Here is a 56,099-nt window from a genome sequence, read left to right on the forward strand (position 1 = left end):
CTCGTGCAGGGCACGGACCAGGTCGCCCTCGGGGTCGTCGCCGAGCATGTCGAGGTGGTGCACGCGCAGGCCCAGCGCGGCGAGCCCGAGCGCCACGAAGTCGCCGGTCTGCCCGGCGCGGGTGCGGATGCCCCGCTCGATCATGTAACTGTCCGCGTACGGCAGCGGCAGCTCCGGCACGTACACGATGGTGTCCACACCGGCCCCACCCAGCACGAGCACGTCGTTCTCGCGACTCACGTTCCGGCCTCCCCATGGTCGTAGACGGTGACGGCGACACCCCGCTCCACCAGCCGCCGCAGGATCAGCGGCTCGACACGGGACCACGTGCCACCTGCCAGACCGCACCCTATCCGGGGCATGTGGACGGAGGCTCCCAGCTCCAGGGCCTTCTCCGCCAGTCCGCCGAGGGCCAGGTCGATCGCCTCGTAGCGGACGGGGACCCCCTTGCTGCCCGTTCTGATCCCGCGCTGGCCGATCATGTTGGCCACCCACACATACGGCTCGACCTGGACGCACTGGATCGCGCCCAGCCCGAAGTCGTTCGCCGCACGGTCCCGGTGCCAGGCGCGGTACGCCGCCTCCGGTTCCGGCCAGCGACGCGACACCGCCACCACGAAGCCCTTGCCCCATCCCTCGAGGTCGTTGCAGACGTGGGCGATCACCTTGACGCCCTTCACCGACGGCGCGGTGGCATCACCCCGGATGTAGACGATCTCCGACATGACGCCACCGTAGGCGATGCCACTGACAGCGACCCTGGCCTGCTACTTCGGCTGGTTCTCCGGGGCTCGGTCCGCGTTGCGGGCGGCCCTGCGGCGGGCGCCGAACCAGCCAGCGGTGAGCATTGCGGCGATCACCGGGATGAGGAGGAGGGTCTTGCGGCCGATCTCGGGGTCGTTCCACATCAGGCAGAGGACGGCGAGGAGGAAGGCGATCGTGGTCAGCTCCGTGACGGGGCTGCCGGGGAGGCGGAAGGAGGGTCGGCTGAGCCGGCCGGCCTTCGCGCGGCGGACGAAGACCAGGTGGCAGATCATGATGATCACCCAGGTCGACACGACGCCCAGCGACGCGACGTTCAGCACGATCTCGAAGGCCTGCGCGGGCATGAGGTAGTTGAGGCCGACGCCGAGCACGCAGACCGCGCAGGTGAGCAGGATGCCGCCGTAGGGGACCTGGCTGCGGTTCATGCGGGCGGTGAACCTCGGCGCCGAGCCCGCCGCCGCCATGGAGCGCAGGATGCGGCCCGTGGAGTACAGGCCCGAGTTCAGGGAGGACATGGCGGCGGTGAGGACGACCAGGTTCATCACGTCGCCCGCGCCCGAGACGCCGATCTTCGACAGGACCGTGACGAAGGGGCTCTCGTCGGCCGAGTACGCCGTGCCGGGCAGGAGCAGCGCGAGAAGGACGACCGAGCCGACGTAGAAGAGGGCGACGCGCCACATGATGGAGTTCACCGCGCGCGGGACCACCTTCTCCGGTTCGGCCGTCTCGCCGGCGGCGACGCCGACCAGTTCGAGGGCGGCGTACGCGAAGATCACGCCCTGCATGACGAGGACGACCGGCATGACGCCGTGCGGGAAGACGCCGCCGTGGTCGCCGATCACGCTCGGGCCCGGCGTGTGCCCGCCCACCTCGTGCTGCGTGGCCAGCAGGAAGATGCCGATGAGCATGAAGCCGACGAGCGTGGCGACCTTGACGATCGCGAACCAGAACTCCATCTCGCCGAAGATCTTCACCGAGATGAGGTTCACGGCCAGCACGACGGCCAGGGCGATCAGCGCGAGCACCCACTGCGGGATGCTCGTGAACATGCTCCAGTAGTGCGTGTAGAGCGCGATCGCGGTGATATCGGCGATGCCGGTCGTCGACCAGTTCAGGAAGTACATCCAGCCGGCGACGTACGCGCCCTTCTCGCCGAGGAACTCGCGCGCGTACGACACGAAGGAACCGGAGGAGGGGCGGTAGAGGACCAGCTCGCCCAGGGCACGGACGACGAAGAACGCGAAGACGCCGCAGACCAGGTAGGCCAGCGCGAGCGCCGGGCCCGCGTCGTGGAGGCGTCCGCCGGCGCCGAGGAAGAGGCCGGTGCCGATCGCGCCGCCGATGGCGATCATGTTGACGTGGCGGTGCTTGAGGTCCTTGCTGTAGCCGGCGTCGCCCGCGTCCGCGGGCGTCGGGGCCGCGTCGGTGCGGGGTGCGGCCGTTGCCGTGGTCACGGCGTCCTTGCTCACGGATCGATCCACTCTCTGGTCGCCCGAGCGGGTCGCGCTCGGCTCTTGCGGACGTACGCGGTCGGCACGCTCGGTCGAGACGCCGGCCAACGCCGCGCCTTCCCCGGCCGCCGGGGCGCATGCGATGGCGTGGATCACACGGCGGCGCTTTCCGGCCGACCCGGACGCCGGGCTGCCGAGGTTTCGCAGTACTGGTGTGACAGCGATACTGCTGCACATGACGACCGACACCGACAGCGCCACCGGGGAGCCGACGCTCACGATCGACGAGCTGGCCGCGCGGGCCGGCATCACGGTCCGCACCGTCCGGTTCTACGGCACGAAAGGGCTCATCCCGCCGCCGGTGATCGGTCCGCGCCGGGTCGGCCACTACGGGCCCGGGCACCTGGCCCGGCTGAACCTGATCGAGGAGCTGCAGCACCAGGGCATGACGCTGGCGGCGATCGAGCGCTACATGGAGCAGCTGCCGGCGGACCTGAGCCACCACGACCTGGCGATCCACCGGGCCGTCGTGGCGTCCTGGGCGCCGGACACCGTGGAGACGGTGACTCCGCAGGAGCTGCGGCGCCGGGCGGGGCGGGCGCTGAGCGAGGAGGACGTCGAGCGGCTCACCGCGATGGGCATCGTGCGGCCCGAGGGGGACGCCTTCCGGGTGGACTCGGGGCTGCTGCGGCTCGCCGTGCGGCTCCTCGACGTACCGCTGTCCCAGGAGGCGATCCTCGCGGCGCGCGAGGTGATGATCGAGCACTCCCGGGCGGCGGCCCGCGAGTTGTCGCGGCTGTTTCGCAGCGAGGTGTCCGAGCGGGCCGAGGAGGACGTGAAGTCCCTGTCCGCGCACATGCAGCCCATCGTGGTGCAGGCGCTGCTGACCACGTTCCAGCGGTCGCTGCGGGAAGAGGTGCACCAGTGGCTGACCGGCCCGGAGGAGGGCCGCCCCGCCTGACACCCCGGGCGTCAGCAGCGCGGGACGGGTTTGCTGTACGTGGTGGCGCTGGGGGTCGCGACGTAGTGGTCGGAGACGTAGTGGCCGTTGTCGAGGCGGTCCCAGATCTTCGTCGTGCCGACCGTCGTCCCGGTCCGCTGGCAGGTGACCCAGGCGAGCGCGCCGTTGGGTGAGGTGCCGACGGCGGTGTAGCCGGAGCCGGGGCCGCTCCGTTCGGTGAGGCCGTTGGCGGCGGTCACCTGGTAGGGGTAGGTGCAGCGGGGCAGCGGGGAGCTGTAGCCGGTGTCGGACGGAGTGCCGACGTAGTGGTCGGAGACGTAGGCGCCGTTGGGGAGTTTGTCCCACACGGACGTGGTGGCGACCTTGGAGCCGGGGGCCTGGCAGACGACGTCCAGGGTGGTGCCGGGGGCGTAGGTCGCGGCGACGGGGTAGCTCGTGGAGGGGCCGGTGCGGGCGTTGAGGGCGGTCGTGCTGGTCACCTTGTAGGGGTGGGCGACCGTGGCGACGGGAGCGTCGAGGCGGTCGGTGTCGATGTTGAGGGTGACGCCGCCGTAGGTCTCGTCGTGGCCGCCGCGGAACTGCTTGGCGCGCTGGTGGACCGCCCACTTGGAGTCGGTGACGCCGCTCCAGCCCTTGAGGGAGTCGACCCCGTCGTAGCGCGCGATCCACAGGGCGTCGGGGCGCGCGTAGCCGGTCGAGGTGTACGCGGCGGCGAGCTGTGCCGCGCCCAGGTTGAGGTTCATGTAGACGCCGGAGACCCAGCCGACGCGGTGCAGTTCCTTCGTCCAGGCGGAGAGGTAGGACAGCACGGCCGTGCGGCACGTGGTGTCCGTCTGGCTGTAGTTCTCGATGTCGTTGTAGAGGGCGCTGCCCGGCCGCATGCCGAGTGCCTTCGCGGCCGTGACCGCCTCCGTGGCGGCCGCGGTGCCCTGCGAACGGGCGGTGGCCGGCGTCGTGCTGATCTTGGAGTCGGTCGGGCGGGCTCCGCAGGGCGGCTGCAGGCCCTTGTGGATGGGCAGCAGACGCCATTTCAACTGGGACACCGACGCCACCCAGGAGGCGGTCAACTGCGGCTGGGCGCAGGTGCGGTTGACGCCGGAGAGGTAGACGCCGAGGGCGCGGTAGGGCGAGGAGCTCCAGGCCTGCACGGACGCGAGCGGCGGTGCCGTACAGGTGTCGAAGGCGAGTCCCGAGTAGCGGGTCGCGCTCGCACCGGACGGGTAGGCGACGGAGGTGGCCGGTTCGGCGGTGGCGGCGGGGGCGAGGGCCAGGGCGGCCGCCGCGGTCAGGACGCAGGCGGACGACAGGACGAGCAGTCTTCGTGGGGTGGTGCGCTGATGCGGCATGACGGCCTCCCGGGCGGCTGTCAGTTGAGGTGCCGTCAGCGTGGGCGCGGGCCCGGTGCGCTGCCATGGGCCGACCGGCCCCCGCCGGGGCCGGCTCGGCCCCCGTTCACGACCGCAGCGGTACGTCGATCAGCAGCGGCCCGGTCAGTTTCCCGGCCCCGGCGGCCAGTTCACGCAGCTGGTCGGCGCTCTCGGCCCGTACCGCGTCCACCCCGAAGAAGCGTGCCGCCTGCGTGAAGTCCAGTTCCCCCAGCTCCGTGCCGGGGCAGACGCCCTGGCCGCCCATCGCCTGGTAGGTCTCCTGCACGGTCCGGTAGGCGCCGTTGCTCATGACGACGAACAGGACGGGGGTGTTCTGCCGGGCGGCGCTCCACAGGCCCTGGAGGCCGAACAGGGTGGAGCCGTCGCCGAGTACGGCGACCACCGGGCGGCCAGGTTCGGCGAGGGCGCGGCCGACGGCGGCGCCGATGCCCCAGCCGAGGCCGCCGCCGACGGTGTGGGTGTAGCTGCCGGGACGGTCGAGGCGGACGAGGCGGCGGAGCAACAGGCCGACGGTGATGGCCTCTTCGACGACCACGGCGTCCGGGGGCAGGCCGCGGGCGACGGCGTGGGCGGCGGCCCAGGGGGCGAGCGGGGCCGGGGAGTAGGCGGCGCGGGCGGCGGACTCGACGCGGTCGCGCTCGGCGGCGTGGCGCTCACCGGCGCGCAGCGTGCGGGACTTGGCGGTGTGGGCGGGCACGTGGTCCCGCAGGAGTTCCGAGAGCCGGTCCAGGGAGGGGGCGAGCGCGCCCACCAGGCCGGTCGCCGCGGGGAAGTTGCGGCCGATCTCGTGCGGGTCGGAGTCGAGCTGGACGACCTGGAGACCGGGCGGCAGCGGGGGGCCGGGCGTGTAGGCGTGGGGGGTGAAGGCGTGCGCTCCGACGATCAGGACGGTGTCGTACCCGGCCAGGGCGGCGCGGACGGCGTCGTGACGGGGCGGCAGCATCCCGGCGTACAGGGGATGCGTGGTGGGGAAGTTCAGGCAGTCCGCCATGGGCTGGTGGTGGACGACCGCCCCGCAGGCCTCCGCCGTGCGCACCAGTGCGGCCAGGGCGTCCTCGCGGCCCACGCCGTCCCCGGCGACGATCGCCGGGCGGTTGGCTGCGCCGAGCAGGGAGGCGGCGTGTTCGAGGCCGGCGGCGGGTGCCGCGGGCGGCACGGGGGTGCGGGCAGGGACCTCGACCTCGGTGTCCTCGGTGAGCAGGTCCGTGGGGACGGACAGGAACACCGGCCCGGCGGGCGGGCGTAGGGCCAGCGCGAAGGCGCGACGCAGGGCGAGCGGCAGGTCGTGGGCGTGCTGGACGTCGTACGCCGCCTTCACCGCGGGGGTGGCGATGCCGATGAGGTCGCCGGAGAGCATGGGGTCCTGCTGGAGATGTCGGCGGTCCTGCTGACCGGCCGTCACCACGAGCGGGGTGCGGGAGCGGCGGGCGTTGAGCAGGCCGATGAGGCCGTTGGCGAGTCCGGCGGCGATGTGCAGGCTGACGAAGGCCGGGCGGCCGGTGCCGCGGGCGTAGCCGTCGGCCATGGCGACGACGGAGCCCTCGTGGACGCCGAACACGTACTCGGGGGCGCCGGAGGTGTCCGCCAGGGCGGCCAGGAAGGGGAGTTCGGTGGTGCCGGGGTTGCCGAAGACGCGGTCCACACCCTCACCGCGCAGGATGTCCAGGACGGCGAGGGCGGGACGGTATCCCATGGGGGCTCCTCCGGGGACGGGGACCGTGCTGACGGCTCGCGGGTCAGCGTCGGTGTCCCGGCGCCGGAGGGCAAGCGGGTCCGGTCCCCGACCGAAAGAATCCGGGCAGCGGCGCCGGGAGGAACCGGCGCCGCCGCCCTTGTCCGCTACGCGTCCGCGAACCGCTCCCCCTGCTCGGCCTTGCGCACCAGCAGCGCGGGCGGCTCGAACCGCTCGCCGTAGCGCTCGGCCAGCTCACGCGCGCGTGCCACGAATCCGGGCAGCCCGCCGTCGTAGCCGTTGATGTACTGGAGCACCCCGCCCGTCCAGCCGGGGAAGCCGATGCCGAAGATCGACCCGATGTTGGCGTCGGCGACCGAGGTCAGGACGCCCTCCTCCAGCAGGCGGACCGTGTCGAGGGCCTCGGAGAAGAGCATGCGTTCCTGCATGTCCCTGAACGGGATCTCGTGGCCCGGCTTGGTGAAGTGCTCGCGCAGTCCCGGCCACAGACCGGCCCGCTTGCCGGCCTCGTCGTAGTCGTAGAAGCCCGCTCCCCCGCTACGGCCCGGGCGGTCGAACTCGTCGACCATGCGGTCGATGACGGCCTCCGCGGGGTGCGTCGCCCAGGTGCCGCCCGCCTCCTCGACGGCCCGCCGGGACTCGTTGCGGATCTTGCGCGGCAGGGTGAGGGTCAGCTCGTCCATCAGGGAGAGCACCTTGGCCGGATAACCCGCCTGGGCGGCGGCCTGTTCGACGGACGCCGGCTCGACGCCCTCGCCGACCATGGCGACGCCCTCGTTGATGAAGTGGCCGATCACCCGGGAGGTGAAGAAGCCGCGGGAGTCGTTGACGACGATCGGGGTCTTGTTGATCTGCCGGACCAGGTCGAAGGCGCGCGCGAGGGCCTCGTCGCCGGTCCGCTCGCCCTTGATGATCTCGACGAGCGGCATCTTGTCGACCGGCGAGAAGAAGTGCAGGCCGATGAAGTCGGCCTGCCGCTCGACACCCTCGGCGAGCAGAGTGATCGGCAGGGTCGAGGTGTTGGAGCACAGCAGCGCGTCCGGCTCCACGACGTGCTGGATCTCCTGGAAGACCTTGTGCTTGAGCTCGGGGTTCTCGAACACGGCCTCGATCACCGCGTCGCAGCCCGCCACGTCCTGCGGGTCGGCGGCCGGAGTGATGCGGGCGAGCAGCGCGTCCGCCTTCTCCTGGGTGGTACGGCCCCGGGAGACGGCCTTGGCGCACAGCTTCTCGGAGTAGCCCTTGCCCTTGACGGCCGCTTCCAGGGACACGTCCTTCAGGACGACGTCGATGCCGGCGCGGGCGCAGGAGTAGGCGATGCCCGCGCCCATCATCCCGGCGCCGAGGACGGCGACCTTGCGGACCTTGCGGGGCTCGATGCCCTTGGGGCGGTTGGCGCCGGAGTTGACGGCCTGGAGGTCGAAGAAGAAGGCCTGGATCATGTTCTTGGAGGTCTGGCCGGCGGCCAGTTCCACGAAGTACCGGGCCTCGATGACCTGGGCGGTCTCGAAGTCGACCTGGGAGCCCTCGACCGCCGCGGCGAGGATGTTGCGCGGGGCCGGGTAGGGGGCGCCGCCCGTCTGCTTGCGCAGGTTGGCGGGGAAGGCGGGCAGGTTGGCCGCGAACCTGGGGTTGGCGGGGGTGCCGCCCGGGATGCGGTAGCCGGGCCGGTCCCAGGGCTGCTGCGACTCGGGGTGGGCGTCGATGAACGCGCGCGCCTTGGCGAGCAGTTCGTCCTGGGTGGCGGCCACGTCGTCGACCAGGCCGTTGGCCAGGGCGCGTTGCGGGTTGTACTGGGTGCCCTGGAGCAGGACCTTCAGCAGGGCGTCGGCGATGCCCAGCAGGCGGACGGTGCGGACCACACCGCCGCCTCCGGGGAGCAGGCCCAGGGTGACCTCGGGGCAGCCGATCTTGGAGCCGGGGGCGTCGAGGGCGACGCGGTGGTGGCAGGCGAGCGCGATCTCGTAACCGCCGCCGAGGGCGGCGCCGTTGATCGCGGCGACCACCGGCTTGCCGAGGGTCTCGATGCGGCGCAGGTTGCGCTTGATCGCCATGCCGCCGTCGAAGAGGTCCTGCGCGGTCTCGGGGGTGACCCGGATGAGGTCGCGCAGGTCGCCGCCGGCGAAGAAGGTCTTCTTGGCGGAGGTGACGATGACGCCGCGGATGGAGTCCTTCTCGGCCTCCAGGCGGTCGGTGATCACGGCCAGGGAGTCGCGGAACGCCTGGTTCATGGTGTTCGCGGACTGGTTCGGGTCGTCGAGTACGAGGGTGACGACGCCGGTGCGGTCCTGTTCCCAGCGGATGGTGGTGCTCTCGGTCATGAGGGGGTCTCCGTTGAAGTCTCGTGTGGCCGCTGGGGTGTTCAGACGCGCTCGACGACGGTGGCGATGCCCATGCCGCCGCCGACGCAGAGGGTCGCGAGGCCGTACCGCTTGTCCTGGCGCTCCAGTTCGTCGACGAGGGTGCCCAGGATCATCGCGCCGGTCGCGCCGAGCGGGTGGCCGAGGGCGATGGCCCCGCCGTTGACGTTGACCTTGTCCAGGGAGAGCCCCATGTCCTTCACGAAGCGCAGGACGACCGCCGCGAAGGCCTCGTTGATCTCGACGAGGTCGATGTCGTCGATGGTCAGGCCGGCCTTGGCGAGCGCCTTGCGGGTGGCGGGGGCGGGGCCGGTGAGCATGATGGTGGGCTCGGAGCCCGAGACGGCGGCGGAGACGATCCGCGCGCGGGGCGTGAGGCCGTAGCGCTCACCGATCTCCTTCGAGCCGATCGCGACCAGCGCGGAGCCGTCGACGATGCCGGAGGAGTTGCCGGCGTGGTGGACGTGGTCGATCTTCTCGACCCAGTGGTACTTCTGCAGGGCGACGGCGTCGAAGCCGCCCAGGTCGCCGATGTCGGCGAACGACGGCTTGAGCTTGGCCAGGGAGTCGGCCGTGGTGCCCGGGCGCAGGTGCTCGTCGTGGTCGAGGACCGTCAGGCCGCTGCGGTCCTTCACCGGCACGACGGACCGGTCGAAGCGGCCCTCCTTCCAGGCGGTGGCCGCGCGCTCCTGCGACAGGGCGGCGTACTCGTCGACGTCCCGGCGGGAGAAGCCCTCGATGGTGGCGATCAGGTCGGCGCCGATGCCCTGCGGGACGAAGTTGGTGGCGAGGTTGGTCATCGGGTCGTTGAACCAGGCGCCGCCGTCGGAGGCCATCGGCACCCGGGACATGGACTCGACGCCGCCCGCGAGGACGAGGTCCTCGAAGCCGGAACGGACCTTGGCGGCGGCCATGTTGACCGCTTCCAGGCCCGAAGCACAGAAGCGGTTCTCCTGCACGCCGGCGACCGTGTCCGGCAGACCGGCGGCGATCGCGGCGATGCGGGCGATGTCGGAGCCCTGGTCGCCCACGGGTCCGACGACGCCGAGCACGATGTCGTCGATCGCGGCCGGGTCGAGGTCCGGGAAGCGGCCGCGGAGCTCGTGGATGAGGCCCACGACCAGGTCGACGGGCTTGGTGCCGTGCAGGGCGCCGTTCGCCTTGCCGCGGCCGCGCGGGGTGCGGATCGCGTCGTACACGTACGCTTCGGTGCTCACTGGGAAGCCTTTCGAGGGTGAGGGTCGGGCCGGGCGGGAGAGCTTCAGCCGAGCAGGGAACGGCCGATGATCTCCTTCATGATCTCGGTCGTACCGCCGTAGATGGTCTGGATGCGGCCGTCGACGAAGGCCCTGGCCACGGGATATTCGCTCATGTAGCCGTATCCCCCGTGCAGTTGGAGGCAGCGGTCGGTCACCCGCTTCTGCAGCTCGGTCGCCCACCACTTGGCCATCGAGGCGTGCACCGCGTCGAGCGCGCCGTTCGAGTGCTCCTCGACGCAGCGGTCCAGGAAGGTCCGGGTGACCGCGCACTCGGTCGCCATCTCGGCCACCTCGAACCGGATGTGCTGCTTGGTGGCGAGCGGCCGGCCGAAGGCCTCGCGCTCCCTGACGTACTCGGTGGTGATCTCCAGCAGGTGCTCCGCCGCGGCGATCGCGGAGACGGCGATGCTCAGGCGCTCCTGCGCGAGGTTGGTCATCAGGTGGACGAAGGCGCCGTTGAGCTCGCCGAGGAGGTTCTCCTTGGGCACGCGCACGTCGTGGAAGAACAGCTCGGCCGTGTCCTGCGCCTTCTGCCCGATCTTGTCGAGGTTGCGGCCGCGTTCGAAGCCCTCCGTGCCCCGCTCGACGACGAGCAGCGACAGCCCGTGCGCACCGCCCTCGGGTGTCGTCCGCGCGACCACGATGACCAGGTCGGCGAGGATGCCGTTGGAGATGAACGTCTTGGAGCCGTTGAGCACCCAGTGGTCGCCGCGGTCCTCGGCGTGGGTCCTGATGCCCTGCAGGTCGGAGCCCGCGCCGGGTTCGGTCATGGCGATGGCGGTGACGATCGAGCCGTCGCAGAAGCCGGGCAGCCAGCGCCGCTTCTGCTCCTCGGTGGCCAGCGAGGTGAGGTAGGGGCCGATGATGTCGTTGTGCAGGCCGAGGGCGAGGCCGGGCGCTCCGGCGCGGGTGAACTCCTCCGCCAGTACGGCGCTGTAGCGGAAGTCGTCGGTGCCCCCGCCGCCGTACTCCTCGGGCACGGCGAGTCCGAGCAGGCCCTGCTTGCCGGCCGCGCGCCAGGCGTCGCGGGAGACGATCCCGTCCTTCTCCCACTGCTCGTAGTACGGCAGCACCTCCCTCGCCAGGAAGGCGCGCACGGTCTCCCGGAACGCGTCGTGCTCGGGGGCGAAGATCTGCCGCTTCATTCGAGGCCCTTCAGGAGGTCGGGTACGTCCCAGTCGCGTGCCACGCCGGCGGTGTCGGCGCCCGGCCGGGCGGGGCCGGTGCGCACGGTGGTGGGGGTCGCGGAGAAACGGGGTGCGGGGGCGGGCTGGGTGATGCCGCCGTGGTCGGTGAAGGTGCCGCGGGCGGCGAGGTGCGGGTGGCGGGGGGCCTCGGCCAGGGAGAGGACGGGGGCCACGCACGCGTCGGAGCCCTCGAAGACGGCCGTCCACTCGTCCCGGGTACGGGACGCGAAGCGGGCCGCGACCGCCTCGCGCAACTCGCCCCAGCGGGTCCAGTCCTTGCGGGCGTCGGCGTGCTCCGGCAGGCCCAGGAGGCCGACGAACTCGTCGTAGAACTGCGGCTCCAGGGGGCCGACCGCCATGTACCGGCCGTCGGCGGTGGCGTAGGTGCCGTAGTACGGGCAGCCGCCGTCCAGGAGGTTGGCGCCGCGCCGGTCCTGCCAGCCGCCGGCGGCGAGCATGCCGTGGATCATCGCGGAGAGGTGGGTGGTGCCGTCGACGATGGCGGCGTCGACGACCTGGCCGGTGCCGGTCGCGCGCGCGTGGTGGAGGGCGGCGAGGACGCCGACGACGAGGTAGAGGGAGCCGCCCGCGTAGTCGCCGAGGAGGTTGGCGGGGACGGCCGGCGGCCGGTCCGGTTCGCCGATCATGCCGAGCGTGCCGGTGAGCGCGATGTACGCGATGTCGTGGCCGGCGCGCTGGGCGAGCGGGCCGTCCTGCCCCCAGCCGGTCATGCGGCCGTAGACGAGCGCGGGGTTGCGGGCGTGGCAGTCCTCGGGGCCGACGCCGAGGCGCTCGGCGACGCCGGGGCGGTAGCCCTCGACGAGGACGTCGGCGCGGGCGGCCAGGTCCAGAACGCGCGCGGGGCCGTCGGCGGCCTTGAGGTCGACGACCACCGAGCGCTTGTTGCGGTTGGTGACGTCGTAGGCGGGGTCGATGGCGAGGCCGGCGCCACCGGGGCGGTCCACGCGGACGACGTCGGCGCCCAGGTCGGCCAGGAGCATGGCGGCGAACGGGCCGGGCCCGATGCCGGCCAGCTCGATCACGCGCACGCCGGCGAGCGGCCCCTGCGCTGGCGTCGTCGCCATCCGGCCCCCAGACTGATCACACGGGTATGACACAACTGATGTAACACCAGTGATGCTATGAACGCGTCCTGAAGAGCACAAGACCCGGACGAGCAAGCGCTTAGCCAATTATGGTGAGCGCGCGCCACCCGGCGCCGGGGCTCGGCACTCCTCAAGCTAGCCTCGGCGACCGACAACGGCGCGCGCAGCGGACCGAGAGGTGTCATGAGCAGGCTGAACAGGACGGACCGTCCGTACGACATCGTGCTCTTCGGAGCCACGGGCTTCGTCGGGACGCTCACCGCGCGGTATCTCGCCGCGCACGCACCCGACGGGCTGCGCTGGGCGATCGCGGGCCGAAGCGAGCGCAGGCTCCAGGAACTGCGCGAGCAGTTGCCGGGCGGCGAGAAGGCCGGGGTGCTGAGGGCCGACGTGACCGACCCGGCCTCGCTGCGCCAACTCGCCGAGCAGGCGCGGGTGGTGGCCACGACCGTGGGGCCCTACGTGACCTACGGCGAGGACCTCGTCGCCGCCTGCGCCGACACGGGGGCCGACTATCTCGACCTCACCGGCGAGCCCGAGTTCGTGGACCTGACCTATGTGCGGCACGACGCACGCGCGCGTGAGACGGGTGCGCGGCTGGTGCACGCGTGCGGGTTCGACTCCGTCCCGCACGATCTGGGCGCGTACTTCACGGTGCGGCAGCTGCCGGAGGGCGTGCCGCTGACGGTGGACGGGTTCGTCACCGCCGACGCCACCTTCTCGGGCGGTACGTTCGCCTCGGCGCTGAACCAGTTCTCCCGGCTGCGGCCGATGCTGGCCGCCGAGCGGGACCGGCGCCGCCACGAGCCGCGTCTGGTGGGCAGGCGCGCCGCCGCGCCGACCGGTGCGCCGCGGTTCGCCAAGGAGGTCGGCGCCTGGGCACTGCCGCTGCCGACCATCGACCCGCAGATCGTGCACCGGTCCGCGAAGGCCCTGGAGCGCTACGGCCCTGACTTCCGCTACCGGCACTACGCGGCGGTGCGGCACCTGCCCGTCGCGGTGGGCGGGGCGGCGGCCATGGGCGCGCTGGTCGCGGCCGCCCAACTGCCGCCCGCCCGGCGCTGGTTGTCGGACCGGCTCAAGCCCGGCGACGGGCCGGGCCCCGAGAAGCGCGCCAAGAGCTGGTTCACGGTCCGCTTCGTCGGCGAGGGCGGCGGCCGCCGGGTCTTCACGGAGGTGGCGGGCGGCGATCCCGGCTACGACGAGACGGCCAAGATGTTCGCCGAGTCGGCCCTGTCCCTGGCCTTCGACGACCTCCCGCCGACGTCCGGGCAGGTCACCACGGCCGTCGCGATGGGCGACGCCCTGACCGAGCGCCTGCGCCGGGCGGGCATCACCTTCCGGGTGGCCGCGAGCCGATGACCAGCGGCCCGTCCGGGCCCTACAGCGACCAGCCCGCCACGGTGTAGATCATTCCGCCGATCCAGCCGATCCCCGCCAGCACGGCGAGGACCAGCGCGGCCGTCACGGCACGCTCGACGGGACGGTTCGGGTCGGCGAGGGGCTTGGGAGCACGGGCGCGATGCGTCGTCATGCACCCCAGCCTGCCGACCGGGCGGGGCGGGCCACATCCGTACGGGTACTCAGTCCTGGTACTCAGACGGCCCGTGGTGACCACCGGCCACGCACCCTCAGGCACCGGCCGGCGGCGGCTCCCCGAGGGCGTCCGCGATCCGGTCCCGCACGGCCGGGTCCCGGGTGACCGTGGCGAGGCGCCAGGCGAGCGGGGCGATCTGCCAGCCCGCGTGATGGTCGAAGTAGGGCGGCGGTCCGGCCGTGTTGTGGGCGACCTTGCCGACCAGTTCGGCGAGGCGCAGCACGATGCGATGTTCCTCGGTGAGCTGTGCCTCGTCGGCCGCCCCGCTCCCGCGGACCAGAGCGAAAAGCTCGCGTCCTCGGCTCCACCGCTCGAAGTCGCGCGCGAGCTCGAGGGCGGCGGTGACCTCCGGCGTCCGGTCCGGGCCGCCCGTCGCGGCCTCCAGTACCCGCCCCGCCCAGGTCACCGGGGCGGCCTGCCGCTCGAACAGGGACCGACCCCAGGAGCGGGTGGGGTCCGTCGCCGCGAGGTCGGAGACCGGCTTCCGCGGCGAGACCGCCTCCCGCAGCGCCCCGCGGCACAGGGCGTCTGCCCTGCGGGTCGTCTCCGGGAGGCGGTAGGAGGGGGTCAGGGCGAGGACGTGGGCGCAGGCGTTGTCGAGGTCGGTGCGGTGGCCGACCGAGACGAAGACCGGCTTGACGGATTCGCGGGTGCGCAGGGCGCGGCCGACCTCCTCGGTGTCCGCCAGGAGCGGGGAGGTGCTGCCGCGCGGGGCGGCCGGGTCGTCGTGGTGGAACGTGAAGGGGTTCTTCGCGACGCCGATCGTCGGAAGGTCCGTCAGGACGCCCAGGTGACTGGCGAGGCCGAAGCGCCGGGGGTGGGCGAGGCCGTAGCCGTCGCAGACGACCAGGCCCGGCGGGCACGGCAGGGCGTCGAGGGCGGCGAGGACGGTGGGGATCTCCCGGAAGGCGAGCAGTCCGGGGACGTACGGGAACGAGATGCGGCCGATCGCGGTGGCCTCCGCCACGACCCGCAGGGTCGCGGCGTCCAGGACGACCGCCGCGGCCGCGACGACGTCCCGCTCGTCGTCGTAGGCCACGTCGACGCCCGTCACGTGCCCGCTGCCGGGCGGCGGGCCGGGCTCGTCCAGCACCACCCGGGCCCGCAGTTCGTCCTGCACGGCCCGGGCCTCTTCCTCGGTCGCGGGCCAGCCCGCGGGGATGCGTACGGTCGTCATGATGGGGACGAGCGTACGGGTCCCGGCGGGGCGGCCCGGACCGGGCGGGTCAGCTCTTCTTCGAGTTCAGCGCGCGCTGCAGCTGGTCCTTGTTCATGTTCGAACGGCCTTCGATGCCACGCTGCTTGGCCTCGTTGTACAACTGGTCGCGGGTCGGGCCCTGGGAGCCGGTCCGGTTGCCCGACCGCCGGCCGCCGCGCTTGCTCGACGACATGTCCTGCGTCGAGCTGCGGCTCGCCGTCTTCGACTCGCCGGACCGCGCGCGTTCCTTGTTGACCGTCCGCGCCGCGATCTCCTTGGCGCGTCCGGCGCTCTCTCCCCGGTCCTGCGCGCTCTCCTTGATGTGCTCGTACTGGCGCTCCCGCTTCGAGCTGGAACCTGCGGGCATGGTCGCTCACTCCTTTCGCGGTCGACGGCCGGCGCCGTCGGCGACCGGGTACCCGCATTCCGGCCCCATGCGTCACCGTTCCAGGCGAGCCACCCGTCCCTTCTCCCCCGCGGCCCAGCAGCCCAGGTCCGCGGCGCAGTCCACGGTGTCGTACGAGCCCGTGTCGACCGTCCGCCAGGTGCTGCCGCCGTCCGTGGTGAGGTCGGTGCCGGTGGGGCCCACCGCGAGGGCGGCGGTGCGGCTGTGGGGCAGCCAGGCCGCGCCGGAGCGGTAGGCGGGCGGAGGCGCCGCGGCCGGCCGCCAGGTGCGGCCGCCGTCGCCGGTGACCGCGGCGGCCCGCGGGGAGGCCTGGTCGGCGCGGTAGTCGCCGCCGACGGCGAGGCCGTGGACGCGGTCGCGGAAGGCGAGGGCGAAGACGCCCTTGGCCGGGTCGCCCGCCGGGATCGGGGTGTCGGCGGCCGTCCAGGTCAGGCCGCGATCCGCGGAGTGCAGCACGCGCGCGCGTGCGCCGCCTCCGGTGGCCAGCCAGACGTCCGACGGACCCGAGGCGACCAGGCACTGGCCGCTCGCCGCGAAGCCCGCCTCGCCGTCCAGGGCGGCCGGCATGCCCGCACTCGGCAGCACCTTCCAGGAGCGCCCGCCGTCGCCCGTCGACAGGATGCGGAACCTGCCGTCCACCGGGTCGCTCATCGCGAGGCCGTGGCGGCGGTCGAAGAAGGTCATGCAGTCGTAGAAGGCCTTCGCGTCGGTGTTGCGGAAGGACTCCGTCCAGGTCGCTCCGCCGTCGTCGGTGCGGTACACGCGGGACGCCTCGCCCTCGCCGATGGCCAGGACCACGGCCCGGCGCGCGTCGAAGGCCTCGACGTCACGGAACTGCAGCTCAGACGCGCCGGGCGGCGAGACGTTCCGCCAGCTCGCCCCGCCGTCCGTGGTCCGCAGCACGGTGCCCTGGGTGCCCGCCACCCACGCGGTGTCCCGGCCGACGGCCGACAGACCGCGGAAGCGCACCTGGGGCGTCCCGGCGTCCTTCGACTCCCAGTGCGGTGCCGGTCGCTCCCCCGCCTGGGCCGGTACCGCGGTCAGGGCGGCCAGCGCCGCCGAGCACACCGCCCCCGCGGCCACCGTGCGAAACGTGCGTCTCATCCGTCGCGTGATCACCGATCGCCTCATGGCGGGCGAAGCTAGCCCACCGCACCGGCTCCGTCCAGATGCCCACCGCGTCCCAACTGCCCACCGGCGCAACCGAGGTGGATCACGTCACTTCTGTGAATGAACGCGGTGACGGAGGTCACTCGAATCTCGTGTGCACGGATTCACCGATTCCGGCGTCTCTAGCAGTGCCCGGCCCAAGAAGCCCCGCAAGCCCGTCCAGCTCGTCCCGCCGTCACAAGGGAGCAGGCGTTGTCCACCGTCATCGAGCAGCCCGTCGAGGCCCGCCTCGTCGCCGCCGCACCGCGTATGCCGAGCATCCCGGCGACACTTCACTACGACCGTACCGATCCGTTCGCGGTGCGCATGACCTTCCCCGCGCCCGCCACGCTGGAGGGCGTGGAGGTCTGCTGGACCTTCTCGCGGGAACTGCTCACGGCCGGCCTGGAGGGGCCGGAAGGGCACGGGGACGTGCGGGTGCGGCCGTACGGGTACGAGCGGACCGTACTGGAGTTCCACGCGCCCGAGGGGACGGCCGTGGTGCACGTGCGGTCGGAGGAGGTGCGGTCGTTCCTCGACGCGACGGGCGATCTCGTGCCCGTCGGACTGGAGCACCTGCACCTCGATCTGGACCATGACCTGGACGAGTTGATGCGGGACGCCTGCTGAAGGAGTGAAGCCGGGCGGTCGTGTGCGGCTGCGTCGTGGCCTGTCGCGCGGTTCCCCGCGCCCCCGAGGCAGCTCAGGGCGTCGCCAGTTCGTTCAGTGCCGTGTAGGCGAGGCCGCCTGCCAAAGAGTCGTACGTTCCCTTGTCCAGCAGTTCCCTCGCCGCCCCTCGAGCCACGGCGTACGCCGCCTGCGCCACCTCCGAGCCGACGCTCACGCGCGCGACGCCCAGGGACGCCAGTTCGGTGACCGGCAGGGCTCCGGGGCCCGCCAGGACGTTCAGCGGGGCGTCGATCCCCGCGGCCAGGAGTCCGATCGTGTCCGGGTCGACGGCCCCGGGTACGAAGATTCCGTCGGCGCCCGCGGCGAGGAAGGCGGCGGCCCGCTCCAGGGTGCGGTCCACTTCTCCGCCGCCCCGCAGGAAGGTGTCGATCCGGGCGTTGACGAAGAGCGGCACTCCTTCCGCGTCGGCGGCCTCCCGGGCGGCCGCGATGCGCTCGGCCTGCTCGGCGACCGGCCGCAGGGCGCCCGCTGCGGGCTCGTACAGCGCGTCCTCGATGTTGACGCCGACCGCGCCGGCCTCGATCACCGCGCGGACCGTGTCGGCGACTCCCGCCGGGTCCTTCGCGTAGCCGCTCTCGATGTCGGCGCTGACGGGCACGCCGACCGAGGCGGCCATGCGCGCGACGGCGGCGAGGGCCGTGTCCCGGTCCAGCCGGTCGCCGTCGGCCGCGCCGAGCGCCCAGGCGAGGCCCGCGCTGGTGGTGGCGACGGCCGCGGCGCCCGCGTCGGCGACGACGCGCGCGCTCACGGCGTCCCAGGCGTTGGGCAGGACGAGCGGGTCGCCGGGGACGTGCAGGGCGCGGAAGGCGAGGGCGCGGTCGCGCAGGGGGTGCGGGTTCGTCGTCATGTGCCTCACCCAACCAGCCGGTGCGGGGCGGGGGCTGGCAGGAATCCGACCTCTACGTCGGGGCCGCGCGGCAGGTCCGCGCCCTCTACGTGAGGGCTCGGCCCGGCGTCGACAGGGCGGCGCACAGTTCGCTCAGCACCACCCGCGCCCCACTGAGCGCGATCAGTTCCTCGACGCGCTCCTCATGGCGTCCGCGGCCGCCGTCCGGGAACAGCGCGGGCGGGTTCGCGGCGGCAGCAAGGGCGGCGAACGCGGCCTGCCGGCCGGAGACCTCGGGCAGCCGCTCCCGCAGGATCCGCCGGGCCTCCTCCCGCAGGGCCTCCACGAGAGCCGTGTCGTCCAGTACGTGCTCCACGCTCGGGAAGACGCCGAGGACCCGTTTCTTCTCCGCCCGCAGACACCCCTCGGCGGTCAGCTGTTCGCGTGCCGCGTCGAACGTCACGCGCGCGTGCAGAGTCACCCAGGTCCGCCAGCGGTGCGGCCGGGACTCGCGGACCAGTTCCAGGAGGCCGTCGAGCACGGCGTCCCCGGCGAGGGAGTCCATGTCCACGGGCGTGGCGATGCCGTCGTCGTCGGTGAGCAGACCGCGCAGGACCAGCTCGGTGAGGGCGCCGGCCCGCACCACGTGCGCGGCGGCCATGGCCTCGCCGCCGGGAGTGTCCCAGGTCAGCAGGCAGAGCCTGGCCGGGAGGGGGAGCGAACCGTGGGGCACGAGGTCTCCTTGGTGCGGCGAGGTCGGGGCTCACGTTAATCCGTTGACAGCCCCGAACCCCGCTCGTACGGTGTATGGCGGTTCTGTTGTCGTCGATCGGAGTAGGACGTTGCTCCTCTGAGGTCCTGAGACACCGCGTCACACCCGAGAGGTGTGTACGCAGCGTGCGACCTCGGTGTTCGAGCCGTCCCGACGGAGCAGGGCCTTCTTCGTGCCCTCCTCTTCTCCTCGGGTCCCGCCGCAGGGTCGCCGGTGTCTCGATACGCGTTTGCCCCTGACCGCACCACGCAATCGCGGAGGCCCCGTATGTCTACTTCCATCACCTGCACTTCCCTGTCCTTCTCCTGGCCGGACGGCACGTCCGTCTTCGAGGGACTCGACGTCGCCTTCGGCCCGGGCAGGACCGGGCTCGTCGGCGTCAACGGGTCCGGCAAGTCGACCCTGTTGAAGCTCATCGCCGGCGAACTCACCCCGGCCGACGGCGTCGTACGCGTCGCGGGCGAGATCGGGCACCTCCCGCAGAACGTCACGCTCGACACGCGCCTGCGCGTCGACGAGGCGCTCGGCATCGCCGACCGGCGGGCCGCGCTGCACGCCATCGAGGCGGGCGACGTGGCCGAGGAGCACTTCGAGACCGTCGGCGACGACTGGGACGTGGAGGAGCGCGCCCTCGCCACCCTCGGTGAGCTCGGGCTCGGCCACATCGGGCTGGACCGCACCATCGGCGAGGTCTCCGGCGGCGAGTCGGTGCTGCTGCGTCTGGCCGCGCTGCTGCTGCGCCGCCCGGACGTGCTCCTCCTGGACGAGCCGACGAACAACCTCGACCTGTACGCGCGCCGGCGGCTGTACGCGGCCGTCGAGTCCTGGCCGGGTGTCATGGTCGTGGTCAGCCACGACCGTGAACTCCTGGAACTCGTCGACCAGATCGCGGACCTGCGCTCCGGCGAGGTCACCTGGTTCGGCGGCAACTTCACCGCCTACGAGGAGGCGCTCGCCGTCGAACAGGAGGCGGCCGAGCGGATGGTGCGCGTCGCCGAGGCCGATCTGCGCAAGCAGAAACGCGAACTGGTCGACGCCCAGGTCAAGTTGGCCCGCCGAAAGCGGTACGGCCAGAAGATGTGGGACCAGAAGCGCGAGCCGAAGATCGTCATGGGGGCGCGCAAGCGCGCGGCCCAGGTGTCCGCGGGCAAGCACCGGCTCCTGCACGAGGAGCGGCTCACCGAGGCGAGGGATCGGCTCGACGACGCGGTGGAGGCCGTGCGGGACGACGACGAGATCCGCGTCGACCTGCCGTACACCGCCGTACCGCCGGGCCGCGGTGTGCTCACCCTGCGGGAGCTGGAGCTCGCGTACGGCGCGCGGGTGGCCGGCGGGCTCGATCTGCACGGTCCCGAGCGGGTCGCGCTCATCGGGCGCAACGGCGCGGGCAAGACGACGCTGCTGCGGACGATCGCCGGGGAGCTGGCGCCGGTGTCGGGCGAGGCACAGGCGCACGTGCCGCTGCGTTTCCTGCCGCAGCGCCTCGACGTGCTCGACGACGAGCTCTCCGTCGCCGAGAACGTGGCCCGGTTCGCGCCGGGCGCCACCAACAACGGGATCCGGGCGCGGCTGGCCCGCTTCCTGTTCCGGGGCGCCCGCGCCGACCAGAAGGCGGCGACCCTGTCCGGCGGCGAGCGCTTCCGGGCCGCGCTGGCCGCGCTGATGCTGGCCGAGCCGGCGCCCCAGCTGCTCATGCTCGACGAGCCGACGAACAATCTCGACATGGCGAGCGTGCGACAGCTGACGAGCGCCCTGGAGTCGTACGAGGGGGCGCTGATCGTGGCCAGCCACGACCTGCCGTTCCTGGAGTCGATCGGCATCACGAGATGGCTGCTGCTCGACGGCGAGCTGCGGGAGACGGCGCCGGAAGAGATCGGGTAGCGCATCTCAGGAGGGGCACAGCCCGGCAACGAGGGTTTTGCCCTCGCCGGTCCGCGCTGCATGATGGCGGACCGGGCCCCCGCACACCCACGGGTGCCCGGTCCCCCGCCCCTCCGATGCGAAAGGCCCCTCGTGCCCAGCAAGAAGGCCCTCGTCCGCCGCCCCAGCCCGCGCCTCGCCGAAGGTCTGGTGACGCACATCGAGCGGGAGAAGGTCGACGCCGATCTCGCGGGCGAGCAGTGGGAGGCCTACGTCGAGGCCCTGAGGGAGCACGGCTGGGAGACGATCGAGGTCGACCCGGCCGACGACTGTCCGGACTCGGTGTTCGTCGAGGACACCGTCGTCATGTACAAGAACGTCGCGCTGATTGCGCGCTCCGGCGCCGAGGAGCGCCGGGAGGAGACGGCCGGCGTCGAGGAGGCCGTGGCCCGGCTGGGCTGCTCGGTGAACTGGATCTGGGAGCCGGGCACGCTGGACGGCGGGGACGTGCTGAAGGTCGACGACACGATCTACGTCGGCCGGGGCGGGCGCACCAACGCGGCCGGCGTGCAGCAGCTGCGGGCCGCCTTCGAGCCGCTGGGGGCGCGGGTCGTGGCGGTGCCGGTCAGCCGTGTGCTGCACCTGAAGTCGGCGGTCACCGCGCTGCCCGACGGGACCGTCGTCGGGCACATCCCGAAGGTCGACCGGCCCGCGCTCTTCCCGCGCTTCCTGTCGGTGCCGGAGGAGGCCGGCGCGCACGTGGTGCTGCTCGGCGGGGACAAGCTGCTGATGGCGGCGAGCGCGCCGAAGACGGCGGACCTGCTCGCCGATCTCGGTTTCGAGCCCGTCGTCGTCGACATCAGCGAGTTCGAGAAGCTCGAAGGATGTGTGACTTGCCTCTCGGTCCGCATGCGCGACCTGTACGCCTGACGGGTGAGTCGGTCACCCTTTCGGCCCCGGGACCTGCGGGTCCTGGGGCTTTCTTGACATGCCCCCCGACGCTTGCGGCAAGGCACCTGATCAGGGATCTTTACAGCGCCCTTAACCTACGGCATCGTAACCTACGGATTCGTAGCCTACGATTCCGTAGGTTCCCGGCACCGCTCGCCGGTCGGTTCCGCTTCTGTCGTGCGTCCCCCTGGAGTTCCCGTGACGATCACTTCCCCTTCCCTCGGCAGCCCCGCCGTCTGGACCGACGCCCGGCTGCTGTACGCGCTGGAGGAAGTGGTCGAGACGGAACTCGACCGGCATCTGAAGGTCGCCAAGGACTGGATGCCGCACGAGTACGTGCCGTGGTCGGACGCCCGTAACTTCCCCGGTCTTTTCGAGGACGGCGAGGCCTGGGACAAGGAGCAGTCGAACGTCACCGAGATCGGCCGCATCGCGCTCGTGGTGAACCTCCTCACCGAGGACAACCTGCCCAGCTACCACCACGAGATCGCCTCGCTGTTCGGCCGCGACGGCGCCTGGGGCACCTGGGTGCACCGCTGGACCGCCGAGGAGGGCCGGCACGGCATCGTGATGCGCGACTACCTGCTCGCCTCGCGCGCGGTGGACCCGGACAAGCTGGAGCAGTTCCGGATGGCGCACATGAGCGAGGGCTTCGAGTCGGACAACCGCCACTCGATGCTGCACTCGGTGGCCTACGTCGCCTTCCAGGAGCTCGCGACCCGCATCTCGCACCGCAACACCGGCCACCAGTCCGGCGACCCGGTCTGCGACCGCATGCTGGCCCGCATCGCGACCGACGAGAACCTGCACATGGTCTTCTACCGCAACCTGCTGAAGGCCGCCTTCGAGCTCGCCCCCGACCTGACGATGCAGGCCGTGCGGGACGTCGTCGTCAACTTCCGCATGCCCGGCCACGGCATGCCCGGCTTCGAGCGGGCCGCGGCGCAGATGGCGATCGGCGAGGTCTACAACCTGCGCATCCACCATGACGACGTGCTCCAGCCGGTGCTGCGCTTCCTGAAGGTCCTGGAGATCGACGGCCTCGGCCCCGAGGGCCTCCGGGCGCAGGAGGAGCTCGGCCTGTACATGGGCGGGCTGGACGCGGAGGCGTCGAAGTTCGACGAGAAGCTCGCGGCCCGCAAGGCGCGGATGGCGGCGCGGGCGGCCGGCTGAGGCCACCCCCCGCGACCCCCGGGTCCACTCGAACGCCGTCGCTTTCTCCAAGGCCGCGGCGCGCACGGCGAGCGGCTGTACGAGCGACCGGCGGGCGGACGGCCGACACAAGGCCGTCCGCCCGCCGGTCGCTCACTCGTACGCCGTCGTCTCCTCCAGCGCCGCGTCGCGTACGTCGGCGCAGGGGTGGCGGCGCAGCGCCCGCAGCCGCTCGCGCCAGGGAGCCGGCCAGTCCGTGCGGCTGCCGAGCGCCTGGACGACGGCCAGGGCGAGCAGCCCCTCGGTGTGACCGCCGTGCCCGGTCAGCCGTACCGCCTCCGCGAGCAGCGCCTCGGCGTCGACCTGCTTCTCCTGGTGCTGCAGGCGAAGCCGCAGCATGTGGGCGATCCGCCCGGCGAGCACGGGCCGCCCGGTGCCCACGACGGCCGACAGCCGGTCCAGGCCGGGCGGTACGGCGGCCAGGTCCAGGTGAGCGACGGCGAGCGCGGCGGCCTGCGGGACATGGGCGTCGTACTCCCCCAGCACCTCGCTCGCGGCGCGCGCGGCGGGGCGCAGGGCCGCCGGAGCGGTCGGGGCGCTGTCGCCGAGCCACGAGGCGAGAAACGCGATGCGCCGGCGGGCGGGCCGGTCGCGCCCCTCCTCGGCGTCGGGTTCGGCGTCGGCCGGGCTCTCGGCCAGGGTCCGCAGCGCCTCGCGCAGCGCGAGGGCACCCTCGGGGCTCGCCGACGCGGCCGTGACCAGCCCCCGGGCGGCGGCGTGCCAGTTCGCGCGCTCCGACAGGTCCGTCACGGCCCGGGCCAGCACCGCGGGCGCCTGGGGGGACCACGCGGTCCAGCGGGCCAGGGCCGCGAAGGCGAGGTCCGCGGTCTCCGGGTCGTCCGTGCCGCTGACCTCGCGCACCAGGGCGGCGTACCGCTCCCGCTGGGGTTCGGGCAGGTCGAACGGGGTGACCCGCAGCACGGCGGCACGCAGGACCGGTTCGGCGCCCGCGGCGTCGCGCAGCAGTGCCCAGATCTCCTCGTGGGCCAGCAGTCCTCCGGTGAAGGCGACACAGGCCGCGCGCACGTCGAGGTGGGTGCCGGGGCGCGCGTAGGTCTCGGCGACCAGGCGCGCGGCCGACGGCACCGGCAGTCTGGCGGCGGCGAGCCGGACGGCCTCCTTGCGGCTGGTCACCTTGGCGTCCGGGGCGGTGAGCACGTCCGTCAGCTGCGCGGCCAGGCGTGACGGCGGCGCGTGACGGCTCGCGCGCGTGGCCGCGTAGACCGCGACCCGGGCCCGGTCCGTGCCGGCGTGGGCCAGCAGCTCGGGCAGCGCGTCGGCGGGGCGGTCGGTGCGGGACAGCGCGGCGAGTGCCGCCTCCGCCAGGACGACGTCGGACGACCCGGTCCAGCGGCGGACGAGACCCGCGCCGCCGTCCGGAACGTACGCCGCCCGGGCCACGGCCTGCGCCCGCTGGTGCACGGGCAGCCCGGCGTCCCCGGCCAGCGCGCCCAACTGCCGCAGCAGGGCGGCCTGTTGACGCGGCACCCAGCGTCGTACCTCCACGGTCGCCGGTACGGTCCAGGGGGTGCCCTTGGTCAGGAAGCGCCCGTGCGGCGGGGTCTGGGCGAGCAGTCCGTCCAGCAGGTCGGTGCGGCGCCGGACGACGGTGCGCCACACGGCGGGCAGCGCCGCCGCCGACGGTTCGTGGGTGAGGACGCGCGCCACCCGTTCGTCGCGCGCGGCGGGCGGCTCCAGCCACAGCCCGACGGCCGTGCGCACGGTGGAGTCGTCGCCGTACCGGACGGCCTGCCACAGCAGTTCCTGCAGCTCGGTCATGCCGGCCGCGCGGCGGCCCACGGCCCGGGCGAGGGCGAAGGCGAGGCCGTAGTCGGCCTTCTCGGCGCCCGCCTCGATCCACGGCCGCAGCGCGTCGAACACCTGGTGCTCCTGGCCGCGCCGCAGCGTGCGGTCGAGGAGCCCGAGGTCGGCGCCGCCGGTGTGACCGGAGATCCGCACCAGGGTGCGCAGCGCCCAGTTCACCAGTTCCCTGGAGCCGCCCGCCGCGTGCTCGCGCAGCACGGCCACGGCGAGCGCGCTCAGCCGCCGCCGGGTCTCGGGCGAGGAGTCACGGGCCTCGACGGCGTCACCGGCGATGCGGTCCAGGTGGGGCGCCGCGTCCTCGGTGAACAGGGCCGCCCGGGTGTCGGCGAGGGCGCGCAGCGCGGCCGAGCGGACCGGGTCCTGTTCGTTGCGCAGCCGCTCCATGTCCCGCAGTACGGCGGTGACGTCGGCCGGATCGCCCCAGCGCGCGGCGTTGCGGATCAGCAGCGGCCAGGCCTCGGCCCGGTCCTCGGCGGCCGGACGCCGGGTCGCCTCGAGCAGCCGCTCGCGCACCTCGGCGACGGGCAGACAGGACTCGGCCAGCAGCACCGCACTCCACCGTGCTCCCCGCTCGCGGGCCCGGGCCGCCGACTCGCGTGCCACGTCGGCGGCGTGACGGCGCGTCAGGACGTCGAGCACGGCGACATCGAGGGTGTCGGAGCCGCCGCGCCCTTCGTTGACGGCGGTGTGCAGTGCCTGCCTGCGACCGGGCGGCAGTGCCCGCAGCAGGGTCGGCAGGCCGCCGTACTGCGCCAACGAACGGCCGTAGTCGACGAGTTCGGGCCGTCCGGAGCGGGCGAGGCGGCGCAGGGCGGCCGGGCTCAGCGCGTGGATTCCGACCACGTCGCCCCAGGCGGGTGTGAGCAGCAGCCGCAGCACCAGGCCCGGGTCCACCGCCGCGAACCTCCATACCTGGTCGCGGAGTTCGTACGGCAGGCGGGCGGGCCCCAGCCGTTCCAGCAGCCCTAGCACGCGCAGCGGCGCGGTGGGCGTGACGGCGGCCACCGCGCGGCCGTAGCGCGTCCACCAGGTCTCGCGCAGTGCCTGCGGCAGAGCGGTCAGCTGCTCCTCCAGCGCGTCGAGCAGGATCGCCGGGTGCCGTCCGACCAGCGCCGTCCACGCGCCGACCGCGTGCAGGAGCCCGGGCAGCAGCCGCTCGACCGTGCCGGCCGTGCAGCCGGGCAGCAGGCGGGCCGCCTCGGTGTCGCCCCAGTCCGCGCGCAGCGTGTCGACGAGCCGGTCGGCGAGCGCGGTGCGTCCCGAGGCGACGACCGCGCGCAGCAGTTCCCGGCGCACGGTTTCGGAGGCGTCGGCGAGGCCCGTCTCGAAGGCGCTGTCGGGAACGCCCAGGCTGTCGGCCACCCGCAGCGCGTGACCGCGTACGAAGGAGTCCGGGTCGGCGATCCGCGCGGCGATCCAGTCGGCGTCGCGCCCCACGGACGCGGCGACGACGGCGAGCTGCCGGCCGTAGGTGCCCCGCGCCTCGAGCTCCTCCAGAAGCGGTCGCAGGGGTGTCGTCTCCCGGACGCGCACGGCGAGTTCCCGCATGCGGTGCGGGTGGGGAAGCGGATCGAGGGCGCTGAGCAGGCTCTCGGTCTGCTGCTGCGGGGTGAGGCGGACCATGCGGGGATTGTGCCCGCCCACGCGCGTGTGGCGGGCGGATTTTCGCTCAGTGCCGGGTGCGCCTGAGCTCCAGCCGCTCCTTCTCCGACAGCCCGCCCCAGACCCCGAAGCGCTCGTCGTTGCGCAGCGCGTACTCCAGGCACGCGGGCCGCATCTCGCACAGGGCACAGATGCGCTTGGCCTCGCGCACCGAACTGCCGGGCTCGGGGAAGAAGAAGTCGGCCCCGGTCTGCGCGCACAGGGCCTGGGCCTGCCAGGCGAGGTCGTCCGGGGTGATGGTGTCGATGTGCATGGGCGTGATCGTGCCGTGCGGCGAAAAACGTTCGCTCAACGACCGATCAACGCCGTCGTTCACGGCCCCCGGCCACCCTGATGATGCTCGCCCGCCCGCCGTGGCGCACGGCGGCGCGCGGAATGCGGCGTGATCCGTTCCGGCGGCGATTGTCAGTGGGCGGTGCAAGACTCGGCAGTGCAGAGAACGGGACCCTTGCGAGGAGGGCGACAATGCTCACCACCCGTTTCGTCAACGGCGCTCCGAACTGGATCGACGTCGGCACGTCCGACATCGAGGGCGCCATCTCCTTCTACGGCGGACTCTTCGGCTGGCGGTTCCAGTCGGCGGGACCGGACGCCGGCGGCTACGGCTTCTTCCAGGTGGACGGGAAGACGGTGGCCGGTGCCATGCAGACCGGGCCGGATCAGGGCCCGCCCTCGTGGACCGTCTACTTCCGCTCCTCCGACGCCGATGCCACCGCCAAGGCCGCGGAGCAGGCCCATGGCAGCGTGTTCATGCAGCCCATGGACGTGATGGGCGAGGGCCGCATGGCGATCCTCGGAGACAAGGCGGGCGTGCCGTTCGGCATCTGGCAGCCCGGCCGGACCAAGGGCGTCGACCTGGCGAACGAGGTGGGCGCGCTGTCCTGGGTGGAGCTGTACACCCCGGACATGGCCGCGGCGGCCTGGTTCTACCACGAGACCCTCGGCCTGGAGACGTCCGCGGTGCCCTTCCCCGGGGGTACGTACACGTGTCTGAATCCCGCCGAGGGCGGCGAGGACGCCATGTTCGGCGGCATCGTCTCGCTCGCCGACGACCCTTCCGAGGACAGCCCCTACTGGCTTCCGTACTTCGAGGTCGCCGACGCGGAGGCCACGGTGGACCGGGCGCGGGAGCTGGGCGCGACGGTGCGGATGCCGGCCACCCGGATCGAGGGCGTCGGCAGCGTGGCGAGGCTCGCGGACCCGTACGGCGCCCGCTTCGCCGTCATCAGGAGCGAGCCGCCGCAGACGTGAGCCGGGCGCCGGACGTGACTCGGGCGCCGGGGAGCGTCACGCCGAGGCCCGTCGCACCAGGGTGGTGGGCAGCACCACACTGGACGGCGCGCCCTCGGCGGTGCGGTGTCCGAGCCGGTCCAGCAGCAGCCGAGCCATCAACCGCCCCATCCCTTCGATGTCCTGACGGACGGTCGTCAGGGGCGGGTCGGTCTGCTCGGCGACGGGCAGCATGTCGTCGAAGCCGATCACGGCCACGTCCTCGGGCACCCGCCGTCCGCGCTCGCGCAGCACCCGCAGGGCACCCGCGGCGGAGAGGTCGTTCGCGGCGAAGACCGCGTCCACGTCGGGGCGCCGGTCCAGCAGCGCGCGCATCGCCCGCTCGCCGCCGGCCGGCGTGAAGTCGCTCTCCTCGACCAGCCTCGGGTCCGCGTCGGGCATGACGTCCCGGAAGCCTTCGAGCCGGTCGGCGGCGGACGTCTGGTCCAGCGGGCCGGTGATGTGCGCGACGCGGGAGCGGCCGAGGCCGACGAGGTGCCGTACGGCCTCGCGGGCGCCGCCCCGGTTGTCGCTGTCGACGAACACGGCGTCGCCGCCGCTCTCGCTCCAGCCGGGCCGGCCGCCGAAGACGGTCGGCACCCCGGCGTGCTGGATCAGTCCCGGCAGCGGGTCGTCGAGGTGCAGCGAGAAGACGAGCGCGCCGTCGACGTGGCCGCCGGCGAGGTAGCGGCCGACGCGGACGTGATCGTCGCGGCCCTCGGTGAGGAGCAGCACGAGTTGGTTGTCGTGCGCCGTCAGCTCCTTGCTGATGCCGCGCAGCTGGAGGGCGAAGAAGGGGTCGGCGAAGACCCGGGTCTCCGGTTCGGCGATGACCACGGCGACGGCGTCGTGGCGCCGGGTGACCAGGCTGCGGGCGGCCTGGTTCGGCACGTACCCGAGTTCCTCCACGGCCCGCCGCACCCGGGTGACGAGAGCTTCGCGCACGCCGTCCCCGCCGTTGACCACCCGTGAGACGGTGGCCCGCGACACGCCCGCCCGGGCGGCCACGGCCTCCAGCGTGGGGCGTGGTGCGGTGTCGGTCACTCGTGGCTCCTCGTCGGCGGGTGCGGATCAGGATAGCCCGGGGCGAGCGACGGCGTGAGAGCGCTCTCGCTCCACGAAACCCGCTGACGGCGGCACTCGGCCGCTGTCACGCCGTCCGCCGGCCTGCGCCTCCACGCCGGCACGCATCCACCCCGGGGAGGAACCTTTCATGGAGTGGACCGCCGCGAGCGGTCCTCAGGCCAGCAGATCCACCCGCTGCCCGACCCCGTCCCGCTCGGCGTGCCGGTACGCGAGCCAGGCCAGGGCCAGATCCTGCCAGGGAAGCCCCACCGGAGCGTAGACGGAGCGCTCCTCGGGGCTCCGTCTGCCCGGGTGCTCACCCCGCAGTACCTCGCCCAGCACCGTGTCGGCGGCGGAGGCCGGAAGACCCGTGGCGGCCAATGCGCCCATGTCCGCGGCGAGTTCGCGGTCGTCGACGACGAGGAGGGCGGCCTTGAGCAGATCGGCCGCCAGCTCCTGCTTGCCCGGCTCGTCCGCCCCGAGACTGGTGAAGTGCTGTCCCGGCCGGGTGTCCGCCAGCCGCAGCAGCGGCTCCCGCGACCAGGTGGCCAGCAGCACCGCGTCGGCCGCAGCGGCCACCTCCGGCGCCGACCCCACGACCCGGCCGCCGTGCCGCGCGGCGAACCGTGCCGCTCGTTCGCCGTCGGTGTCGTGGACGACCGGCGCGCCGCTCCCCCGCAGCGCCGCCAGTCCCCGCACCGTCAACTCGGCCTGTGCGCCCGCCCCGACCACGCCCAGTGTCCCGCCCGGCCGGGCGAGCGCATGCGTGCCCAGGGCCGCGGCGAGACCGGTCCGCCAGGCCGTGACCGTCGCGGAGTCCAGCAGGGCGAGCAACTCGCCGTCCCTGCCGCTGTGCAGGCAGATCACCCCGCGCAACGCGGGCTTCGCACCGGGGAACTTGGCGTTGACCTTGACGGTATAGGCCTCGACGCCGGGCAGCAGTCCGGGCATCAGGGCGGTGGCCGTCCCGGGAAACGGCAGGTCCGTCCGCACCCGCTGCCCCGCGACCGGCACGTCCCGCGCCGCACGGAACCCCTCCCGCAGGGCGTCGAGGCAGTCCTCGACGGCCAGCACGGCTTCCAGGTCACCACGCGTCAGTACAAGGGTCACGCATCCATGATCGACCCGGCCCGCGTCCGGGTCGAGGGGCCGCGGACGTCGTCAGGAGGGGTCCTTGCGGGCCCGGCTCGGCTGCACCCGCCGGGGCTCCCCCGGCATCTTCGGGTACTCCGGGGGATACGGCAGATCGCCCAGCCCGTGGTCGTGCTCGTCGCGGCGGGCCAGTTCGAGCAGGGACTCCAGGGAGTAGCGGTGGTCGTCCATGTCCGCGTGCACGTCGCCGAGTTCGGCGAAACGCGTAGGCATGGTGGCGATGTCGAAGTCCTGCGGATGCGCTACCCCGACCTCGTCCCAGCGCAGGGGCGCCGAGACGGGGGCGTGCGGGCGGGGCCGTACGGAGTAGGCGGAGGCGATGGTGCGGTCGCGGGCCGTCTGGTTGTAGTCGACGAAGATGCGCTCGCCGCGCTCCTCCTTCCACCACTTGATGGTCACGCGGTCGGGCATCCGGCGCTCCATCTCGCGGCCCACGGCGATGGCGGCGCGCCGCACCTGGGTGAAGGTCCAGCGCGGTTCGATCGGCACGAAGACGTGCAGGCCGCGTCCGCCGGAGGTCTTCGGGAAGCCTTTGAGGCCGCCGAACTCGTCGAGGACGGCGCGCAGTTCGTGGGCGGCGCGCACGGCGTCGTCGTAGTCGGTGCCGGGCTGCGGGTCGAGGTCGATGCGCAGTTCGTCGGGGCGGTCGACGTCGTCGCGGCGCACCGGCCACGGGTGGAAGGTGAGCGTGCCGAACTGGGCCGCCCACAGGACGGCGGCCTCCTCCGTGGGGCACATCTCGTCGGCGCTGCGGCCGCTGGGGAAGGTGATGTGGGCGGTCGGGATCCAGTCGGGCATGTTCTTGGGCGCCCGTTTCTGGAAGAAGGACTCGCCGGTGACGCCGTCCGGGTAGCGCTCCAGGGTGGTGGGCCGGTCCCGCAGGGCGCGCAGGATGCCGGGGCCCACGGCGATGTAGTACCGGGCGAGGTCCAGCTTGGTGAATCCGCGCTCCGGGAAGAAGACCTTGTCCGGGCTGGACAGCCGGACCGTACGGCCGCCCGCTTCCAGTTCCACCGCTTCACCCATACGGACACGGTAGGCACACCCCGTAAACCTCGCATACCGGGCGACAAGCGACGTATGCGAGCAGAATCGGGGCATGGATCTGCCGGTGATGCCGCCCGTGAAGCCGATGCTCGCCAAGTCGGTGGCGAAGATCCCGCCGGGCATGCAGTACGAGGCGAAGTGGGACGGCTTCCGGGCCATCGTGTTCCGCGACGGGGCCGAGATCGAGCTCGGCAGCCGCACGGGCAAGCCGCTGACCAGGTACTTCCCCGAGCTGGTGAGCGCGCTCGGGGAGCGGGTGCCCGACCGCTGCGTCCTCGACGGCGAGATCGTGATCGCCCGCGAGGGGCACCTCGACTTCGACGCGCTCACCGAGCGGATCCACCCGGCGGACTCGCGGGTGCGGACGCTCGCCGAGCGGACCCCGTCCTCCTTCGTGGTCTTCGACCTGCTGGCCCTGGCGGACGAGTCGTTGCTGGACGTGCCGCTCACCGACCGGCGTGCGCTGCTGGAGCGGGCGTTGTCCGGGGTGACCGCGCCGGTGCATCTGGCGCCGGCGACGACCGACCTGGAGGTGGCGCAGGGCTGGTTCGAGCAGTACGAGGGGGCGGGTCTGGACGGTGTCATCGCCAAGCCGCTCACGGGGCTCTACCGCCAGGACGAGCGTGCCATGTTCAAGATCAAGCACGAGCGGACGGCGGACGTCGTCGTGGCGGGCTACCGCCTTCACAAGAGCGGGCCCGTCGTGGGCTCGCTGCTGCTCGGGCTGTACGACGACCGGGGCCGGCTGCAGCACGTGGGAGTGTCTGCCGCCTTCCCGATGAAGCGGCGCGCGGAGCTGGTCGAGGAGCTGGAGCCGCTCAGGATGGCGGACGTCTCGGGGCATCCCTGGGCGGCCTGGTCGGACGAGGCGGCGCACGAGACGGCACGGCTGCCCGGCGCGCCGAGCCGCTGGTCGGGCAAGAAGGACCTGTCCTGGGTGCCGCTCAGCCCGGAGCGGGTGGCCGAGGTGGCCTACGACCACATGGAGAACGGGGCGCGCTTTAGGCACACGGCCCGTTTCCGCCGCTGGCGCCCGGACCGGACCCCCGAGAGCTGCACGTACGCGCAGCTGGAGGAACCGGTCCGCTACGACCTGGGCGAGATCCTCGGCTGAGCCCGGTCAGGTCAGGGCTGCATCAGCACCTTCACCATGCCGTCCCGCTTCTTCTGGAACATCTCGTAGGCGCGCGGCGCCTCGCTGAGCGGCAGCCGGTGGGTGGCGAAGTCGTCGACGCCGAGGAGGTCCTCGTCCGTCAGGTACGGGATGATCTCGTCGCTCCAGCGGCGCACGTTGGCCTGGCCCATGCGGAGCTGGATCTGCTTGTCGAACATGGTGAGCATGGGCATCGGGTCGGCCATCCCGCCGTAGACTCCGCTCAGCGAGATCGTGCCTCCCCGGCGGACCAGCTCGATCGCGGTGTGGAGGGCGGCCAGCCGGTCGATGCTGAACCGCTCGGCGAAGGGGCCGCTGATCTTGCGCGGCAGCAGTGCCGAGGCCTGCTGGGCCAGTTTGGCCGCCGCGCTGCCGTGCGCCTCGGTGCCGACGGCGTCGATCACGGCGTCGGGGCCGCGCCCGTCGGTCTCGTCGCGGATCGCCTCGACCAGTTCCTTCTCGTTGTCGAAGCTCTTGAGGTTGAACGTCTCCACGCCCCGCGCCCGCGCCCTGCGCAGCCGCTCGCCCACCAGGTCCACGCCGAACACCCGCCCGGCGCCGCGCGCCATGGCGATCCGGCAGGCCATGTCACCGATCGGGCCGAGGCCGAGCACGGCGACGGTGCCGCCCTTGGGGACGCCCGCGTACTCGACGGCCTGCCAGGCGGTGGGCAGCACGTCGGAGAGGTACACGAAGCGGTCGTCGGGCGGGCCCTCGGGGACCTTGATCGGCCCGAACTGGGCCTGCGGGACCCGCAGGTACTCGGCCTGCGCGCCCGGGACGGAGCCGTACAGCCGGGTGTAGCCGAACAGGGCGGCGCCCATGCCCTCGCTGGTCACCTGGGTGGTCTCGCACTGCGTGGGCAGCCCGGTCAGGCACATCCAGCAGTTGCCGCAGGCGATCTGGAACGGCACCACCACCCGGTCGCCCACCGCGAGGTCCGGCACGGCCGCCCCGACCTCCTCGACGATGCCCATGGGTTCGTGGCCGAGGATGTCGCCCGGTGTCATGAACGGGGTGAGCACCTCGTACAGGTGCAGGTCGGAGCCGCACAGTCCGGTGGACGTGATGCGGATGATCGCGTCGGTCGGCTCCTGGATCTTCGGATCGGGCACGGTATCCACTCGTACGTCCCGCTTGCCCTGCCAGGTCACAGCCTTCATCGCGTGGCGCTCCCTCCATCGCGTCGGTGAGTCCGGTGCAGCACTGCCGCCCGGGTACCCGAGCGCCTCCCGCCGAAGCGCGCACGAAAGTGATGCCGGTTGTTCAGGGCCATTCGGCCTATTCGACGCGCGCAATCAGATTCGATCGGGTATGGCCATCGATGAACTTATAAGCGCACAATCATTGACAAGAGACGGGTGGCCAACGGTGGGCATGGGACGAATGGTGCGCAAGAGACGCGCCTCGCTGGGCGTGGCACTGCTGGCCACGGGAACGGCGGTGCTGGCCGCGGGATGCACGGGCGGACACGGTCCGGCGGACGACGGTCGCGGGCAGCTGAAGCCGCCGACGGCATCCGCGACCCCGTCCGCGCACACCGGTTCGGTGCTCGCCGTGAAGATCGACAACGCGGGTCCCGCCCGCCCCCACACGGGTCTGCGCGACGCGGACGTCGTGTACGTCGAGCAGGTCGAGGGCGGACTGAGCCGGCTGATGGCGGTGTACGCGAGCAAGCTGCCCAAGGTCGTCGGGCCCGTGCGCAGCGCCCGCGAGTCGGACCTGGAGCTGCTCGGCCAGTACGACGATCCGACGCTCGCCTTCTCCGGGGCCCAGCACAAGCTGCTCCCGCTGATCGACAAGGCCCCGCTGAAGGCGGAACCGCCCGGCAAGGCCACCGACGCCTACTTCCGCGGCACCGACAGACCCGCACCGCACAACCTCTACCTGCGCCCCGCCCGCCTGATGCGCTCCGCGCCGGGGGCGAGCGCGCTCACCAACGGTTTCCGCTACGGCGCCGCACCCGCCGGAGGCCGGGCCGACACCTCCATGACGGTCGCCTACCCCTCCGCCCGGTTCACCTTCCGCTGGTCGGCCGACCGGCACCGCTGGCTGGTCGCGATGGACGGCACGCCCACGAAGACGACCGACGGGCAGCCGGTCACCCCGGCGACCGTCGTCGTCCAGCACGTGAGGATCCGTAAGTCCGGCTTCCGGGACTTCCTCGGCAACAACACGCCGTACACCGAGACGGTGGGCTCCGGGAAGGCCGAGGTGCTGCGGGACGGGAAGGTCTACCAGGCCGACTGGAAGCGCGAGAAGGCCGCCGACGGCACCGACTTCACGACGGCCGACGGCAAGCCGATGAACTTCGCGAGCGGCCAGGTGTGGGTCGTGTTCGTCAAGGCTTCCTGACGACTCCCGTCGATCACCCCTGCGCCAGGAGGGGTTCCGCAGGGTTGCGGAGCCCCTCGGCCGCGTCCGCGACCCGCTGGATGAGGTCGAAGAAGACCGCCTGCTCGGCGGCGGACAGCGGGGCCAGGAAGACCTGGTTCATGCGGGCGGTGCGCACGGTCAGCTTGCGGTGGGTGCGCTCGCCGTCGCCGGTCAGCCGCAGCAGGAAACGGCGCCCGTCCTGCGGATCGCGCACCTTGTCCACCAGCCCCCGCCTGCCGAGCCGACTGATCACCTCGGCGATGGTGGAGCGGTCGAGGCCCACCCGCTCCCCCACCGTGCGCTGGTCCAGGCCGGGCTCGTCGGCGAGCGCGTTGAGGACCGCGAACTGCGGCGAGGTGATCTCCTCCGAGACCATGGTGTTCCACAGCAGGTAATGGGCCTGCTGCAGCCGCCGGGCCAGGTGCCCGGGGTGGGTGGTGAGGTCCACCGCGGCCATGCGCGCTCCCCGAGGTCGAATTAGTTGGTGCACTGAACGATACCGGGCGAGCCATCCCCTGTCTGCCGTCGACCGGCCTCGTCCGACCTCACTGTCCTTCGAGGTCTTGACGCTGAACTGTTCCGATGGCAGCGTGAAGGAAACTTCACCGAAATACTCAGTGCCCTGATTAATTCGTGACCGGGCGCTCGGACGGGATGGGGCTTCACGGATGGACAAGGTGGTCGCCACGGCCGCGGAGGCGGTGGCCGACGTGCCCGACGGCGCGTCGCTGGCGGTGGGCGGTTTCGGCCTGAGCGGTGTGCCGAACGTGCTCATCGGGGCGCTGTACGAGCGGGGCGTGTCCGGGCTGCGCGTCGTCTCCAACAACTGCGGGGCGATGGAGACGGGCCTGGCGGTCCTCCTGGCGGCCGGGCGGATCGCGCGGGTGACCGGGTCCTACATCGGCGCCAACAAAGAGTTCGCCCGCCAGTACCTGGCCGGGGAGCTGGAGGTGGAGCTGATCCCGCAGGGCACGCTGGCCGAGCGGCTGCGGGCCGGCGGCGCGGGCATCCCCGCCTTCTACACGCCGGCCGGGGTGGGCACCCAGGTGGCCGAGGGCGGACTGCCCTGGCGCTACGACGGCACGGGCGGCGTCGCGCTGGCCTCGCCGCCGAAGGAGGTGCGGGAGTTCGACGGCACCGAGTACGTGCTGGAGCGGGGCATCCGCACCGACTTCGCGCTGGTGCGGGCGGCGAAGGGCGACCGGCACGGGAACCTGGTGTTCAACAAGTCCACCCGGAACTTCAACCCGCTGGCCGCCATGGCGGGCCGGGTCACCGTCGCCGAGGTGGAGGAACTCGTCGAGCCCGGCGAGATCGACCCGGACGCGGTGCATCTGCCGGGCATCTTCGTCCAGCGGGTGGTGGCGCTCACGCCGGAGCAGGCGGCGGACAAGAAGATCGAGCAGCGGACGGTGAGCAGCTGATGCCGTGGAGTCGTGAGCAGATGGCCGCGCGCGCCGCGCGCGAACTGCGGGACGGGCAGTACGTCAACCTCGGCATCGGTCTGCCGACGCTGATCCCCAACTACCTGCCCGAGGGCGTGGAGGTGATCCTGGAGTCGGAGAACGGCATCCTGGGCACCGGCCCCTACCCGGCCGAGGCGGAGGTCGACCCGGACCTGATCAACGCCGGGAAGGAGACGGTGACGGTCCTGCCGGGCGCGTCGTTCTTCGACTCGGCGCTGTCCTTCTCGATGATCCGCGGCGGTCACATCGATGTCGCCGTGCTGGGCGCCATGCAGGTCTCCGAGCAGGGCGACCTGGCGAACTGGGCGATTCCCGGCAAGCTGATCACCGGGATCGGCGGGGCGATGGACCTGGTGCACGGCGCCCGCACGGTCATCGTGGTGATGACGCACACCGCCAAGGACGGCTCGGCGAAGATCCTCCAGGAGTGCGCGCTGCCACTGACCGGCAAGGCGTGTGTGAACCGTGTCATCACCGACCTCGGCGTGATCGACGTGACACCCGACGGGCTGGTGTTGACCGAGGTCGCCCCAGGGGTGAGCGTCGATGACGTCGTCGCCAAGACCGGCGCGAAGCTGACTGTTGCGGAGGACCTGCTGTGAACACGGTTTACCTCGTCGACGCCGTCCGTACCCCGATCGGCCGCTACAGCGGCGGCCTGGCGGCGGTCCGCCCGGACGACCTGGCCGCCCACGCCGTCCGCAAACTCCTCGCCCGCACCCCCGGCCTGGACCCGGCCCGCATCGACGACGTCTACTTCGGCAACGCCAACGGCGCGGGCGAGGAGAACCGCAACGTCGGCCGCATGGCCGCCCTGCTGGCGGGCCTGCCTACCTCCGTACCCGGCGTCACCGTCAACCGGCTGTGCGCCTCGGGCCTCGAAGCCGTCATCCAGGCGTCCCGCGCCATCGCCGCCGGCGACGCCCACATCGCCGTGGCCGGCGGCGTGGAGTCCATGACCCGGGCCCCGTACGTGCTGCCGAAGTCGGACAAGCCGTTCCCCGCCGCGCACACCGAGCTGTACTCCACCACCCTCGGCTGGCGCATGGTCAACCCGAGGATGGACCCGCAGTGGACCGTCCCGCTCGGCGAGTCGGCCGAGCTCATCGCCGACAAGCACAAGATCAGCCGCGAGCAGCAGGACGAGTTCGCGCTCGCCTCCCACCGGAAGGCGGCCGCCGCTCAGGAGGCCGGGCTGTTCGACTCCGAGCTCGCCCCCGTCTCCATCCCGCAGCGCAAGGGCGACCCCGTCGTCTTCGCCGCCGACGAGTGCGTGCGCCCCGACGCCTCCCTGGCCGCGATGGCCAGGCTGAAGCCGTCCTTCCGCAAGGAGAACGGCACCGTCACCGCCGGCAACGCCTCACCGCTGAACGACGGCGCGGCGGCCCTGCTGCTGGTCGACGAGGAGGGCCTGAAGGCGCTGGGCCGGGAGCCGCTCGCCCGTATCTCCGCGACCGGCGTGAACGCCGTCGACCCGCACTACTTCGGCCTCGCCCCCGTCGAGGCCGTCAACCGGGCCCTCGCCAAGGCGGGCCGGACCTTCGACGACCTGTCCGTGCTGGAGCTGAACGAGGCCTTCGCCGCCCAGGTACTCGGCTGCGTCGCCGAATGGCCCGAGTTCGACCCGGCGATCCTCAACCCCCAGGGCGGCGCCATCGCACTGGGCCACCCGCTCGGCGCCTCCGGCGCCCGCCTCGCCGGCACCGTCGCCCACCAGCTCGCCCGCCGCGGCTCCGGCGTCGGCGTCGCCACCCTCTGCATCGGCGTCGGCCAGGGCCTGGCCCTCGTCCTCGAACGTCAGTAACCCCGAGGAATCCCCATGACTCTCACCCAGCACGACATCGACCAGGAGATCGCGGCCGAACACGCCGCCTACGAGAAGCGGGTCGCCGACGGCGCCCCGGTGGAGCACCACCCGCGCCGCGACTACGCCCCGTACCGCTCCTCGGTCCTGCGCCACCCCAAGCAGCCGCCGGTCGCCATCGACGTCACCAAGGACCCGGAACTGGTGGAGCTGCACTCCCCCGCCTTCGGCGAGCGGGACCTCGGCGCCATCGACAACGACCTCACCCGGCAGCACACGGGCGAGCCGGTCGGCGAGCGCATCACGGTCTCGGGCCGACTGCTGGACCGCGCCGGAAAGCCCGTACGCGGCCAGCTCGTCGAGATCTGGCAGGCCAACTCGGCCGGCCGCTACGCCCACCAGCGCGAGCAGCACGACGCCCCGCTGGACCCGAACTTCACCGGTGTCGGGCGTACGATCACCGACGCCGAGGGCCGCTACCACTTCACGACGATCCAGCCCGGCCCCTACCCCTGGCGCAACCACCTCAACGCCTGGCGGCCCGCCCACATCCACTTCTCGATGTTCGGCACGGCGTTCACGCAGCGGCTGGTGACGCAGATGTACTTCCCGGCCGACCCGCTCTTCCCGTACGACCCGATCATCCAGTCGGTGACGGACGACGCGGCGCGTCAGCGGCTGGTCGCCACCTACGACCACGACCTGTCCGTGCCGGAGTTCTCCATGGGCTACCACTGGGACATCGTGCTGGACGGCCCGAACGCCACCTGGATCGAAGAAGGACGCTGACCTGCCATGACGAAGATCGACACCAGCCGGCCGGAGAGCGTGCTGCCCACCCCTTCGCACACCGTGGGCCCCTTCTACGGCTACGCGCTGCCCTTCCGAGGCGGCGAGCACATCGCGCCCCTCGGCCACCCGGACACGATCACGGTGCACGGCTACGTCCTGGACGGCGAGGGCAAGCCGCTGCCCGACGCGTTCGTGGAGCTGTGGGGTGCCGACCCGGACGGCAACGTGTCCACCACCGACGGCTCCATACGACGCGACCCGGCCTCCGGCGACTACCTGGGCCGCAACGGCGTGGAGTTCACCGGCTGGGGGCGCATCCAGACCGACGCGAACGGCCACTGGTACGCGCGGACCCTGCGCCCGGGCGCGCGGGGGCGCAGCGCGCCGTACATCAGCGCGTGCGTCTTCGCGCGCGGGCTGCTGGTGCACCTGTTCACCCGGATCTACCTGCCCGGCGACGAGGCGGCGCACGCGAACGACCCGCTGCTCGCGCAGCTGGCGGCGGAACGCCGCGACACGCTGATCGCGAAGGACGAGGGCAACAGCACCTACCGTTTCGACATCCGCCTTCAGGGCGAAGGCGAGACGGTCTTCCTGGAGTTCCAGTGACTTCTGCCGGTCCCGACGACACCGGCCTGCTCGCCCCCGGGTGGGCAGGCTCCCCCGCCGTCTCCGCGACCTCCGACACGGCCTTCCTGCAGGCCCTGCTCGACGCGGAGGCGGCCCTGACCCGCGCCCAGGCCGCCCGGGGCCTCGCCCCGGCCGAGGCAGCGACCGCGGTCACCGAGGCGGCCGACGCCGCCCGTTTCGACATGCGCTCCCTCGCCGCGCGCGCCCGCTCCGGCGGCAATCCGGTCATCCCCCTGGTCGCCGACCTGACCAAGGGCGTCGGGGAGGAGTACGGCCCCTACGTCCACCGGGGCGCCACCAGCCAGGACATCATGGACACGGCGATGATGCTGGTCGCCGTGCGGGCCCTGGAGCCCGCCCTGGCCGACCTCGCCCGCGCGGAGGGGGCGCTGGCCCGGCTCGCCGCCGACCACCGCGACACCCCGATGCCGGGCCGGACGCTCACCCAGCACGCCGTACCGACGACGTTCGGGCTGAAGGCGGCAGGCTGGCGTTCCCTGGTGCTCGACGCACGCGACCGGATCACAGCGGTACGGGACACCCTGCCCGCCCAACTCGGCGGCGCCGCCGGGACACTGGCGGCCTTCACCGTGTACGGCGCCGCGGACACGGCGGACCTCACCGCGGCCTACGCCGGTGAACTCGGCCTCGCCGCCCCGCTCCTGCCGTGGCACACCCTGCGCACCCCGGTCGCCGACCTCGCCGGCTGCCTGGCGTTCACGGCCGGCGCGCTGGGCAAGATCGCGGCGGACGTCCTGGTGCTCGGCCGCACCGAGATCGCCGAGGTCGCGGAGGGCAGCGGCGGCGGCTCCTCGGCCATGCCGCACAAGGCCAACCCCGTGCGGTCCACGCTGATCGCGGCCGCCGCCCGGCGCGCCCCGCAGCTCGCGGCCACGCTGTACGGCTCGATGGCCGCCGAGGACGAACGGCCCGCCGGGGCCTGGCACGCCGAGTGGGAGCCGCTGCGGGACCTGCTGCGGCTGGCAGGCGGGGCCGCCCGGGACGCGGCCGAACTGACGGAGGGGCTGCGCGTGGACGCGGACGCGATGCGCGAACACCTCGGCCTGACCCACGGGTTGATCGTCTCCGAGCGGCTGTCCGCCGAGCTGGCCGCGGTGCTCGGGCGGGCCCGCGCCAAGGAACTGCTGACCGAACTCGCCCGGCGGACCTACGCCGAGGGCCACCCGCTCGGCGAACTCCTCGCCGAGCAGCCGGAACTGAAGGACACCGACCTCGGCGAGCTCACCGATCCCACTCGTTACACCGGCTCCGCCGGAGCCCTCACCGACCGTGCCCTGGAGCGACGTTGACCGACACACTCCTCAACCACCGTGCCGAGGGGCCCGCTTCCGCGCCCGCGCTGCTGCTCGGGCCCTCGCTCGGCACGTCGTACGCGCTGTGGGACAAGGTCGCGCCCGAACTGTCCGCCACCCACCGGGTGATCCGCTGGGACCTGCCCGGGCACGGCGGGTCCGCCCCCGGCCTGATCGGCCCCGGCGCCACCGTCGGCGACCTGGCCGGCCTGGTGCTCGCCCTCGCCGACTCGCTGGGCGTCGAGCGGTTCGCCTACGCGGGTGTGTCACTGGGCGGCGCCGTCGGTCTGCACCTCGCCCTGCACCACCCCGAGCGCGTCTCCTCGCTGGCCGTGATCTGCTCCTCCGCGCACTTCAACGGACCCGGGCCGTGGCAGGAGCGGGCCGAGCGGGTGCGCCGCGAGGGACTTCAGTGGCTGGTGGAGAGCGCCCCGGCGCGCTGGTTCCCCGAAGGATTCACGATCCCGGAGCTGGTCCGGGACCAGGGCGCCGCCGACCCCGAGGCGTACGCCGCCTGCTGTGACGCGCTGGCCTCCTACGACCTGCGCGACCGGCTCCCCGAACTCTCCGTCCGCACGCTGCTGATCGCCGGCCGCGAGGACCGGGCGACCCCGCCGCCGCATCTGCGCGAGATCGCCGACGCCGTCCCCGGCTCCACGCTCGTCGAGCTGCCCGGCGCCGGCCACCTCGCGCCCGCGCAGTGCCCGCAGGCCGTGCTGACGGCCCTGCGGGCGCACCTCGACGGCGGTGCCAAGAGCGGTATGGCGGTGCGGCGCGAGGTGCTGGGCGACGCCCACGTCGACCGCGCCCAGGCCCGCCAGACCCCCTTCACCGCCCCCTTCCAGGACTTCATCTCGCGCTACGCCTGGGGCGAGATCTGGACCGACCCGACGCTCTCGCGCCGCGAGCGCAGCATGATCACGCTGACCGCGCTGGTCGCGCACGGCCACTACGAGGAACTGGCCATGCATGTGCGCGCGGCCCTGCGCAACGGGCTCACCCCCGAGGAGATCGGCGCGGTGCTGCTGCAGACGGCCGTGTACTGCGGGGTCCCGGCGGCCAACGCGGCGTTCGCCACCGCACAGCGCGTCCTCGCCGAGGAGGCCGAGGCGGAAGGGTGACCCTGCTGGTCGTAGCCTCAGCAGCAGCTCGCACATGCCCTCGCCGCGTGCCTACGGTGGGGGCATGTCCACCATTCTCATCACCGGCGCCACCTCGGGTCTGGGCCGCTACGTCGCCTTCGAGCTGGTCCGCTCCGGACACGTCGTCCTCGCCCACGGCCGGGACGCCGGGCGTACCGAGCGGCTCGTCGAGGAGCTGCGCACCGAGGGGGACGCCGAGGGGTTCGTCGCCGACCTGGCCTCGCTGGCGCAGGTGCGCGAGCTGGGCGCCCACGTGGGCGACGCGCATCCCGACCTGGACGTCCTGATCAACAACGCCGGTGTGGGGGCGGGCGCGCCCGGCGCGGGGCGGGAGTTGAGCGCCGACGGCCACGAACTGCGCCTGGCCGTGAACTACTTGGCGCCGGTGGTGCTGACCCGCGCGCTGCTGCCGGTGCTCCGCGCGAACACACCGGCCAGGATCGTCAACGTGGGTTCGGTGGGCCAGGAGCCCCTCGACTTCGACGACGTCGAGTTCCGTCGGGGCTACGACGGCTTCGCGGCCTACCGCCGCGCCAAGTTCGCCCTGGCCGCCCACACCTTCGCGTTGGCGGAGGAGCTGGCGGACACCGGCGTCGCCGTGAACGTCCTGCACCCGGCGACCTTCATGGACACGGCGATGGTCCGGGAGGGCGGCGTCACCCCGTGGAACACGGTGGCGGACGGCGCACCGGGTGTACTGGCCCTGGCGACGAAGGACTTGGGCACGGGCGGCTACTTCGACGGCACGAGCCGGTCGAGGGCGCACGAGCTGACGTACGACGGCCAGGTGCGCCGGCGTCTGTCGGCGGTGACGGACCAGCTCCTGGCGCTGTGAGGCGCCCTCAGCGCAGGCCCCGTCCGGTGTCCAGCACCTCCCGGGCCGTCGCCACCAGACCGTCCGCGCCGCACGAACGCGCCAGCGCCAGGCCCCGGTTGATCTCGGCCACCGAGCGTGCGGCGATCCCGTACTCCACTCGGGCCGCCGCGTGTTCGTACTGACAGGGGGAGGCCTCCAGGTAGGCGACCGCCTGGGCCGCCAGCCGGACCGCCCGCTGCCCGGTCTCCAGCGCCGCGGCACAGCGCAGCGCCTCGCCGATGGCCGTGTCCGTGCCGAAGCGTTCGGCCTGCCGGCGGGCGTCGGAGGCGAGCCGGGCGGCCCGGGCCGGGTCCTCCGTGGCGAGGGCGCGCGCCAGGTCGAGGGCCCAGGGGACGACCACGGGGTTGTGGTGGCCGCGAGCGGCGGCGGCCTTCTCGGCCTCCTCCAGTTCGTTGATGCCGTCCTTGGTGCGGCCGACGGCGAGCAGCAGCCTGCCGCGGACGGAGCGCACGTCGGGCATCACGATGGTGGAGGGGTAGGGCGGGGCGAAGCCGTACTCCTCGGCGATCTCCCAGGCCTCCACGACATGGCCCCGGGCCAGCAGGGTGTCGACGAGGTTGCAGGTCACGGTCCAGTACAGCGGCAGTCCGCGGCCGACCCGCTCGGCGAGGCGCAGCGACTCGCGCAGGGAGGTCTCCGCCTCCCGCAGCCGGCCGCGCCTGCGGTGCGCGAGGCCGACGTAGGCGTGCGCCAGGACGAGATGGCCGCCGCTCCAGCCGGCCGTCTCGTAGGCGCGCAGGGCCTCGGTGCACAGGCTCTCGGCGCGGTCGAGGCGGTCGGTGTGGGCGTAGGAGCTGGCCAGCATCAGCAGGAGTTCGATGCCCCACTCGGTGTCGGTCCAGCCGAGCCCGGGCGCGAGGCGGCCGTTGACCAGGGAGCGGTCGCAGTACTCGACGACCTCTTCGGCGTTCTCGCCGTGGATCAGGGCGTCGAAGCCGCGCAGCATCAGCAGGGCGCGCTCGGAGTTGTCGCGTCCGGTGCAGGTCGCGGCGAGTGCGGCGAGGCGCTCGGAGCGGTCCGGGGAGACGGCCTCGCCGGCGATGCCCTCCCACATGAACCGCACCGCCTGCAGCCGCAGTTTGGCGGGACCGTCCTCGTGCCGGGCGGCCTCCGCCTCGACCGTGCGGACGGCCTCCTCCAGCTGGTCGTTGTGCAGGAGGGCCTGGGAGAGGCGGAAGACGGCGTCCACGCGCTCGTCGCCGGCCAGGCCGGGCATGCCGAGCGCGGACTGGAGGTGGTCGATGGTGACGGCGGGCGCGGTCAGGAGGGTGGCGCAGCCCAGTTCGTAGAGCACGCGCGCGTGGACGTCGGGGGTCGGCGGTTCCAGCAGGGCGCGTTCCAGGCAGCGGCGGGCCGCGTCCGGGGCGCCGACGGCGAGGTGTTCGCGGGCGGCCTCGCGCAGCTGCTCGACGAGCTCCTCGTCGTCGTCCGGGTGCACCTGCAGCAGGTGCCGGGACGCCATGGCGGCGCCGAGCCCGGAGTCGGTGATGACCTGGGCGGCGATGCCGTGCATGGCGGTGCGCAGGGCGTCGGGGATGGAGTGGTAGACGGCGGTGGCGATCAGCGGGTGCACGAACTCCAGCTCGCCGTCGGCCGCCCGGGTGGCGGACGGGTCGGGTTCGGCGAGGATGCGGGCGCCCTTGAGCAGTTCGGCGCAGCGCGCCGCCGCCTCGTGATCCATGGTGGCGAGCTTGGCGACGAGGCGGACGGTGATGCCGGTGCCGAGGATGGCCGCGGCCCAGGCGAACCGGGTGGCGTCGATGCCGAGTTCCTCCAGGCGGGCGACGAGTCCGCCGCCGCGGGCCGAGCGGTTGAGGGCGCGCAGTTCGGCGGCGGAGCCCTCGGTCGGCTCCAGCTCGCTGTCCTGGACCTTGGCGAGGAGCTCGACGGTCTCGTACGGGTTGCCGCCGGTGACGGCCCAGACCTCGCGGCAGAACGGGGCGTCGGCGTGCGCGCCGAGGGTGGCGCGGGTGAGGCCGGCGGTGGCGTCCGGGGTGAGCGCGCTCAGCAGGGTGCCGGGGCGGCCCGCGGTGGCGGCGACCGTGTCGAGGAGGCGGGCGCTCTCGCCGCTGACCTCGCCGGGGCGGCGGGCCACGACGACCAGGACGGAGAGGTCGTCGAGGCGTTCGGCGAACGCGGCGAGCCAGCGCAGGGTCTCCTGGTCGGCCCAGTGGGCGTCGTCGATGAGCAGCACCAGGGGCCAGTCGCGCCGGGCGAACCTGCGTACGGCGGCGACGAGGCCGTCGCGCACGCCCTGCGGGTCGGCCTGCCGCTCGCCGGGCTCGGCGATGCCGAGGGCGGGGCCCGCGACCTCGTACCAGTCGCCGAGGTACTCGCGCGCCTCCTCCGGCATCAGTGACACCAGGGCGGGCTGCAGCAGCTGGCGGACCACGTTGAAGGGCACGGACCTGAGGGTCTCGCCGCCGCGGGCCGACCAGACCGTGCAGCCGCGCCGCTCCGCCATGCGGCGGGTCTCGGCCAGCAGGGCTGTCTTGCCCAGGCCCGCCTCGCCCTGGACCATCAGCAGGCTGCCCGAGGACGAGCGGTCGGCGCGCAGGGTGTCGACCGCCTGTGCGACGGCGGCGAGTTCCTCGTCCCGCTCCCACAGGGAGGCCGAGGCGGCCTCCATGGGCCGTACCTCCGTCATCCCGCTACCTCCCCAAGTCGCCCGAACGACGTACAGATCTCGAGCGTAGCGGGCCGGTCGGGCGAGTGGAGGCCGGTCGGGGCACCTGTTGCCGCGATGGGTGACAGCGGGTGCGGCCGGGCGACGCGTGGAGGGCCTGACCTGCGGGCGAGCAGCCGACGGATCGTCAAAAGCCGTTCAAGACGCGGCTGTTTTCGGCCAACGCGGGGACAGACGGGGCTGGTTCGCGGTAAGGACCGTGGTCGCGGGGTCGGTGGGCGACGGGTTCGGCGTCCACGGTGGTGACTCGCAGTGTCCGGCTTCCCGCACGCGCGGGACGGACGGTCCGCGGCCGTCCGCGCCGGAGGGGAGGCCGCCGTACCGGCCGGTCGGTGGCCGAAGTCCGGATCCTCTCATCCCGCTTTCACCGACGCCTCATACGGTGGGGGCATGACGCAGGTGACTCCTCCCGGGTGGTATCCCGACCCGGGGCAGACGAGTGAGGGTCCCGCCACCGAGCGCTGGTGGGACGGCAAGGCATGGACGGACCGGACCCGCCCCGCGGGCTCGGCCGCCGTATGGGGTCCCCCGGCGCAGTCGCCGACGGCCGGGACGGATCCGGCGTACGCGGCGTATCCCACCTATCCGGCGTTCCCCGCCCAGCCACCGCCGCACGCTCCGCGGCGCGGGCTGCACACGGGGATAGCCGTCGCCGTGGCGGCGGCGGTCCTCGCGAGCATCGGTGTGGGCGTGTGGGCGCTGATCGGCGACGGCGGCTCGGGCGGCGGCGCCGCCAACTCCCGGCAGGGCCCGGGCGGACAGGGCGGCACGGGCGGACAGGGCGCGCCGTTCGGCGGTGAGGGCGGCTCGCCGGGCGGGCAGGGCGGCCCGGGCGGCTCCGGTGGCTCGGACGGTGGGCAGTCGCCCGCCCCCGGCCGGTCCGAGGCCCCGAAGATCAGGAGCGGTTCGGTGACCGACCCGATCGCCGGTATCAGCCTGCCCATACCGGCGGACTGGTACGGGCAGCAGCTCCAGGTGGGCGCCTCGCTCACGTCGAACGACTCCTACAAGTGCCCCGGCGACACCTCGAAGAACTGCACGAAGGGCGGCGCGTACTCGGCTCCGGCCCAGGTCCTCAGGACCTCGGGCAGCACGGCCGAGGAGGTCGCCAAGGCCGACATCCAGGCGAACGCCACGGAGTCCTACGGCGGCAAGACCTACGGTTCGATCACCTCGCACCAGGTGCTCGACTCCAAGGCGGTCACGGTGGCCGGGCAGAAGGGCTACATGGTCCGCTGGAAGGCGGTCACCAGCAAGGGCTCCGACGGCTACGTCGAGTCGCTCGCCTTCCCCTCCCCCGCCAACCCCTCGAACATCGTCGTCGTGCGCTTCGGCGTCGACGTCGGCGAGAAGCAGTCGGTCATCGACGAGATCACCAAGGGCATCAAGGTCTCGACCGGCAGCGGCGACGGCAGCAACGTCTGAGGCCGGTCCCGGCACAGATCGGCCGGGTGGGGTGCCCCTCCGCTCAAGGGGCACCCCACCCGGCCGGGGAGTGCGCGCCGCCCCCGTCCCCACGGTGCGGCGCGACCAGGCCGCCGTCCAGTCATCCCGTGGACGGCGACCCGGGTCTCAGGTGAGTCCGAGCGCGGGCAGCACGGCGGCCTCCACGAAGCGGACCAGATAGTCGGGGTCGGCGTACTCGCCGTCCACGACCGGCCGGGCGCGGGCGACGCCGAACATCTGCGCGGGGATGTACTCCAGCGCCGGATGGTCGGCGGCGATCTCGCCGCGCTCGACTCCGCGCCGCAGCAGTTCCTTCAGCGCGGCGATCTCCGGGTAGACGATCGCCTCGCGCAGCGCCTGCGCGAGTTCGGCGTCCTGGGTGACGGCGTGCCCGAGGGCCTGCAGCAGTTTGGTGTCGTTGGTCGACCAGCGGCCCACGGCCCGCGCGGCCTCGCGCAGATCGCCGGCGAGCGAGCCGGTGTCGATGCTCCCGAAGCGGGACCTGCGGCGCGAGCGCAGGGCGGCGACCACGAACTGGGGCTTGGTCTTCCACTGCCGGTAGAGCGTGGACTTGCTGCAGCGGGTGCTGGCGGCGACGCCCTCCATGGTGACGGCGTCGTAGCCGCATTCGCGGACCTGCTCGAGCACGGCGTCGAAGAACTCCCGCTCACGCTCGGGCGTGATCTTGGAGCGGCGCGAGGCGGCGACCGTCTCCGGTCCGTCCGCTGCCTGCGACGTCATGTGCTCGTCTCCCCTCTGCCTCGGCTCGGAGTCCGGTGGTGCTCCACCACGACTCTATTCCCGAAAGTCACTGTGTCCTTCCTCTATCGATACGTGAGTGTACCGGAACGCAGTCGTATCGGTACACTCACGTATCGGAACGCTTCCGTTTCGGGACGTTGGCGTACCGATGAGTTCCGGCCGCGACAGGGGTCTCGACTCGCACCACCACACGCACCTCGTCAGCGAAGGGGCCGGGGGATGACAGCCCACACCGAGCCTGCAGAAGGAGAGGCCCGCGCGACCGCGCGGCCTCCGCTCGTCCGTGAGCTCCTGCTCGTCGCAGGGCTCTTCCTCGTCTACAAACTCGGCCGGCAGCTGGCGACCGGCCACACCGGTGAGGCGATCCACAACGCGCACCGCGTGTGGGACCTGGAACGAGCGGTCCGTCTGCCCGGCGAGGGCTCGGTGCAGTCCGCCCTGCTGCACGGCGACACGCTCGTGCATCTGGCGAACACCTACTACGCCACCGTCCACTTCCCCGCCACGGTGGCCTTCCTGGTCTGGCTGTACCTGCGGCGGCCCGCGCACTACGTCTGGGCCCGCCGGGTCCTCGCCACGGTCACCTCCGCGGCCCTGGTGCTGCCGTTCGTGTTCCCGCTGGCACCGCCGCGCATGCTGGCCGGCACGGGCCTGATCGACACCGCCAGGGTCTACGGCCCCTCGGTGTACGGGCCGCCGTCTTCGGACCATCTCTCGAACCAGTTCGCGGCGATGCCCTCACTGCACTTCGGCTGGGCCCTGATGGTGGCCGTCGGCCTGATCGCGGCCACCCGGTCCCGGTGGCGCCGGCTGTGGCTGCTGCACCCGCTGGTCACCCTGCTGGTCATCGTCGGGACCGCGAACCACTACTGGCTCGACGCGATTGTGGCCACCGCGATGCTCGGTACGGCGCTCGCCCTGATACACCGGCCGCGGCACACGATCTCCACGGCGGGCCGGGGCGGCGCCGCGCCTGCCCCCGCCGAGGACAAGATCCTGGTGGGAGCGGCCCGATGACCGCCACACTCGTCGCCGTCGCCCTGTCCCTGGTCTCCGCCGTCGCCTACGCGGCCGCGGCCGTCGCCCAGGAACGGCTCGCCGCCCGCAGCTCCGGCACCGGCACGCTGCGCCTGCTGGCCGCCGGCGCCTGGTGGGCCTCCGTCGGGCTGAACGCGGGGGCGGCCCTGCTGCACGTCGTGGCCCTCAAGTACGGCCCGCTGACCGTCGTACAGCCCCTCGGCGCGCTGACTCTGGTCGCCGCGGTGCCGATGGGCGCGCGCGTGGCCGGGCGGAAGGTGAGCTCCGCCGAGTGGCGGGGCACCGCGCTGACGCTCGCCGGGCTGGGCGCGATCCTCGTCACCGCTTCGGGGCAGGCCCCGGAGGCCGTGCTCAGCGTGCCCGAGGCGCTCGCGGTCGCCGGGGGCACCACCGCGCTGATCGGCGCGCTGGCCCGGCCGGGCGCCAAGCCGGGGCTGCGGCACGCCACCGCGTCGGGCTTCGCCTCGGGTGTCGCCTCGGCGCTCACCCAGACCGTGACGGTGGCGGCGACGGACCGTTCCGGTTCGCTGCTGAGCTGGCAGGTGATCGGCGTGGCCCTGCTGGTCGCCGCCTTCGCGGCGGGCGGACTCCTGCTGTCGCAGACCGCATACCGGGGCGGACTGGGCGCACCCCTCGCCATGGTGACGCTGGCGAACCCCCTGGCCGCCGCGGTGATCGGCCTCACGCTGCTCGGCGAACGGCTGCAGGGCGGGGCCGCGGGCATCCTGCTCGCCCTCGCGGGAGCGGGCCTGGCCTCCTGGGGTGTGGTCCTGCTGACCCGGACGACCCCCGGGTTCGTCCCGGCGGACGAGGAGCACCCGGTGGCGGCCGTCCTGGCCCTGGAGCCCGAATCGGCGCTGCTGGAGAACCCGTTGGTGCCCCGGCAGCCGGCCGACCCGGGCCACCTGACGCCGCTGTGACCCCACACCGGCCCGCCGCCGGCCCTCGGGCCTAGCCCAGTCCGCGCGAGTCCTGCTTCAACGCCGTGTCCACCGTCAGCGCCGTGGCCACCACCAGGCTCAGCAGCGGCTCCGGCAACTGGTAGTGGATCTGCAGCACGTAGTTGTCCGCGGTGGTGAACATCGTCTTGGCGAGCCCCTCCCACGTCTTCGTGATCCGCGCGACCTCGTTGCCCGCGTGATCGACGATCGCGAAGTTCCAGGCCCGCCAGTTCTCCGCCTTGATCGCCCCGACCTGCTGGTCGTTCACGACCATCGCGAAGTTGATCTTCCCGATCATGTTCTGCTGCACGATCTCACCGACCGGCGAGCCGTCCGGACGGGACACGACCACCCGGGACTTGAACACCTTCGCGGGCCGGGTCAGCACCAACTGCGGCTGTCCGTAGGCGTCCCGGATCTCCAGCCGGTGCGTCATGAACTGGTCGAAGCTGGAGACGAACCGCAGCGCCTTCTTCAGCGCGCTCTGCCCGACCTCGGTCACCGAGCCGATCTGGTTGCCGTTCTGATCCATGACCGTGTACTCGTTGGTCAGCTCGATCAGCTTGGCCTTCTGGTTGACCACCAGAACCGGCTCGGTGAACAGACTGCCGCCACCGGGGCCGCTGGGCGCGACCCCGGCCTGCTGCTGCACCTGACGCTGCACCCGCGGGTCGGGCCCGGCGGGCTGCTGCGGTACGTGCTGCGGCATCGACTGCTGAGGTACCTGTTGCGGCATCTGCTGCTGAGGTACCTGTTGCGGCATCTGCTGCTGCGGCATCTGCTGCTGCGGTGCCTGCTGAGCCGGGGCCGGCGGCTGCTGCTGGTCCGCGTGAGTGTGCTGGGTCCACTGGGCGCCGTCCCAGTAGCGGAGGGTCTGCGGCGCTCCGTGCGGATCCGGATACCAGCCAGCAGATGTGTTCGATTGTGTGGTCACCGGGGCACACTACCCCGGCACCACCCACGCCCCGCCAGTCCCGCCAACACCGCCTTCATCACCTTTTACCTAGGCGGTGATCAACCCCGGGTCGCTCACCCCGGGCCGCCCGTTCTCGACGTGCCCGGCGAACCGCCGCAGGAACGCCGGGTCGGCCTCGGAGGTGACGGTGAGGTCGTACCAGCGCCGGCTCGCCGCCAGGTCGACGGTGTGCTTCACCGTGGCGCCGGGCCGCACGGTGAGGAACCGTGTCCTGCAGCCGTAGCCGCCGCTCAGCTTGAGACGGACGGTGCCGGAGCCCTTGTTGGTGAGGGCCAGCTCGATGTCGTCGCCGTGGTGGCGGGCGGTGACCTCGGGTCCCGCGGTCTTGTTCACGCCCTTGAAGGCGCGCAGGAAGCCGTTGGGGCCGTGCACGGTCAGGTCGTACGAGCCGCCGGAGTACGCCGAGTTCCAGGTGTCCGCCACCGTCCTGCCGGCCTCGGTGGTGTAACTCCACGGCCCGTCGGTGCGGTTGGCGGAGGTGACGAGGAAGGCGGCGCCCGCCTTCGCCCCCGAGGCGAAGGTGAGGGTGAACTTCCCGGCGGCGGTGTCCACCGAACCATCCACGTACGGGGCGTACTTGAGCGGGCGGGCGGGGCGCAGGCCGGGCTCCTGCTTCGGCAGCGAGCCGTTGGCCGGCGGGGTCGGCACGTAGTCGGGGTGGCGGTTGTGGTCCGGCGGCAGGTAACCGTCCGTGGCGGGCAGGGCGACGGGCTCGACGTCCTTGTGGGAGAAGTCGAACGCCGAGGTCAGGTCGCCGCAGATGGCGCGCCGCCAGGGCGAGATGTTCGGCTCGTGCACCCCGAAGCGGCGCTCCATGAACCGGATGATCGAGGTGTGGTCCATCGTCTCGGAGCAGACGTAACCGCCCTTGCTCCAGGGCGAGACGACGAGCATCGGCACCCGCTGGCCGAGCCCGTAGGGGCCGGCCGGGTGGCTGCCGTCGCCTTTGAACAGGTCGGGACCGACGTCGACGGTCGACTTGCCCTGCGCGGCCGAGCCGGGAGCGAAGGGCGGGATCTGGTGGTCGAAGAAGCCGTCGTTCTCGTCGTAGGTGATGAACAGGGCCGTCTTCGCCCACACCTTCGGGTCGGACGTCAGGGCGTCCAGTACCTGGGCGACGTACCAGGCGCCGTAGTTGGCGGGCCAGTTGGGGTGCTCGGTGAAGGCCTCGGGGGCCACGATCCAGGAGATCTGCGGCAGCGCGCCGCCCTTGACGTCGGCCTTCAGCCGGTCGAAGAACCCCTCGCCCTTGCGGGCGTCGGTGCCGGTGCGGGCCTTGTCGTAAAGAGGGTCGCCGGGCTGGGCGTTCTGGTACTGCTTGAAGTAGAGCAGCGAGTTGTCGCCGTAGTTGCCGCGGTAGGCGTCCTGGATCCAGCCCCAGCCGCCGGCCGCGTCGAGGCCGTCGCCGACGTCCTGGTAGATCTTCCAGGAGACGCCGGCCTTCTCCAGGCGCTCGGGGTAGGTGGTCCAGGCGTAGCCCGCCTCGTCGTTGCCGAGGACCGGGCCGCCGCCCTGGCCGTCGTTGCCCGTGTACCCGGTCCACATGTAGTAGCGGTTGGGGTCGGTCGAGCCGATGAACGAGCAGTGGTAGGCGTCGCAGACGGTGAAGGAGTCGGCGAGCGCGTAGTGGAACGGGATGTCCTCGCGGGTCAGGTAGGCCATCGTCGTGGACCCCTTGGACGGCACCCACTTGTCGTACTTGCCCCCGTTGAAGGCGGCGTGCCCGTCGTTCCAGCCGTGCGGCAGGTCCTGGATGAACGCCAGGCCCGGGTCGTCGGCGTCCGGGTGGAACGGCAGGATGTCCCTGCCGTTGGCGTCGGCCTGGTACCAGACCGGCTTGCCGTCCTGCCGGGTCACGGCCGGGCGCGGGTCGCCGAAGCCGCGGACGCCTCTGAGGGTGCCGAAGTAGTGGTCGAAAGAACGGTTCTCCTGCATCAGGACGACGATGTGCTCGACATCCTCGATCGACCCCGTGCGATGGTTCGCGGGCAGCGCGGCGGCGCGCTGGATGCTGCTGGACAGGGCGGTGAAGGCGCTGGTCGCGCCCGCGAGTTGGAGGAATCGGCGCCGATTGACTTCGGGCATGGGTGAGTGCCTCTCATCCTGGGTGCGGATGGCCGGAACGTGACGGATTGCGCGCGGTGCGAGTGTTCCAAGAGCGACGAACGTCAGGGAAGGGTGCGGTGGCGTCCGTGTGAAAGTCGTCGGTACGAGCGGTGCGGCGGACCGCTTCCGTCAGACGGAAGCGCCCTTGCCCGCCTGGGCCGGACGTCACGAATCTGAGTCCCACCACGGCACGCGGGGCGACGGCGCCCCGCTCTCAGGGACGGGAACGCCATGCCTCACATCACCGCCTTCGCCAGGAACCAGTGGTACGTCGCCGCCTACAGCCACGAGGTCGGACGCGAGGAGCTGCTCGGTCGGACGGTCCTCGGTGAGCCCCTCGTCTTCTACCGGACCGAGGAGGACGGCACGCCGATCGCGCTGGCCGACCGCTGTGTGCACCGCCGCTTCCCGCTGCACGAGAAGCCCGGCCGGCTCGACGGCGACCGGCTCGTGTGCGGCTATCACGGCTTCACCTACGACACGACCGGCACCTGCGTCTACGTGCCCGGCCAAAAGCGCGTACCGCGCACCGCCCGGGTCGCCTCCTACCCCGTCGTCGAGCAGGACTCGCTGGTGTGGGTGTGGATCGGCGACCCGCAGCTGGCCGACCCGCAGACCATCCCGCGCGCACGGCACCTGGACTCCCCCGGCTGGGTCACCGTCCGCGGCATGGAGCCCATCGACGCGGACTACGGGCTGCTCGTCGACAACCTCCTCGACCTGTCCCACGAGACCTATCTGCACGGCGGTTACATCGGCACACCCGAGGTCGCCGAGACGCCGATCACCACCGAGGTCGACGAGGGCGCGGGCATCGTACGGGTGAGTCGGCACATGGACGACGCCGAGTGCCCGCCGTTCTACGCCAGGTCCACCGGCATCGAGGGCCGGATCACGCGCTGGCAGGACATCGAGTACCACGCCCCCTGCCTGTACCTGCTGCACAGCCGGATCGCCCCGGTGGGTGTGGTGCCGGAGGCCGACGGCAGCGACCCGAACGCCTTCCACACCGAGATCACGTACGCGATCACCCCGTCGTCCGACGGCCACGTCTACGACTTCTGGATGGTCTCCCGCGACTGGGCGACCGAGGACGCGGAGGTCACCGAGTTCCTGCGGGGCAACAACCACACCGTGGTGATGCAGGACGTGGACGCGCTCAACCTGCTGCAGCGGACGCTGGGTTCGGAGCGGACCGGCTACCAGGAGCTGAGCATCAACATCGACACCGGCGGCCTGGCCGCCCGCCGCATCCTCGCCCGGCTGGTCGAGGAGGGCGACAAGCCCGTGGAGAAGGTTCTGTGAGCAACGGCACCGGCGAGATCTACCGCATCGACTGGCTGCCGGGCACCGACGTCCTGCACGGCACCTGTCACTGCGGAGCCGAGCACACCGCCCAGGACCCGGTGGAGATGTGGGAGTGGATGCTCGGCCACCCCGAAGGACACCGGCCCCCGGAAGGCAGCGCCGCATGAGCGTGTACGAGGCCGAACTCGTCGTCGGCGTCCGGGAGTTGGCGGCCGACGGCGTGCTCGCCCTCACCCTGCGCCATCCCCTCGGCGAGGAACTGCCGGCCTGGGAGCCGGGCGCCCATGTCGACGTCGTGCTCGGGCCGGAGCTGGAGCGGCAGTACTCGCTGTGCGGGGACCCCGAGGACCGTACGGCCTGGCGGATCGCCGTGCTGCGCGAGCCCGCCGGGCGGGGCGGATCGGCCCATGTGCACGAGCAGTTGGGGGTCGGCGACAAGGTGCGGGTGCGCGGGCCGCGCAACCACTTCCGGTTGGAGAACGCGCCCCGCTACCGGTTCGTCGCCGGCGGCATCGGCATCACGCCGATCCTGCCGATGCTGGCCGCGGCCGAGGCGGCGGGCGCCGACTGGACGCTGCTGTACGGCGGCCGCACGCGTGACTCCATGGCGTTCACCGAGGAGTTGGCGCGGTACGGCGACCGGGTGACCGTCGCCCCGCAGGACGAGACCGGACTGCTGGACCTCGGTTCCGTCCTCGACGGTCTGCCGGAGGGCACGCTGGTCTACTGCTGCGGTCCCGGCCCGCTGCTCGACGCGGTCGAGGAGAGCTGCCCGGCCGGGCGGCTGCGCGTCGAGCGGTTCGCGCCCAAGGTCCAGGAGGGCGGTGAGAACGGCGAGTTCGAGGTGGAGCTGGCGCAGAGCGGCCGCACGGTCACCGTCGCGCCGGACGTCTCGGTGCTGGACGCCGTCCGGGCCGCGGGCGTCGAGGTGCTGTTCTCCTGCACCGAGGGCACCTGCGGCACCTGCGAGACCGACGTGCTGGAGGGCACCCCGGACCACCGGGACTCGGTGCTCACGGACGCGGAACGAGAGAGCGGGGAGACGATGATGATCTGTGTGTCCCGCTGTCGCGGCAGGAGGCTCGTGCTGGATCTCTGATCCCGCCGCCACACGGCTCCTCCGGAGTGTCAACAATTTCGTCAGCCGAACCATTGACCGTGCGGGACGCGGCACTCTAGGTTCCCTGCACGCCAGTTGAGCACTACTGTGCGGTGCGCGCACAGCCTGTCGGAACACCGTTGTCTGTACAGGAGGAGCCATGCGTCGTCTGCTCGCCGGCCTCAGCGCCGGCGCCTTACTCCTCGCCGCGACGGCCTGTGGCTCGTCCGGCGGCGGGTCGTCCGGTGGAGGCACGTCGTCCGGGGGCACCACCACGGTCAAGGTCGGGCTCATCCCGATCGTGGACGTGGCGCCCCTGTATCTCGGGCAGAAGAAGGGCTTCTACGAGAAGCAGGGCCTGAAACTGTCCCTGACGCTCGCCGCCGGAGGCGCCGCCATCGTGCCCGCGGTGGCCTCCGGCCAGGACCAGTTCGGGTTCTCCAACGTGTTCTCCCTGATGCTCGCCCAGACCAACGGCGTCGCCCTGAAGGCGATTTCGAACGGCGTCGCCTCAACGGGCGTGCAGGGAAAGGACTTCGGGGCCACCTTGGTGAAGAAGGACAGCTCCATCAAGACGGCGAAGGACCTGGAGGGCAAGAAGGTCGCCGTCAACACCCTCAAGAACATTGTGGAGTTGTCCGTACGGGAGTCGGTGAAGAAGGCCGGCGGCGACCCGGACAAGGTGAAGTTCGTCGAGATCCCCTTCGACCAGATGGCCGCCGCGCTCGACAAGGGCCAGGTCGACGCCGCCATGGCGGTCGAGCCCGCCCTCACCACCATCAAGGCACAGGGCGGCCGTGAGATCGCCTCGTCGCTGGTGGACGTCGCCCCGGACCTCACGGTGGCGATGTACTTCACCTCGCAGCAGTACGCGCAGCAGAACCCGGCCGTGGTGAAGAAGTTCCGGACGGCCACCGCCCAGTCCCTCGCCTACGCCGACTCCCACCCGGACGAGGTCCGGCAGATCGTCGCCACGTACACCAAGGTCCCGGCGTCGGTCCTGGCCCGGATCACCCTGCCCAAGTGGCCGGCCGACACGAACCGCGCCTCCGTCGAGACGCAGGCGAAGCTCGGCGAGGGGTTCGGGTTCTTCAAGAAGTCTCCCGACCTGGACACGCTGCTGCCGTGAGGGGCGTGAACGCCGCGCTGGGCGCGGCCGGGCTCGCGGCCTTCCTCGCCCTGGGCGAGGCGGTGCCGCGGCTCGGCCTGGTCAAGGAGGCCTACTTCCCGCCGACCAGCCGCGTCGCCTCCGCGCTGGCGGACGAGGTGTCCGACGGCGCGTTCTGGTCGGCGCTCGGCGACACCCTCGTCGGCTGGGCGATCGGCCTCGCGAT

50 protein-coding genes and 1 pseudogene (2 of these 51 only partly in view) are annotated in these 56,099 nt (G+C 72.6%); 25 read left to right on the forward strand and 26 right to left on the reverse strand.

The features are described from left to right. The 3 genes in view from ACIGDI_RS16195 to ACIGDI_RS16205 are tightly spaced (at most 42 nt apart) and all read right to left on the reverse strand, a layout consistent with a single transcriptional unit that may run on beyond the window. Positions 1-240: the beginning of an adenosine kinase gene (locus tag ACIGDI_RS16195; RefSeq protein WP_399896367.1), read on the reverse strand. It extends 663 nt beyond the left edge of the window; only the first 240 of its 903 coding nucleotides appear in the window; it begins with the start codon at positions 238-240; its stop codon lies off the left edge, out of view. Continuing rightward, positions 237-725: a macro domain-containing protein gene (locus tag ACIGDI_RS16200; RefSeq protein ID WP_399896371.1), complete on the reverse strand. Its 489-nt coding sequence runs from the start codon at positions 723-725 to the stop codon at positions 237-239. The genes ACIGDI_RS16195 and ACIGDI_RS16200 overlap by 4 nt, the downstream gene beginning before the upstream one ends. A gap of 42 nt (positions 726-767) precedes the next feature. Next, a complete protein-coding gene (locus tag ACIGDI_RS16205) occupies positions 768-2,234 on the reverse strand; it encodes an amino acid permease (protein WP_399896374.1) in 1,467 nt (488 codons plus the stop codon). Between the two features lie 217 nt (positions 2,235-2,451). Here ACIGDI_RS16205 and ACIGDI_RS16210 point away from each other — a divergent pair, with 217 nt between their 5' ends. Continuing rightward, on the forward strand, positions 2,452-3,177 hold the full coding sequence (locus tag ACIGDI_RS16210) for a MerR family transcriptional regulator (protein ID WP_399896375.1): 726 nt from the start codon (positions 2,452-2,454) through the stop codon (positions 3,175-3,177). Positions 3,178-3,188: 11 nt separating this feature from the next. Here ACIGDI_RS16210 and ACIGDI_RS16215 read toward each other — a convergent pair whose 3' ends face one another. The 6 genes from ACIGDI_RS16215 to ACIGDI_RS16240 form a co-directional block, all read right to left on the reverse strand. Then, positions 3,189-4,523 carry a glycoside hydrolase domain-containing protein gene (locus ACIGDI_RS16215; RefSeq protein ID WP_399896378.1) on the reverse strand — a complete coding sequence of 445 codons (1,335 nt, stop codon included), beginning with the start codon at positions 4,521-4,523 and terminating at the stop codon, positions 3,189-3,191. 106 nt (positions 4,524-4,629) lie between these two features. Continuing rightward, complete coding sequence (locus ACIGDI_RS16220; RefSeq protein WP_399896381.1) at positions 4,630-6,258, reverse strand: thiamine pyrophosphate-binding protein; 1,629 nt, start codon at positions 6,256-6,258, stop codon at positions 4,630-4,632. Positions 6,259-6,404: 146 nt separating this feature from the next. Continuing rightward, the gene (locus tag ACIGDI_RS16225; protein ID WP_399896384.1) at positions 6,405-8,579 is read right to left on the reverse strand and encodes a 3-hydroxyacyl-CoA dehydrogenase NAD-binding domain-containing protein; all 2,175 of its coding nucleotides are present in this window, start codon (positions 8,577-8,579) and stop codon (positions 6,405-6,407) included. A gap of 41 nt (positions 8,580-8,620) precedes the next feature. After that, a complete protein-coding gene (locus ACIGDI_RS16230) occupies positions 8,621-9,835 on the reverse strand; it encodes an acetyl-CoA C-acetyltransferase (protein WP_200700157.1) in 1,215 nt (404 codons plus the stop codon). A gap of 44 nt (positions 9,836-9,879) precedes the next feature. Further along, positions 9,880-11,022 carry an acyl-CoA dehydrogenase family protein gene (locus ACIGDI_RS16235; protein ID WP_399896387.1) on the reverse strand — a complete coding sequence of 381 codons (1,143 nt, stop codon included), beginning with the start codon at positions 11,020-11,022 and terminating at the stop codon, positions 9,880-9,882. Next, the gene (locus ACIGDI_RS16240) at positions 11,019-12,149 is read right to left on the reverse strand and encodes a CaiB/BaiF CoA transferase family protein (protein WP_399896390.1); all 1,131 of its coding nucleotides are present in this window, start codon (positions 12,147-12,149) and stop codon (positions 11,019-11,021) included. The genes ACIGDI_RS16235 and ACIGDI_RS16240 overlap by 4 nt, the downstream gene beginning before the upstream one ends. A 204-nt stretch (positions 12,150-12,353) precedes the next feature. Between ACIGDI_RS16240 and ACIGDI_RS16245 the strand changes: the two genes are divergently transcribed. Beyond that, a complete protein-coding gene (locus ACIGDI_RS16245; protein WP_399896393.1) occupies positions 12,354-13,532 on the forward strand; it encodes a saccharopine dehydrogenase family protein in 1,179 nt (392 codons plus the stop codon). A 19-nt stretch (positions 13,533-13,551) separates the two neighbouring features. Here the strand turns inward: ACIGDI_RS16245 and mmpA are convergent, their stop codons facing one another. The 4 genes and pseudogenes from mmpA to ACIGDI_RS16265 all read right to left on the reverse strand — a co-directional run bounded on the left by mmpA (position 13,552) and on the right by ACIGDI_RS16265 (position 16,475). Further along, positions 13,552-13,704 (reverse strand): morphogenic membrane protein MmpA, encoded by a 153-nt coding sequence (mmpA, locus tag ACIGDI_RS16250; protein ID WP_200699614.1) that lies wholly within the window; start codon positions 13,702-13,704, stop codon positions 13,552-13,554. Between the two features lie 559 nt (positions 13,705-14,263). Next, positions 14,264-14,944, reverse strand: a pseudogene (locus ACIGDI_RS16255) (endonuclease V); the annotation flags it as partial. Between the two features lie 49 nt (positions 14,945-14,993). Further along, positions 14,994-15,332 carry a plasmid stabilization protein gene (locus ACIGDI_RS16260; protein WP_399896397.1) on the reverse strand — a complete coding sequence of 113 codons (339 nt, stop codon included), beginning with the start codon at positions 15,330-15,332 and terminating at the stop codon, positions 14,994-14,996. A gap of 72 nt (positions 15,333-15,404) precedes the next feature. Then, the gene (locus ACIGDI_RS16265) at positions 15,405-16,475 is read right to left on the reverse strand and encodes a WD40/YVTN/BNR-like repeat-containing protein (protein ID WP_399896400.1); all 1,071 of its coding nucleotides are present in this window, start codon (positions 16,473-16,475) and stop codon (positions 15,405-15,407) included. A 258-nt stretch (positions 16,476-16,733) separates the two neighbouring features. On the opposite strand from ACIGDI_RS16265, the gene ACIGDI_RS16270 reads away from it, so the two are divergent. Beyond that, positions 16,734-17,150 carry an SsgA family sporulation/cell division regulator gene (locus ACIGDI_RS16270; RefSeq protein ID WP_200699618.1) on the forward strand — a complete coding sequence of 139 codons (417 nt, stop codon included), beginning with the start codon at positions 16,734-16,736 and terminating at the stop codon, positions 17,148-17,150. A gap of 73 nt (positions 17,151-17,223) precedes the next feature. On the opposite strand, the gene ACIGDI_RS16275 is transcribed toward ACIGDI_RS16270, so the two are convergent. Both ACIGDI_RS16275 and ACIGDI_RS16280 read right to left on the reverse strand, forming a co-directional pair. After that, a complete protein-coding gene (locus ACIGDI_RS16275) occupies positions 17,224-18,057 on the reverse strand; it encodes an isocitrate lyase/phosphoenolpyruvate mutase family protein (RefSeq protein ID WP_399896403.1) in 834 nt (277 codons plus the stop codon). Positions 18,058-18,142: 85 nt separating this feature from the next. Then, complete coding sequence (locus ACIGDI_RS16280) at positions 18,143-18,769, reverse strand: GPP34 family phosphoprotein (protein ID WP_399896406.1); 627 nt, start codon at positions 18,767-18,769, stop codon at positions 18,143-18,145. 306 nt (positions 18,770-19,075) lie between these two features. Between ACIGDI_RS16280 and ACIGDI_RS16285 the strand changes: the two genes are divergently transcribed. From ACIGDI_RS16285 to ACIGDI_RS16295, 3 genes are all read left to right on the forward strand, one after another. Continuing rightward, positions 19,076-20,689: an ABC-F family ATP-binding cassette domain-containing protein gene (locus tag ACIGDI_RS16285; RefSeq protein WP_399896409.1), complete on the forward strand. Its 1,614-nt coding sequence runs from the start codon at positions 19,076-19,078 to the stop codon at positions 20,687-20,689. Positions 20,690-20,821: 132 nt separating this feature from the next. After that, on the forward strand, positions 20,822-21,598 hold the full coding sequence (gene ddaH, locus ACIGDI_RS16290) for a dimethylargininase (protein WP_399896412.1): 777 nt from the start codon (positions 20,822-20,824) through the stop codon (positions 21,596-21,598). 219 nt (positions 21,599-21,817) lie between these two features. After that, a complete protein-coding gene (locus tag ACIGDI_RS16295) occupies positions 21,818-22,792 on the forward strand; it encodes an acyl-ACP desaturase (protein WP_399896415.1) in 975 nt (324 codons plus the stop codon). A 132-nt stretch (positions 22,793-22,924) separates the two neighbouring features. Here ACIGDI_RS16295 and ACIGDI_RS16300 read toward each other — a convergent pair whose 3' ends face one another. Beyond that, entirely contained in the window at positions 22,925-26,278 is a 3,354-nt protein-coding gene (locus ACIGDI_RS16300; RefSeq protein ID WP_399896417.1) for a hypothetical protein, read from the reverse strand. A 46-nt stretch (positions 26,279-26,324) separates the two neighbouring features. Further along, positions 26,325-26,570: a WhiB family transcriptional regulator gene (locus tag ACIGDI_RS16305; protein ID WP_200699624.1), complete on the reverse strand. Its 246-nt coding sequence runs from the start codon at positions 26,568-26,570 to the stop codon at positions 26,325-26,327. A gap of 212 nt (positions 26,571-26,782) precedes the next feature. Between ACIGDI_RS16305 and ACIGDI_RS16310 the strand changes: the two genes are divergently transcribed. Further along, positions 26,783-27,568 (forward strand): VOC family protein, encoded by a 786-nt coding sequence (locus ACIGDI_RS16310; protein ID WP_272174282.1) that lies wholly within the window; start codon positions 26,783-26,785, stop codon positions 27,566-27,568. A gap of 36 nt (positions 27,569-27,604) precedes the next feature. On the opposite strand, the gene ACIGDI_RS16315 is transcribed toward ACIGDI_RS16310, so the two are convergent. The 3 genes from ACIGDI_RS16315 to ligD form a co-directional block, all read right to left on the reverse strand. Further along, on the reverse strand, positions 27,605-28,630 hold the full coding sequence (locus ACIGDI_RS16315) for a LacI family DNA-binding transcriptional regulator (protein WP_399896422.1): 1,026 nt from the start codon (positions 28,628-28,630) through the stop codon (positions 27,605-27,607). Between the two features lie 195 nt (positions 28,631-28,825). Next, positions 28,826-29,761 carry an ornithine cyclodeaminase family protein gene (locus tag ACIGDI_RS16320; protein WP_399896425.1) on the reverse strand — a complete coding sequence of 312 codons (936 nt, stop codon included), beginning with the start codon at positions 29,759-29,761 and terminating at the stop codon, positions 28,826-28,828. Between the two features lie 51 nt (positions 29,762-29,812). Continuing rightward, complete coding sequence (gene ligD, locus ACIGDI_RS16325; RefSeq protein WP_399896428.1) at positions 29,813-30,829, reverse strand: non-homologous end-joining DNA ligase; 1,017 nt, start codon at positions 30,827-30,829, stop codon at positions 29,813-29,815. 73 nt (positions 30,830-30,902) lie between these two features. On the opposite strand from ligD, the gene ACIGDI_RS16330 reads away from it, so the two are divergent. Further along, positions 30,903-31,964 carry an ATP-dependent DNA ligase gene (locus tag ACIGDI_RS16330; protein WP_399896431.1) on the forward strand — a complete coding sequence of 354 codons (1,062 nt, stop codon included), beginning with the start codon at positions 30,903-30,905 and terminating at the stop codon, positions 31,962-31,964. 11 nt (positions 31,965-31,975) lie between these two features. Here ACIGDI_RS16330 and ACIGDI_RS16335 read toward each other — a convergent pair whose 3' ends face one another. Beyond that, on the reverse strand, positions 31,976-33,166 hold the full coding sequence (locus ACIGDI_RS16335) for a zinc-dependent alcohol dehydrogenase (protein WP_399896434.1): 1,191 nt from the start codon (positions 33,164-33,166) through the stop codon (positions 31,976-31,978). Between the two features lie 214 nt (positions 33,167-33,380). On the opposite strand from ACIGDI_RS16335, the gene ACIGDI_RS16340 reads away from it, so the two are divergent. Continuing rightward, a complete protein-coding gene (locus ACIGDI_RS16340) occupies positions 33,381-34,358 on the forward strand; it encodes a DUF3048 domain-containing protein (RefSeq protein WP_399896437.1) in 978 nt (325 codons plus the stop codon). A gap of 13 nt (positions 34,359-34,371) precedes the next feature. On the opposite strand, the gene ACIGDI_RS16345 is transcribed toward ACIGDI_RS16340, so the two are convergent. After that, on the reverse strand, positions 34,372-34,836 hold the full coding sequence (locus ACIGDI_RS16345; protein WP_351464693.1) for a MarR family transcriptional regulator: 465 nt from the start codon (positions 34,834-34,836) through the stop codon (positions 34,372-34,374). A 211-nt stretch (positions 34,837-35,047) separates the two neighbouring features. On the opposite strand from ACIGDI_RS16345, the gene ACIGDI_RS16350 reads away from it, so the two are divergent. From ACIGDI_RS16350 to ACIGDI_RS16385, 8 genes are all read left to right on the forward strand, one after another. Further along, positions 35,048-35,803, forward strand: a complete 756-nt coding sequence (locus ACIGDI_RS16350; RefSeq protein ID WP_142144460.1) for a CoA transferase subunit A — start codon at positions 35,048-35,050, stop codon at positions 35,801-35,803. Then, positions 35,803-36,447 (forward strand): CoA transferase subunit B, encoded by a 645-nt coding sequence (locus ACIGDI_RS16355; RefSeq protein WP_399896442.1) that lies wholly within the window; start codon positions 35,803-35,805, stop codon positions 36,445-36,447. Before ACIGDI_RS16350 ends, ACIGDI_RS16355 begins: the two co-directional genes overlap by 1 nt. After that, on the forward strand, positions 36,444-37,649 hold the full coding sequence (locus ACIGDI_RS16360) for a thiolase family protein (RefSeq protein WP_399896444.1): 1,206 nt from the start codon (positions 36,444-36,446) through the stop codon (positions 37,647-37,649). Before ACIGDI_RS16355 ends, ACIGDI_RS16360 begins: the two co-directional genes overlap by 4 nt. Positions 37,650-37,664: 15 nt before the next feature. Beyond that, positions 37,665-38,438 carry a protocatechuate 3,4-dioxygenase subunit beta gene (gene pcaH / locus ACIGDI_RS16365; protein ID WP_399896446.1) on the forward strand — a complete coding sequence of 258 codons (774 nt, stop codon included), beginning with the start codon at positions 37,665-37,667 and terminating at the stop codon, positions 38,436-38,438. Positions 38,439-38,444: 6 nt separating this feature from the next. Then, entirely contained in the window at positions 38,445-39,050 is a 606-nt protein-coding gene (pcaG, locus tag ACIGDI_RS16370) for a protocatechuate 3,4-dioxygenase subunit alpha (RefSeq protein WP_399896449.1), read from the forward strand. Further along, entirely contained in the window at positions 39,047-40,381 is a 1,335-nt protein-coding gene (gene pcaB / locus ACIGDI_RS16375) for a 3-carboxy-cis,cis-muconate cycloisomerase (RefSeq protein WP_399896452.1), read from the forward strand. Before pcaG ends, pcaB begins: the two co-directional genes overlap by 4 nt. Next, on the forward strand, positions 40,378-41,505 hold the full coding sequence (gene pcaD / locus ACIGDI_RS16380; RefSeq protein WP_399896455.1) for a 3-oxoadipate enol-lactonase: 1,128 nt from the start codon (positions 40,378-40,380) through the stop codon (positions 41,503-41,505). Before pcaB ends, pcaD begins: the two co-directional genes overlap by 4 nt. A 64-nt stretch (positions 41,506-41,569) precedes the next feature. After that, the gene (locus tag ACIGDI_RS16385) at positions 41,570-42,361 is read left to right on the forward strand and encodes an SDR family NAD(P)-dependent oxidoreductase (RefSeq protein WP_399896458.1); all 792 of its coding nucleotides are present in this window, start codon (positions 41,570-41,572) and stop codon (positions 42,359-42,361) included. A gap of 7 nt (positions 42,362-42,368) precedes the next feature. On the opposite strand, the gene ACIGDI_RS16390 is transcribed toward ACIGDI_RS16385, so the two are convergent. Continuing rightward, a complete protein-coding gene (locus ACIGDI_RS16390; protein WP_399896461.1) occupies positions 42,369-45,050 on the reverse strand; it encodes an ATP-binding protein in 2,682 nt (893 codons plus the stop codon). Positions 45,051-45,479: 429 nt separating this feature from the next. Here ACIGDI_RS16390 and ACIGDI_RS16395 point away from each other — a divergent pair, with 429 nt between their 5' ends. Then, the gene (locus ACIGDI_RS16395; protein WP_399896464.1) at positions 45,480-46,514 is read left to right on the forward strand and encodes a DUF2510 domain-containing protein; all 1,035 of its coding nucleotides are present in this window, start codon (positions 45,480-45,482) and stop codon (positions 46,512-46,514) included. A gap of 147 nt (positions 46,515-46,661) precedes the next feature. Here ACIGDI_RS16395 and ACIGDI_RS16400 read toward each other — a convergent pair whose 3' ends face one another. Then, a complete protein-coding gene (locus ACIGDI_RS16400; RefSeq protein WP_200699643.1) occupies positions 46,662-47,276 on the reverse strand; it encodes a TetR/AcrR family transcriptional regulator in 615 nt (204 codons plus the stop codon). A 240-nt stretch (positions 47,277-47,516) separates the two neighbouring features. Here ACIGDI_RS16400 and ACIGDI_RS16405 point away from each other — a divergent pair, with 240 nt between their 5' ends. Both ACIGDI_RS16405 and ACIGDI_RS16410 read left to right on the forward strand, forming a co-directional pair. Beyond that, a complete protein-coding gene (locus ACIGDI_RS16405; protein ID WP_399896468.1) occupies positions 47,517-48,314 on the forward strand; it encodes a phosphatase PAP2 family protein in 798 nt (265 codons plus the stop codon). Then, entirely contained in the window at positions 48,311-49,255 is a 945-nt protein-coding gene (locus ACIGDI_RS16410; protein WP_399896471.1) for a hypothetical protein, read from the forward strand. The genes ACIGDI_RS16405 and ACIGDI_RS16410 overlap by 4 nt, the downstream gene beginning before the upstream one ends. Positions 49,256-49,286: 31 nt before the next feature. On the opposite strand, the gene ACIGDI_RS16415 is transcribed toward ACIGDI_RS16410, so the two are convergent. Both ACIGDI_RS16415 and ACIGDI_RS16420 read right to left on the reverse strand, forming a co-directional pair. Further along, a complete protein-coding gene (locus ACIGDI_RS16415) occupies positions 49,287-50,210 on the reverse strand; it encodes a phospholipid scramblase-related protein (protein ID WP_399896474.1) in 924 nt (307 codons plus the stop codon). A gap of 69 nt (positions 50,211-50,279) precedes the next feature. Further along, positions 50,280-52,337 (reverse strand): phosphocholine-specific phospholipase C, encoded by a 2,058-nt coding sequence (locus ACIGDI_RS16420; protein ID WP_399896477.1) that lies wholly within the window; start codon positions 52,335-52,337, stop codon positions 50,280-50,282. A gap of 252 nt (positions 52,338-52,589) precedes the next feature. Here ACIGDI_RS16420 and ACIGDI_RS16425 point away from each other — a divergent pair, with 252 nt between their 5' ends. From ACIGDI_RS16425 to ACIGDI_RS16445, 5 genes are all read left to right on the forward strand, one after another. Continuing rightward, entirely contained in the window at positions 52,590-53,663 is a 1,074-nt protein-coding gene (locus ACIGDI_RS16425; RefSeq protein WP_399896480.1) for a Rieske 2Fe-2S domain-containing protein, read from the forward strand. Beyond that, positions 53,660-53,833, forward strand: a complete 174-nt coding sequence (locus ACIGDI_RS16430) for a hypothetical protein (protein WP_399896483.1) — start codon at positions 53,660-53,662, stop codon at positions 53,831-53,833. Before ACIGDI_RS16425 ends, ACIGDI_RS16430 begins: the two co-directional genes overlap by 4 nt. Continuing rightward, entirely contained in the window at positions 53,830-54,765 is a 936-nt protein-coding gene (locus tag ACIGDI_RS16435; protein ID WP_399896485.1) for a PDR/VanB family oxidoreductase, read from the forward strand. Before ACIGDI_RS16430 ends, ACIGDI_RS16435 begins: the two co-directional genes overlap by 4 nt. Positions 54,766-54,925: 160 nt before the next feature. After that, positions 54,926-55,894 (forward strand): ABC transporter substrate-binding protein, encoded by a 969-nt coding sequence (locus ACIGDI_RS16440; RefSeq protein WP_399896488.1) that lies wholly within the window; start codon positions 54,926-54,928, stop codon positions 55,892-55,894. Further along, positions 55,891-56,099, forward strand: the 5' end (the start) of a protein-coding gene (locus ACIGDI_RS16445; protein ID WP_399896491.1) for an ABC transporter permease. Its footprint extends 565 nt past the window's final position; the window shows 209 of its 774 coding nt (coding positions 1-209); it begins with the start codon at positions 55,891-55,893; the stop codon falls past the right edge of the window. The genes ACIGDI_RS16440 and ACIGDI_RS16445 overlap by 4 nt, the downstream gene beginning before the upstream one ends.

This window comes from Streptomyces sp. NPDC085900 (assembly GCF_044540925.1).
Taxonomy (GTDB): Bacteria; Actinomycetota; Actinomycetes; order Streptomycetales; family Streptomycetaceae; genus Streptomyces; species Streptomyces gilvifuscus.

Bases quoted from the DNA above. Each gene is read 5' to 3' on its own strand.
- ACIGDI_RS16235 (WP_399896387.1), bottom strand. From the start codon at position 11,022: ATGAAGCGGCAGATCTTCGCCCCCGAGCACGACGCGTTCCGGGAGACC.
- ACIGDI_RS16350 (WP_142144460.1), top strand. From the start codon at position 35,048: ATGGACAAGGTGGTCGCCACGGCCGCGGAGGCGGTGGCCGACGTGCCC.
- ACIGDI_RS16405 (WP_399896468.1), top strand. From the start codon at position 47,517: ATGACAGCCCACACCGAGCCTGCAGAAGGAGAGGCCCGCGCGACCGCG.
- ACIGDI_RS16425 (WP_399896480.1), top strand. From the start codon at position 52,590: ATGCCTCACATCACCGCCTTCGCCAGGAACCAGTGGTACGTCGCCGCC.
- ACIGDI_RS16305 (WP_200699624.1), bottom strand. From the start codon at position 26,570: ATGCACATCGACACCATCACCCCGGACGACCTCGCCTGGCAGGCCCAG.
- ACIGDI_RS16435 (WP_399896485.1), top strand. From the start codon at position 53,830: ATGAGCGTGTACGAGGCCGAACTCGTCGTCGGCGTCCGGGAGTTGGCG.
- ACIGDI_RS16265 (WP_399896400.1), bottom strand. From the start codon at position 16,475: ATGAGACGCACGTTTCGCACGGTGGCCGCGGGGGCGGTGTGCTCGGCG.
- ACIGDI_RS16210 (WP_399896375.1), top strand. From the start codon at position 2,452: ATGACGACCGACACCGACAGCGCCACCGGGGAGCCGACGCTCACGATC.
- ACIGDI_RS16215 (WP_399896378.1), bottom strand. From the start codon at position 4,523: ATGCCGCATCAGCGCACCACCCCACGAAGACTGCTCGTCCTGTCGTCC.
- ACIGDI_RS16340 (WP_399896437.1), top strand. From the start codon at position 33,381: ATGGGACGAATGGTGCGCAAGAGACGCGCCTCGCTGGGCGTGGCACTG.
- ACIGDI_RS16390 (WP_399896461.1), bottom strand. From the start codon at position 45,050: ATGACGGAGGTACGGCCCATGGAGGCCGCCTCGGCCTCCCTGTGGGAG.
- ACIGDI_RS16220 (WP_399896381.1), bottom strand. From the start codon at position 6,258: ATGGGATACCGTCCCGCCCTCGCCGTCCTGGACATCCTGCGCGGTGAG.
- ACIGDI_RS16310 (WP_272174282.1), top strand. From the start codon at position 26,783: ATGCTCACCACCCGTTTCGTCAACGGCGCTCCGAACTGGATCGACGTC.
- pcaH (WP_399896446.1), top strand. From the start codon at position 37,665: ATGACTCTCACCCAGCACGACATCGACCAGGAGATCGCGGCCGAACAC.
- ACIGDI_RS16285 (WP_399896409.1), top strand. From the start codon at position 19,076: ATGTCTACTTCCATCACCTGCACTTCCCTGTCCTTCTCCTGGCCGGAC.
- ACIGDI_RS16385 (WP_399896458.1), top strand. From the start codon at position 41,570: ATGTCCACCATTCTCATCACCGGCGCCACCTCGGGTCTGGGCCGCTAC.
- ACIGDI_RS16420 (WP_399896477.1), bottom strand. From the start codon at position 52,337: ATGCCCGAAGTCAATCGGCGCCGATTCCTCCAACTCGCGGGCGCGACC.
- ACIGDI_RS16400 (WP_200699643.1), bottom strand. From the start codon at position 47,276: ATGACGTCGCAGGCAGCGGACGGACCGGAGACGGTCGCCGCCTCGCGC.
- ACIGDI_RS16330 (WP_399896431.1), top strand. From the start codon at position 30,903: ATGGATCTGCCGGTGATGCCGCCCGTGAAGCCGATGCTCGCCAAGTCG.
- ACIGDI_RS16275 (WP_399896403.1), bottom strand. From the start codon at position 18,057: ATGACGACGAACCCGCACCCCCTGCGCGACCGCGCCCTCGCCTTCCGC.
- ligD (WP_399896428.1), bottom strand. From the start codon at position 30,829: ATGGGTGAAGCGGTGGAACTGGAAGCGGGCGGCCGTACGGTCCGGCTG.
- ACIGDI_RS16225 (WP_399896384.1), bottom strand. From the start codon at position 8,579: ATGACCGAGAGCACCACCATCCGCTGGGAACAGGACCGCACCGGCGTC.
- ACIGDI_RS16410 (WP_399896471.1), top strand. From the start codon at position 48,311: ATGACCGCCACACTCGTCGCCGTCGCCCTGTCCCTGGTCTCCGCCGTC.
- pcaG (WP_399896449.1), top strand. From the start codon at position 38,445: ATGACGAAGATCGACACCAGCCGGCCGGAGAGCGTGCTGCCCACCCCT.
- ACIGDI_RS16335 (WP_399896434.1), bottom strand. From the start codon at position 33,166: ATGAAGGCTGTGACCTGGCAGGGCAAGCGGGACGTACGAGTGGATACC.
- mmpA (WP_200699614.1), bottom strand. From the start codon at position 13,704: ATGACGACGCATCGCGCCCGTGCTCCCAAGCCCCTCGCCGACCCGAAC.
- ACIGDI_RS16345 (WP_351464693.1), bottom strand. From the start codon at position 34,836: ATGGCCGCGGTGGACCTCACCACCCACCCCGGGCACCTGGCCCGGCGG.
- ACIGDI_RS16200 (WP_399896371.1), bottom strand. From the start codon at position 725: ATGTCGGAGATCGTCTACATCCGGGGTGATGCCACCGCGCCGTCGGTG.
- ACIGDI_RS16395 (WP_399896464.1), top strand. From the start codon at position 45,480: ATGACGCAGGTGACTCCTCCCGGGTGGTATCCCGACCCGGGGCAGACG.
- ACIGDI_RS16245 (WP_399896393.1), top strand. From the start codon at position 12,354: ATGAGCAGGCTGAACAGGACGGACCGTCCGTACGACATCGTGCTCTTC.
- ACIGDI_RS16260 (WP_399896397.1), bottom strand. From the start codon at position 15,332: ATGCCCGCAGGTTCCAGCTCGAAGCGGGAGCGCCAGTACGAGCACATC.
- ACIGDI_RS16240 (WP_399896390.1), bottom strand. From the start codon at position 12,149: ATGGCGACGACGCCAGCGCAGGGGCCGCTCGCCGGCGTGCGCGTGATC.
- ACIGDI_RS16440 (WP_399896488.1), top strand. From the start codon at position 54,926: ATGCGTCGTCTGCTCGCCGGCCTCAGCGCCGGCGCCTTACTCCTCGCC.
- ACIGDI_RS16355 (WP_399896442.1), top strand. From the start codon at position 35,803: ATGCCGTGGAGTCGTGAGCAGATGGCCGCGCGCGCCGCGCGCGAACTG.
- ACIGDI_RS16300 (WP_399896417.1), bottom strand. From the start codon at position 26,278: ATGGTCCGCCTCACCCCGCAGCAGCAGACCGAGAGCCTGCTCAGCGCC.